Below are 57,671 nucleotides of genomic sequence, written 5' to 3' on the forward strand. Positions count from 1 at the left end.
GCCGCCCCGGCGCAGGCCGCCGCTCCGGCGCCCGTGGCCGCGGCCCCCGCGCCGGCTCCGGCGCAGGCGGCGGCTCCGGCCGCCGAGGCGGTCAACGGCGCGGACGGCTACGTCACCCCGCTGGTGCGCAAGCTCGCCACCGAGCACGGCGTCGACCTGGGCAAGGTCACCGGCACCGGTGTCGGCGGCCGCATCCGCAAGCAGGACGTGCTGGACGCGGCGGAGAAGGCCAAGGCTCCGGCGGCCGCTCCCGCGGCTGCCGCGCCCGCCGCCGGCGCACCGGCTCCGGCCGCCAAGGCCGCGCCGAGCCCGCTGCGCGGCCGCACCGAGAAGCTGTCCCGGCTGCGTACCACCATCGCCAAGCGCATGGTGGAGTCGCTGCAGGTCTCGGCGCAGCTCACCACCGTGGTCGAGGTCGACGTCACCAAGATCGCGAAGCTGCGCGGGCAGGCCAAGGCCGACTTCCTCGCCAAGAACGGCGTGAAGCTGTCCTTCCTGCCGTTCTTCGCGCTGGCGGCGGTCGAGGCGCTGCGGGTGCACCCGAACGTGAACGCGTCGATGGACCTGGAGGCCGGCACGGTCACCTACCACGACGCCGAGCACCTGGGCATGGCCGTGGACACCGACAAGGGCCTCATCGTCCCGGTGATCCGCAACGCCGGCGACCTCAACCTGGCGGGCCTGGCCCGCCGGATCGCCGACGTGGCCGAGCGCACCCGCTCCAACAAGATCCTGCCGGACGAGCTGTCGGGCGGCACCTTCACGCTGACCAACACCGGCAGCCGGGGCGCCCTGTTCGACACGCCGATCATCAACCAGCCGCAGGTCGCCATCCTCGGCACCGGCGCGGTCGTCAAGCGCGCCGTGGTCGTGGACGACCCGAGCCTGGGCGAGCTGATCGTGCCGCGCTACATGGTCTACCTGGCCCTGTCCTACGACCACCGCCTGGTCGACGGCTCCGACGCCGCGCGTTTCCTGGGCACGGTCAAGGAGCGCCTGGAGTCGGGCAACTTCGAGGGCGAATTGGGTCTCTGAGGCCGGTCGGGGATCACCCCGGCTGACAAGCGGAGAAGGGGCGGCCGGCGTGAGCCGGCCACCCCTTTCGCGTGCGACGGGTCCGAGCTGGACGGGATCGTTACTGTGTCGGGGTGCCCGTCGTCGTCACCCGTGACCTTTCCGTGGAGCTCGGTGGCGGCACCGTGCTGGACCGCGTGAGCCTCGCCGCCGTCACCGGCCAGATCGTGGCCGTGCAGGGAGTGAACGGCTGCGGCAAGTCCACTCTGCTGCGCTGCCTGAGCGGCCTGCTGCGGCCCGGCGGCGGCGAGGTCGAGGTGCTGGGCGCGGCCCCGTCCGCCGACCCGGCCTTCTGGCGGCAGGTCGGCCTGCTGGCCGAGGAGCCCGCCTGGTATCCCGGCATGACCGTGCGCGAGCACCTCGAACTGGTGGCGCTGACCCATGGCACGACCGCGCCGGTCGACCGCACACTCGACGACTTCGAGCTCACCGCCCGCGCGGACGCGAGCCCGCTGACCCTATCGTCCGGGCAGCGGCAGCGGCTGGCACTCGCCGCGACGATGGCCCGCCCCAGCCGCCTGCTCCTGCTCGACGAACCCGAGCAGAAGCTCGACGCCGGGTTCCGCGATCGCCTGGCCGCGATGCTGCGGGCGTACGCCCACGCGGGCGGCACGGTCGTGCTGGCCACCCATGACGCGGCACTGGTCGCCGCCATGGACGCGACCGGCCTCCACCTGCGCGCCGGGCGGCTCACCCAGCCCGGCCCCGTGCCCGCATGACCGACGGCACCGCCGCCCTGCCCATGTCCGACGGCACGGACACGGACAACGCCGCCTCGTCCAGGGCCGACGCCACCGTCGGCACGCCGCGCACCGGTGACGCCGCGGCCCGCGCGGCCCGGGCTGCGATCCGCTCCCCCGGTCGGCGGCACGCCGACAAGCACTGGTCCGACCGCTGCCTGCCCGTCGCGGGTGTCGCGGTCGGCGGCGCGCTGCTGTTCGGCCCGTTCCAGGGCCTGCTCAGCGATCTGTCCACGCCGGTCCCGCCCGCGCCACCGGTGACCGCCGTCGGCGGCGTCGCGCTCGCGGTGGCGGCCCTGGCCGGGCTGATCCGGGTCGCTGCGGTGGCGGGCCCGGTGCTGCTCACGCCCGCGGATGCACGCTGGCTGCTGATGTCGCCAATGCCTCGGCGCGCGGTGCTGGGGCCGGCCGCGCTGCGCGTCGCCGTGGCGGCCGTGATCTGCGGCGTGCTGCTCGGCGGCCTCGTGCTGTCGCTGCTGGGCATACCCGATCACGGCGCACTCCGGCTGGCCGCGGCCGTGCTGTGCGGCGGCTCGTACACGCTGACCGGCGTGGGTCTGGCGGCGCTGGCACAGCGGTCGGAGCGGTCCGCGGCACGGCTGCGCCGGGTCGCCGTCGGCACGGCGGTGCTCGCGCTGCTCACCGGCGCGACCCTGGCCGCGGCGGGTGTCGCGGTGCGCCCTCTGCTCGTCGTCCCACTGCCCGCGGTGCTCGTCACGGCCGGCGCGGGCGCGCTCTGCGCCCTGGTGACGGCAGTACTGGTGTGGCGGAGCCTCGCGACGTTCCCGGCCCCGGCGGTGCTGGACGCCGCGACCCGGCTGAGCGCCGCGGGCGATGCGGTCGTCGCGCTGGAACCGTCGTTCCTGTCCCGCGTGGCGGAGAACGCGTACTGGCGCGAGCGGAGGCCGCCGTCCCGGCCGTGGCCCGCCTGGCCGGGTCCGCTGGTGCTGGCCTGGTCGGACTGGCGCGGACTGCGCCGCCGGCCCGCCCGGCTGGCCCTGCTCGCACTCAGCACGCTGGTGCCCGTCCTGCTGGCGACGGTGTGGCCCGACCGGCCGCTGCTGTTCGCCGCCGCGGTGTTCGTGCTCGGTCTGGCCGCGGCGAGCGCCGGTGCGGGCGGCGTACGCCGGGAGACCGGCAGTCCCGCCCTGCGCCGCCTGTTCGGTGTCGGCGACCTGTCCGCCGACGCGGCCCGGCTGGTGCTGCCCGCCCTGTTGGCCGCAGCCTGGCTCGCCGCCGCGCTGGGCCTGCTGGAGTCGGCCGGGGCGCTGCCCGGCGAGGGCTGGGTCTGGCTCGGCCCGGCCGCAGCCGGGGTGCCGGCCGTCGCCGCGTTGCGGATGGCCCGGCGAGGTCACATCGACCACGCTTCCACTCCCGTGGTGATGCCGATGCTCGGGTCCCGGGTCCCGATCGGCTGGCTGACCTGGTGCCTGTCCGGGCTGGACGTGGCAGTGCCGGGCCTGCTGCCGCTGCTGCTGGCCCTGTCCGGGACGAGCGCCGCACCCGGCCCGGTGGCGGCCGCACAGGCGGCGCTGTCGGTGCTCGTGCTCGCCGGTTACCTGTGGCGTCGGCACCGGTAGGCCTCACGTGCCACGCATCGTGGCCCACGGGGCGGCGCGATCGGCGGTCCCGGGGCAGGACGCGCCGGTGCCGAGAAGATCGAACCTGACGCCCGCCGCGGGCCCCGCTGGTCGAGCTGACCGCCGAGCAGAACGCCCGCATCGACGCCGAGCTGGCGAGCCGCTTCGAGGAGTTGCGCCAGGCGGTGTCGGCGCGCTGAGCCCGTGCCGCGATCGGGCATGATTGCCGTATGCGGATCGTGGTGGCGGGAGCTTCGGGCTTCCTGGGCCAACCCCTGGTGTCGACCCTGCGTTCGTCGGGTCACGAGGTCGTCCAACTGGTACGCCGTCCCGCGGCGGACGCCTCGGAGCGGCAGTGGGACCCGGCTGAGCCGATCCGGCTGCCCGAGGGCACCGATGCGGTGGTGAACCTGTGCGGGGTCGGCGTGAGCGACCGCCGCTGGACCGAGGAGTACCAGGCGCTGATCCTGTCCAGCCGGGTGGTGCCGACCGCGACGCTGGCCCGCGCGGTCGCCGCGCAGCGCATCCCGATCCTGGTCAACGCCTCGGGGGTGGGCTACTACGGCGACACCGGCGACCGTGAGGTGACCGAGCTGTCCCCGTCCGGCGACGACTTCCTGGCCGGGATCTCCCGGCACTGGGAGCAGGCGACCTCGCCCGCGGCCGCCGCCGGAGCCCGGGTCTCGATGCTGCGCACCGGCTACCCGCTGCACCGGGACGGCGGTTTCCTCAAGGCGCAGCTGGTCCCGTTCAAGATGGGCATCGGCGGCCGGCTGGGCAACGGGCGGCAGTGGGTGCCGTGGATCTCGTTGTTCGACTGGCTGGCCGCGACGCAGTTCATCCTGGACAACGACCAGGTCGAGGGCCCGGTGAACATGGTCGGTCCGGCGCCGGTCACCAACACCCAGTTCACCAAGGCGTTCGGCGCGGAGCTGCACCGCCCGACGGTGATGCCGATCCCGAAGGCCGCCCTCAAGATCCTCTACGGCGAGTTCGGCAACGAGGCGTACCGCAGCCTGCGCGTCATGCCCGGCGCGCTGACCGCCGCCGGTTTCCCCTTCCGCCACCGCACCGTCACCCAGGCCCTGCACGCCGCCCTCACCGACCCCATCCCCGCCTGACCCGTCGCCCCCGAGTCCCCCTTTGAATCGACATTGGCCTATCACATCGAGAACGATCTACGTACAGTCGATGTGATAGGCCAACGTCTATGACGATCGGGGTGGCGGCCGGTCAGGGGGTCAGCACTGGCCGTCGGCTATGACGTAGTGGTTGGGGGCGGTCTGCTTCAGGGTGTGGGTGTAGAAGGTGTTGTAGAGGCCCATGTTCTGGTTCGAGCCGTTGGCGTAGGCGTAACCGAGGGAGTGGTACGCCCGGCCCGCCGCGACCTGGGCGTAGTTGCTGGCGGTGAAGCAGGCCGCGGTGGCGCTCGTGGTGGCCGGGACGGCCGCCGACTTGGCGCCCTCGACGCCCGACGAGTTCACCGCGCTGACCGTGAAGCTGTAGGTGGTGGACGCGGCCAGGCCGGTGTTCGTGTACGAGGTCGCGGTGACCGGGGACGAGGTGACCTTCACGCCGCCGCGGTACACGTGATAGCCGGTCGCACCGGACACCGCCGACCAGAACAGGGACACGCTGGTGTCGGTGACCGAGGTGACGGCGAGGCCGGTCGGGGCGGCGGGGCCGGGCGGCGGGGTGGCCGCGGTCGTCGCCGAGACCGCGCCGGACGCGGGCCCCTCCCCGGCCGCGTTCACGGCGCGCACGGTGTAGCTGTAGGTCGTCGACGCGGTCAGGCCGCTGTCGGTGTAGGACGTGCCGGTGACCGGGGACGCGGTCACCTTCGTGCCGCCGCGGTAGACGTGGTAGCCGGTCGCGCCGGAGACCGCGGCCCAGGACAGGCTGACGCTGACGTTCGTGGTGCCGGTGACGGCCAGGCCGGCGGGCGCGCCCGGCGGCGTGGTCGCGGTGTTGTCGAGGCCGAAGTACACCGCGTCGCGGTACGCCGAGCAGATGGTGTCGAGGAAGTACGACGTCGCGGTGCCGCACTGGTCCGTGCCGCTGCCCGGGTCGACCGGGGTGCCGTGCCCCATGCCCGCGACCTTGTAGAGCCGCACGTCATTGCCGTAAGTCTCCAGCGTCGTGCCGCCGGGCAGGCTCGTCGTGCCGGTCGGGGTCTGCGTGACGCCGCGTACGTTGGTCCACTGGGCCACCAGCTCGGTGCCGTTGGCGGGCACCACGGTGGAGTCGGACTGGCCGTGCCAGACCGCCACCTTCGGCCAGGGGCCGCCATAGCCGGGGTAGGCGTTGCGGACCAGGTCGCCCCACTGCTGCGGAGTCTTGTTCTGGGCCGCGGACTGGCAGACGGTGCCGCAGTTGTACGGGATACCCGCGACGACCGAGCCGGCCTTGAACACGTCCGGGTAGGTCGCCAGCATGACCGCGCTCATCGCACCGCCCGCGGACAGCCCTGAGACGTAGACGCGGTTCGCGTCCGCGCCGAGGTTCGCCACCGCGTGGGAGACCATCTGCCGCACCGACAGCGCTTCGCCCTGACCGCGCGCGATGTCCGCGGCCTGGAACCAGTTGAAGCAGCTCAGCGAGTTGTTGGCGGACTTCTGCTCGGCCACGATGAGGCTGAAGCCCCACAGGTCGGCGTACTTGCGCCAGCCGGAGTTGGTGAAGTAGCCGGAGGCGTTCTGGGTGCAGCCGTGCAGCAGCACCACGACGGGCCGACCGGGGGGCAGGTTGTCCGGGCGGTAGCTGTACATGGTCAGGTTGCCGGGGTTGCTGCCGAACGAGCTGACCTGCGTCAGCGTCGCGGCCTGGGCGGGGGCGGCGGCGACGGCCACCCCGGCGAGTCCGGTCAGGACGGCGAGCGCCGCGCGGAGCAACCGCGGGGCGGAGGGTCTGGGCATGGCGGGCTCCTCGATAGTGATCCGTGTCACTCCCCTGTGGAGCCGCACGCTACGGTCTGCGGCAACACTCCCGACATGTCCACGAAACACACATTGCCGCGCCCCGCTATGGCGCCGGCGGGGACGGGCCTCCACACCGGATCGGCGAACCCAGGTTGATCACGCGGTGGCCAGCCGCGAGGCACGGTCGGGCGCCTCGAGTCGCCAGGCTGCGGGCAGGGCTGCCAGTGTCGCGATGAGATCCGAGGTCGCTTCGGGCGAGCCGGCCGCCTCGACCATGCACAGCTGGCGGCGTACCCCCGTGGTTTCGGCGCTGTGCGCCAGCGCCGCGGCGACCTCCTGCGGCGGGCCGACCGGCTGGATCCGCAGCAGGTGCTCGACGTGGGCGGCCAGGTCGCGGCCCGGCGGCGCGCCGCCGACCGGCACCGCGGCGCGGATGCCCGCGAGCCAGCGCGGCAGGTTGGCGCGCAGCTCGCGCTCGCCGTCGGCCCGGCTGGGGCAGGGGTACGCCAGCCGCACCCGCGCGTGGTCCGCAGCGGCCGGATCGTGCCCGTGCGCGGACGCGGCCTGTGCCCACCGGTTCACCAGCGCCACCACCTCGGCGTCGTCGGCGTGCACGCCCAGCAGCAGCGGCAGCCCGTGCCGCCCGGCCAGCTCCGCGGTCTCGCCCGAGGTCACCGCGACCCGCACCGGCATCGGTCTCGCGGGCCTGGGCACCACGGCCAGCGGCCCGAAGCGGTGGAAGTCCCCGTCGGCGCGCACCTCGGCCGCCCCCGACAGCCAGCGCAGCAGCACCTCCAGGGACTCGGCGAAACCCCGGCGGTAGTGGTCGAGTCCGCGGCCGAGCACCTCGATCTCCTGCCACGGGCCACCTCGGGCCACCCCGAGCTGGAACCGTTCACCGGCCAGGGCGTGCAGCAGCGTGGCCTCCTCGCCCAGCGCGACCGGATGCCGCGAGCCCAGCACGCAGGCCGCGGTGCCGACGGTGATGCGCCTGGTGCCGGCCAGCACGTGCCCGGCGAGCACGGTCGCCGACGGGCACTGCCCGTACGCGACGAAGTGGTGCTCGGCCAGCCATACCCCGCCGATGCCGGCCCGCTCGGCCTCGCGCGCGTGCGCCACCGCCACAGCCGGGCCGAAGGCGCTGGTCAGGAAGATATCCACAGTAACCCTCCTTACGGTCAAATCCGCCCAGCTCACAGGCGGTCGGGCGTTAAGAAGGGCACCTTCTATAACGCGGAGCGTTAAGAAGGTGCCCTTCCTTGCTTCTCAGCAGTCGCGGAGCTCGGGCGACTGGTTGCGGAGCTGGGCCACCGGGGAGATGAACTCCTGGTAGGTCTCGCCGCCGACGGCGCCGAGGGCGAACGCGGCGACGCGGTGGCAGTTCTGGAAGGCGAGCTTGATGCCGAAGTGGCGCTCCAGGCCACCGCGGATCGCGTCGCTGGCCAGGGCGCGCAGCAGCTCGCCGCGCTCGGCCTCGCTCGGCGGCGGCGTGCCGTGCTCGCCGAACTCCGCGCCGGGCGCGTCGGCCAGCCGCTCGGCCGCGGCGCTGACCACGGTCCAGGCGTACGGCAGCGACTGGCGCACGCAGTCGACGAACTCGGCGTCGTCGACCTGACCGGCCTCGGCCCGCTCCAGCAGCGCCACGGGGACGTCAAGGGACATGGGTTGTTCTCCTTCTGTTGGGACGGCGGGGCCGTCAGTGGTGTCGTGCCAGCTCGAGCCGCTGCGGCCCGAGCACGAACGCGGGGTCGACCTGAGCGGCGAGGTCCTCGCCGCTGCGGGCGTTGCCCCAGGCCTGCGCGTTGCGCAGGTGGAACTCGACGGCCTGCGCGGTGTAGCGCGGCCAGTCCTTCACCACACCATCCACAGTGGACCGGATCCTGTCCAGTGCGGCGCGGTTGGCCTGCTCCAGCTCGCTGATCGGCTGCGGCGCGCCGCGCTCTGCGGCGCGCACGAAGCCGGACCGGCTGATCCAGGTGAGCAGGTCGTCGCCGACGTGCTCGCGCAGGAACGCCACGTCAGACTGGTCGTCGATCTTGTTGCCGATCACGTGCACCCGCACCCCGAAGTCGCGGGCGTAGCCGATGTACTGCCGGTACACCCCCACGCTGCGCAGGGTCGGCTCGCACACCAGGAAGGTCGCGTCGAACCGGGTGAACAGGCCGGAGGCGAAGCTGTCCGCACCCGCCGTCATGTCCACCACGACGTACTCCCCCGGCCCGTCGACCAGGTGGTTGAGCAGCAGCTCGACCGCGCCGACCTTGGAGTGGTAGCAGGCCACGCCCAGGTCCTCGGTGGCGAACGGCCCGGTCACCGCCAGCCGCACCCCGCCGACCCGGCGCACGAGCGCGTCGTAGATCGGGTTGGTCTCGTCGACCCGCAGCAGCCGGGAACCCTGCCCCGGCGGCGTCGTCTTGACCATGGCGGTGGCCGAGGAGATGCGCGGGTTGTCGCCGCGGAGGTAGTCCTTGATCTTGTCCAGGTGGTCGCCGAGCGAAGGGAGCAGGACTGCCTCGTCCTCGCTGATCCCGAGCGCCGCCGCCAGGTGCTGATTGATGTCCGCGTCGATGGCCAGCAGCGCCGCGGGGGTCGCCGCCGCCGCGAGATGCCTGGCCACCAGCGCCGCAAGGGTGGTCTTACCGCTGCCGCCCTTGCCGACGAATGCCATCTTCATACTGCTATTGATAGTCATTTTCAATAGGCCGGTCAATCACCCCGCGTGATCCCGCGCGTGTCGTTCCGTCACGGTGTGATGCCGTCCGCCGGACGGCAGGATGGACACGGCTCGCTGATAAACTGCGCCGAGTGTCGATCGCCTCGCCCGCCAGCCCGCTGAGCCCGCCCGCCGACGTCGCGGAGACGGCCGGCGGCGTCCCCGCCGAGGCTGCCGTGAAGACCCGCCGCCACCGCGCAGACCTGCTGGTCGCGGCCACCGCGCTGCTCCTCGCGGTATGGGTCACCGGCGCGCTCTGGTCCGACCCGGCGCACCGCGCCAGCGGCGTCAACTCCGGTGACCAGGCGTTCTTCGAGTGGCTGCTGTCCTACGGCGCGTACGCGCTCACGCACGGCGTGGACCCGCTCTTCACCCAACTGCTCAACGTGCCGGACGGGGTGAACCTGGCGGTCAACACCTCGATCTCGGTGTACGCCTTCGTCTTCGCCCCGCTGACCATCCTGGCCGGCCCGGCGATCACGTTCGTGGTCATCCTGACGCTGAACCTGGCCGGCACCGCGTTCGCATGGTACTGGCTGTTCTCCCGACACCTCGGCGCGAACCGGATCGGCGCGGCCGTCGGCGGCCTGTTCTGCGGCTTCGCCCCGGCCATGATCTCGCACGCGAACGCCCACCTGAACTGGACCGCGCAGTGGGTGATCCCGCTGATCATCGCGCGGTGCCTGCTGCTGGTGCGGCGGGACCGGCCGGTGCGCGACGGCGCGCTGCTGGGCCTGCTCATCGCGGTCTGCTTCTCCATCGCCGCCGAGGCGCTGTTCTTCACCGCGCTGGCGCTGGGCGTGTTCACGCTGGTCTGGGCGCTGTCCCGGCGCGCCGAGGTGAAGGCACTGGTGCGCCCGGTGCTCACCGGGCTGGGCAGCGGCGCGCTCGTGGCGGGCGCGCTGCTGGCATACCCCCTGTGGCTGCACTTCGCCGGGCCGCAGCGTTACCACGGCACCGGCTTCGACCCGCACGTGCACAACGAGGACCTCGCCGCGTACGCCGCCTGGCCGGAGCGCTCACTGGCCGGCGCGGTAGGCCTCAACGCCGATCTGGCCGCGAACCCGACCGAGGAGAACTCGTTCTTCGGCCTGCCCCTGCTGCTGCTCGTGATCATCGGCCTGGTGGTGCTGTGGCGGCGCACCGACCGGGCACACCGGGTCAACCTGGTCGGGCTGGGCGTCACTGCGGCCGTGTTCTTCCTGCTCTCGCTCGGCCCGGAGCTGCGCTGGCTGGGCCGGCTCACCGCCATCCCGATGCCCGAGGCGCTGATCGGCGGGCTGCCGGTGTTCAACGCCGCACTGCCGTCCCGGCTCGCTCTGATCGTCGCGCCCGTGTTCGGTCTGGTCCTGGCCTGGCTGGCCACCGCGCTCAGCCGCACCGACGGCGGCAGCATGCGGGTGGCCCTGCCCGGCCCGCGCTGGGCCTGGGTCGCCGGGTTCGCCGTCGCGCTGCTGCCGCTGGTGCCGACGCCGCTGCTGGCCCGCGAGCGCGCCCCCGTGCCGGAGTTCTTCACCTCCGGCCAGTGGCGCGAGTACGTCGCCGACGGCGGCACCGTGGTGCCCGTGCCGATCACCAACGACCTGCTCCCCGACGGCCAGCGCTGGCAGGCCGCGGCCCTGGCCGACGCGGCCGGGGCGGGCGAGGGCGTGTTCCGCCTGCCCGCGGGCTTCTTCCTGGGCCCCGGCGGCCCGAACGGCACCGGCCGCATCGGCCCGATCCCCCGCCCGACCCAGACGCTGCTGGAGACGGTCGCCAAGACCGGCGCGGCCCCCGCGGTCACCGAGGCCGACCGGGCCGCACTGCGCGAGGACCTGCGCTACTGGAACGCGAGCATCGTGGTGCTCGCCGACGACGTGCACGGCGCCCACTGGCCGACCTACCAGCCCGCCCTCAAGACCGTGATGACCGACCTGCTCGGCCCGCCGCAGCGCGTCGGCGACGTCTGGCTCTGGAAGGCCTGACGCCCCCCACCCGACCGTCGGCCGCCCGCCCGCCCGGCCGACCCTTCCATGATCCGCCGACTTGCCGGGCGAGTTGGCGAATGGCCCTTCAAGATACGCACGGGTGCCAGGCAAGTCGAACGATCATGAACAGGATCTGACGATCATGAGCCGGGGCGGCGTCACCAGTGCCAGGCGGTGCGGGTCAGGCGCGGGGCGAGGTGATCGCGCCAGGCATCGCGCACCTGGCCCGCGATGCGGCGCACCAGGGGTGTGCCGAGCCAGCCGAGGACGACGGCGCTGTAGGCGACGCTGATCCACTGGCCGCCGGTCAGGTGGTCGAACTGCCAGGACACCAGCGGGTACCACAGCGAGCTGTACTCGGGCGAGTACCAGCACAGCGCCTCGACCGACTGCGGGGTGTTGAAGCAGGCGGTGGGCCACAGTTCGTGCCAGAACAGGCTGTTGAGGCCGATCCAGACCGACAGCACCAGTACGGCCAGCGTGATCAGGTTCGCGCCGAGACCCGCCTGGCGGTGCCCCAGGCGCAGCGCGAGCGCCAGCGCGGCGGGCAGGATGCCGGCCAGGAAGAAGCGCGGCCCCCAGGACATCCCGGCGTACCAGGCCCACCAGGGGGCGTACACCAGCACCAGGCCGCCGACGAAGATCAGCCAGAGCCGCTGGATCCGGGCCAGGTCGATGCCGGTCGGGCCCAGGTCGGCCAGGGCGCGGCGGGTCGGCAGGAACATGCCGGGCAGGTACCAGACGATGCCGCGGCCGAAGGCGAACAGGATCGCCAGCACCCCGAAGAAGAACGGGTACGAGAAGCCGGGCCGCCCCGAGAACGGCATGACGTCCTTCGCGCCGCGGTCGCCGACATAGCCGCCCTTGCGGAGAAGGATCTCCAGCAGCACCAGTGCGGCGGCGACCGCGACCGGCACCAGCAGCCGCAGGCGGCGGTGCCGCCACGTCTCGACCAGGCTGACCAGGCCGAGCCCGACCACGGTGGCCGGGGTGTTGACCACGCCGACCACGGCCGCCGCCCAGCCCCAGCCGCGCCGCCGTCCCCGCACCACGACCACGATGCCGACCATCACGCCCATCATGGTGAAGGTCTCGCTGCCGTAGTGGCCGACGTCCGGCGCGAGCATGCTCGCCGCCACCGTGATCAGCATGAACCGGCGGATCAGCGCGCCGGGGACCAGCCCGCGCAGCAGCAGCCCGAGCGCGGCCAGCCCGGCCGCGAAGACGACCAGGTTGAAGTACTCGATCCCGGCCTCGGGGGTGGCCACGGCACGGCCCAGCAGCCATAGCGGCGCGGAGAACAGCGGGCCCATGATGGAGTACTCGCTGTTGTTGAGGCGGCCCTCGCCGAGCAGCAGGCTCAGGCTGTTGAGCCGGTCCACGCCGTCGGCCACGACCGCGACCTGCTGGCCCCAGACCAGGCGGGCCAGTCCGGCGAGGATGAGCAGCGTCTCCGCGACCGCGGTCCAGCCCGGACGCCGCCGCGCGGGCGGCTCGGCTGCGGTGGGCGCGGCGGGTTCCATGGTGGTCAGCGACACGGCGCTACCTTACGCACCGTGCCCCCGCGGGTCGGCACGGCCGCGGGGGCCGCCGGTGTCGGCGCGTCTTCACGCACTCGCACCTTTGCGGGCGTCGATGCGGCGACGCACCTGTGCCAGCACCCGCCGCCCGAGATCGGTCCGTTTGACCTGCCGGACGACGGGCGAGAGGACCTTGCGCGCGGCACGCGGCAGCCGGGTCGCCTTCAGGTAGGGCTTGACGAAGGCCTGGTAGCTCTGTGTCGGCGGGCGTACCGCGCCGGGCTCGAACTCGTGCGAGGCGGCGGCGAGCCACACGTACTGCTGGAGCACCCGCTCCTGCGGGCCGCCGCCACGGCCGGCCGCGCAGGCCAGGATCGTCTTGGCCACCACCTCACGGCGCATGAGCTGCGACAGCTCGCCGTGCACGGTGTCGAGCAGCCCGTGCACGGACGCGAGCCCGGTGCCGTCCCAGATCCGGGTGACCGTGGAGCGGCCCGTGTTGACACTGACGAACGGCACGTCGGCCCACTCCGGCACGTACTGCCGGATCACTCCCATGTGCATCGCCCGCTCCCGCTTGCGCTGCGGGTCGACGGCGAACGCGGCCACGATGAAGTCGGGCGCGAGGAAGGGGGTGACCATGCCGACGCTGTAGGCCAGGGCCGACCAGCGCCGCATGCGCTCCATGAGGTACGCGTAGTCGGTCAGCCTCAGCCCGGTGAGCCCGGCCGCCGCACCGCGGTCGGTGATCGTCAGCAGCCGCGCCCGCTCCTTCTCGTGCACCTCGGGATGGGCCGCGCCGGGGGTCACCGCCGCCAGCAGCAGCTTGCTCCGGATCGCCTCGTCGGCCGTCGCCCGCGAGCAGTCGCCGGCGACCTCCGGCGGATACCAGTACCCGGTCGCCAGTTCGCCGGCGGCGCCGCCGATCGTCACCGCGAGCTGCTCGGCGAGCTGCCCGGAGCGCGCCGGGCGGACCGTGTACGAGGACGGGAACTGGTAGTCGTACTCGGCGTGCAGCCGGCGTACCCGGTCGACGAGGTCGGTCGCGGTGACCCGGGCGAGCGGGCTGGCGTGGACGAGCTGGTGCTCGACCTCGACGCCCAGCTTCTCCCGGAGGACGCCGACCAGATGGCGCGCCGTGTCCCCCTCGGCCTTGGTGTCGATGTTGGTGAAGAAGGTCGGGAGCACGCCCGCGCCGACCATCGACGCGGCGATCACCCGGGAGTCCTTGCCGCCGGACAGGCCGAGCCGCAGCGTGCCGTCGTACAGCCGGGACAGGCCCGCCGTCGCGGCGCCCAGCCCGGTGCCGGCCAGTTCCATCAGCTCGTCGAAGGAGCACTCGGCCTGGGCCGCGACGGCACGGCGCATCAGATCGTCGGCGCTGAACCGCTGCCGCTCCGCCACCTCCCAGCCGCCGCCGGGCCGCCGCACCGCCGACATCCGCACGCCGGGGTCCAGCAGCCGGACGCCCGCGTAGGGCGACGAATCGCCCCCGAAATGCCCCGCCGACACGTACGACGCCCAGCCGTCGAGGTCGGGCGCGAGCGGGCTGCCCAGCGCCTGCGCGACCAGGCCGGGCCGGCTGGCGAACACCACGAAGTCGTCGGTGCGCCCGATGAAGATCCGGCACATGCCGAGCCAGTCCTGCTGCAGCTCGGCCTGCCCGTCGCGCACCGCCAGCAGGCCGAAGGGCGGCACCACCGGCGCGTGCACGTCGTCGCCCGCCAGCAGGCGGCCCGCCATCCGCAGCGGCCCGCCGGCCGGGTCGACGCCGACCGGGATGCCGAACGACACCACGGTGACTTCGCCGTCCTGCGCCGTCAGCGGCCACCGCAGCCGGTTCCAGTCCGCGCTGTGCCCGGCGAGCACGCCCCAGCCGGGACCTTCGTGCCGGTGGCGCACGTACGACTCCGGAACCACCGGCGCCAGCGCCTGCTCCGCTCGTTCGACCAGCCTGCGCCGCGCGTCGTCCGACACGTTGCCGTGACGGGCGAAATAGCCGAGCACGAAGTACATACGTTCCCCCATGTCCTTACCGTCGGCAGAGGGTAAGGCCCTGGTCGCGCCAGGGAGGTGGGACAAACCAGACAACCGACGGGCAGGAGACCGTCCACATTGCCTGATCCGGCGATGAATGAGCAGCTCAGACGTGGTATGAAAGGCAGAAGTGCACCTTCGGCCGGATCTCGTCGGCCGAAGGTGCACTTCCTCCCCACCCCGGGTTACTGCGGCAGGCCGCGTTGCCGCTCGGGTCTGCCCGCCCGCCAGAGCCGGCCCGGCCACCAGACGAACCGGCCGATGTCCACCGTCAGCGCGGGCACCAGCAGCGAGCGCACCAGCAGCGTGTCCAGCAGCACGCCGAAGGCGACCGCGAATGCGATCTCCACCACGAAGACCAGGGGCAGCACCGCAAGCGCCGCGAACGTCGCCGCCAGCACCACACCGGCGGAGGTGATCACGCCGCCGGTCACCGCCAGCCCCTTGAGCGTGCCCGCCGTGTGGCCGAGCTTGGCGGCCTCCTCACGGACCCGGGTCATCAGGAAGATGTTGTAGTCGACGCCCAGGGCCACCAGGAACACGAACGCGAACAGCGGGTACGAGGAGTCGGCCCCGGCGAAGCCCAGCACGTCCTTGAACACGATCCCGGAGATGCCCAGTGTCGCCAGGTAGGACAGCACCACCGTGGCGATCAGCAGCAGCGGCGCGATCAGCGAGCGCAGCAGCACCATCAGGATCAGGAAGATGACGCCCAGCACCAGCGGAATGATCACGTTGCGGTCGCGCTGCGAGGTGTGCTGCACGTCGTAGTTGATCGCGCTGAACCCGCCGACCTTGGCCTGCGCGCCGTCGATCGCGTGCACCGCGGCCCGCAGCCGTTCGACCGTCGCCAGCGCGGCCGGCGAGTCGGCCGGATCGGTCAGCGTCGCGTCGATGCGCACCATGCCGTCGACGACCTTCGGCGCCGGCAGCGGCGGCACGACGACCGGCGCCTGCGCGCCCTGCCCGGTCGTACCCGCCCCGTCGGTCGCCGGGGTCTGGCCGGGAGCGGGGTTCTGGCCGGGAGCGGGGGCGTCACCGGCCGGCGGGACGACCGGCATGACCGGCATCCCGGTGAACGGGGCCGCCTCGGCCACGCCCTTGGTCTGGCGCACCGCCAGCAGCACCTGATCCAGCTTCTCGGCCCGGGTGACGATCTCGGCGGGGCTGCCGGTGCCGCCCGGGAAGTGCGCGGTGGTCAGCTCCTGTGCGGCCACCGAGTCGGGGTTGCCGGTGAAGCCCTCCGACTGCGGGATGCCGTCGGCCTCCAGGCGGGTCAGCCCTGCGACTCCGGCCAGCAGCAGCACCGCGGTGCCGATCCAGACCAGCCGGGCCCGTCGGCCGACCAGCGCGGACACCTTCGCCCAGATGCCCCGCTCCGCCACGGGCGCGGTGTCGAACTTCGGCCGCACCGGCCAGAACGCCACCCGGCCGAGCAGGGCCAGGATCGCCGGGAGCAGGGTCAGCGAGACGGCGAGGCTGCTGGCGATGCCGATCGCGCCGACCGGGCCGAGGCCCTTGTTGGAGGCGAGGTCGGACACGAGCAGGCAGAGCAGGCCGAGGATGACCGTCGCGCCGCTGGCCAGGATCGGCTCGAAGGAGGCGCGCAGCGCGACCCGCATCGCGTCGTACCGGCTCTCGGTGTGCCGCAGTTCCTCGCGGAAGCGCGCCACCAGCAGCATCGCGTAGTCGGTGGCCGCGCCGAGCACCAGCACGTCGAGGATGGCCTGGCTCTGGCCGGAGACCGTGATGACCTCCTCCTTGGCCAGCAGGTAGACCACGCCGTTGGCCAGCGCGAACGCCAGGCCCGCGCCGAAGAGCACGACCACGGGCAGGATCGGGCTGCGGTACACGATCAGCAGGATGATCAGAATGATGCCGACGGTGACGCCGAGCAGCAGGCCGTCGATGGAGCCGAAGACCTCCATCATGTCGGTGAGGATGCCGCCCAGCCCGCCGACGTGCGCGTCCAGCCCGCCGGGCAGGCCCGTGTGGTCGCGGATCCAGGTCACGTCGGCCATGTTCTTCTGCGCGTCGGTCTCCGTGAACAGCACGGTGACCTGGGCCGCCTTGCCGTCGTCGGAGTAGCGCGGGAGCAGCGGGACGTCGGCGAGCCGGCTGCCGAGCTCACGCTTGATGGTGGCCAGCTGCTCGGCGATGACCGTCTTGTCCGCCTCGGTGAGCCCGCTGTCGCGGCCGTAGACCAGCTGCGCGGGCACCACGTCGAGCCCGGCGAACTTCTTGCTCAGGTCGAGCACGACGGTCGCCTCGGCGCTCTCCGGCAGGAACGAGGCGTTGTCGTTCTTCTGGACATCGGCGGTCTTGCTGGCAAAGCCGCCCATGGCCCCGCCCACGACCAGCCAGACCACGAGCCCGACCGCCGGCAGCAGCCAGCGCAGGCGCCGTGGCCGCGGTGGCGCGACAGCCCCGGCCTCCTGCCCCGGTTCGCCCCGGAGCTCCTTCTTCTCCCGCGTCGCCGTCATCGCGAGGCGTCCTTTCCCTACGTGCAGCAAGGTTGGCACAACGTGACACTATTTGTGAAAGCTTTCACAAGCTCGCGCACACGATACCGATCGCAAGCCGGGCACGCATTCACGGGGACGGGTGACGCCGAGCACCTTCCCTGGCCGGGAGCGCACGCGCGAGTAGCCTGAGCGACGTGACCAGCATCGTCTCGCCGGCACTCGCGGTACGCCGCGCCGGCACCGTCGAGTATCTGACCGCCTGGGACGAGCAGCGCCGCCTGCATGCGGGCGTCGTCGAGGGCAGCGAGCCGAACACCGTGCTGCTGCTGGAGCACCCGAGCGTCTACACCGCAGGCAAGCTCACCGAACCCTGGGAGCGCCCGTTCGACGGCACCCCGGTGGTGGACGTGGACCGCGGCGGGAAGATCACCTGGCACGGGCCGGGGCAGCTCGTCGGCTACCCGATCATCGAGCTGCCGGTGCAGCGCGGCGGGCTGGCCGACGTGGTCGCGCATGTGCGGCGTACCGAGCAGATGCTCATCGACGTCTGCGCCGAGCTCGGCGTCGCCACCACCCGGATCAAGGGCAACAACCGCTCCGGCGTATGGGTGCGCGAGGACGAGCGCGGGCCGGACCGCAAGGTCGCCGCGATCGGCATCCGGGTGGCCCGCAACGTCTCGCTGCACGGCTTCGCCCTCAACTGCAATCCCGACATGACATGGTACGACCGGATCGTGCCCTGCGGCATCACCGACGCCTCGGTCACCTCGCTCAGCGCCGAACTCGGCCGCGAGGTGACCGTCGACGAGGTCCTCCCCATCGTGGAGCGCCACCTGCCGACCCTCATCGGCGGCTGACCCCGCCCCGCACCTTCCGCAACTCTTGAGGAGTCGCGGCCCAGGCTGTCCACCTCGGCGCAAGTCTTCAAGAGTTGCGCCGAGGTTGGCGTCAGGCCGGGAGGGCGGTCAGGGGTGGGAGGGGGCAGTGGAGCATGCCGCAGACGGTGCGGGTGAGCTCCTGCTCGGCGACGGTCATCGTGCCGTCTTCGGAGATCACCGCGACGACGGCCTGGATCAGGAGCGACTTGTCCCGTGGGGCGAGGCCGTCGAGCAGCGGCCAGGCGCCGTCCAGGGCCAGCACGCCGTGCTGCGGGGCGGTCATCGGCACCGGCTGTCCGGGCAGGATCATCGCCAGGCCGACGTGGTACGCGTGGTCGGCCGACGCCTCGTCCGGATGCCCAGCGCGGGCCAGCACCGCGAGCAGTGAGGCGATCGCGTTGCGGCAGGTCGCAAGACTGCGTTTGCGGGTCGGCCAGGGCGGGGTCTCGTAGGTCGCCTCGTACAGGTCGCGGTGCAGCAGCCGGGACAGGGCGTACTCGAAGACGCTGACGCGGCCGTCGGCCCTGGCCAGCACGTCGATGGTGCCGAGCAGGTCCTGCCTGGTCGCCGCCGGGTGGGCGCGCAGCGCCGGGAAGCACAGCTGGCCCAGCGGCAGCCGCAGCAGCGGGTGCAGTCCGGCGAGCCATCCCGCGGCCGCGACCGTGTCCGCGACGATGCTCTCGCCGTGCCGCTCGCGCAGCGCCGAGAGCTGGCTGTCGCGCACCTCCGGCTGCTCCGACAGCAGCAGGCCGAACAGCAGGCCGGGGGCGGTGTCGCCGCGCCGGGCGCGGGCCAGGACCTCGGGCGGGAAACGTTCGAGGATGGACTCCGCCCGCTGGTAGGCGGGCTGCTGCGGCGCGCCTACGGAGGCGGCGACCGCGTCGGGGCGTACCGCCATCCGGGTGTCCTGGCCCGGCAGCGGGCCGCCGTGCTCGGTCAACGACAGGCCCATCGCGGCGTCCTCGGCCAGACCCGACGGTGGCGCGGCACGCCACTGCTGGGCGAGCGCGGTGAGCTGGGCCGGGTCGAAGCCCGGTTCGAGGGCCCGGATGCGGTCGGCCAGCGGCGGGTGGGTGGCGAACAGCGAGCGCAGCCGGGCCGGGCCGAACAGCATGTGGCCGACCTCGTCGATCTTGGGGGTGGCCATGCGGGAGCCGGTCTCCAGGCCGCCGATCTTCTTGAGCGCCCCGGCGATGCCGGAGGTCTGCCGGGTGAACTGCACCGCCGACGCGTCGGCCAGGTACTCCCGCTGCCGGGACACCGACGCCTGGATCAGCCGCCCGGCGAACACGCCCACGGACCCGGCCACGATCAGCGCGATGCCGATCAGCGGCAGCGGGTTGCTGCCCTGGTTGTCGCGGCGCTCGCGCCCGCCGAACGCACCCGCGTAGAGGAACGTGCGCCCCATGATGGCCAGGAACAGGATGCCGAACAGCAGCCCGATGAGCCGGATGTTGATCCGCATGTCGCCGTTGAGCACGTGGCTGAACTCGTGCGCGATGACGCCCTGCAGCTCGTCGCGGTTGAGCCGGTCCAGCGCGCCGCGGGTGACCGCGATCGCCGCGTCCGCCGGGGACCAGCCCGCCGCGAACGCGTTGATGCCCTGCTCGTCCTCCAGCACGTACACCTCGGGCACCGGCACGCCGGAGGCCAGCGCGACCTCCTCGACCACGTTGCGCAGCCGGCGCAGCCGCAGGTCGGTGGTGTCCTCCGGGACCAGCACGCCGCCCAGGTCGCGGGCCACCTTGCCGCCGCCCGCACGCAGCCCGATCGTGCGGAACAGCGACGCCAGCAGGATCGAGCCGCCGGTCAGCACCGCGGTCCAGAACATCAGCCAGGCCAGCTCGGCCGCCGGGGCCTCGAACGCGCCCAGCGCGAACGCGACCGCGAGGCAGACGACCACCACGATGGCGAGCACGGCCAGCACGTAGAGCAGGATCAGGCGGAACGACATCCGCTTGACCTGCCGCTGGCGCTCGAAGAAGTCCATCGCGGCGGCGGTCAGAACTGCACGCGCGGGGCTTCGCGCTTGCCCGGGTCGTCGATCTCCAGCAGCGCGGCCTTGTGGAAGCCGAACGGCCCGGCCAGCACGCTGCCGGGGAACGTCTCGCGCTTGTTGTTGTACGCCAGCACGGCGTCGTTGTAGCCCTGCCGTGCGAACGCGACCCGGTTCTCGGTGGAGGTCAGCTCCTCCGACAGCTGCATCATGTTCTGGTTGGCCTTGAGGTCCGGATAGGCCTCGGACACCGCGAACAGCCGGCCCAGCGCCTGGGTGAGGCCGTTCTCGGCCCCGCTCAGGCCCTGCATGGCCGCCGGGTCGCCCGGGTTGCGGGCCGCGTTGGCCTGCGCGGTCATCGCGGCGGTGCGCGCGGCGGTGACCGCCTCCAGGGTCTCGCGCTCGTGCTTGAGGTAGCCCTTCGCCGTCTCGACCAGGTTCGGGATCAGATCGTGGCGGCGGGTGAGCTGCACGTCGATCTGGGCGAACGCGTTCTGGTAGCCGTTGCGCGAGCGGACCAGCCCGTTGTAGAGCGAAGCCACCCAGGCCACGATCACCGCCACGATGACCAGCAGGCAGATCAGTCCGACCAGGAGTTCCATGCCCTCACCGTGCCACCTGATCATCCGTTTTGCCTGGCAATCGGGCGTATGAGCGGTCAAGATACGCCCGATTGCCAGGCAAGTCGGTCGATCAAGCGCCGCGCGACCCGGTGTGGTGGCCGCGCGGCGGGTTCAGGGTTACGGGGTGACGCGGTGCAGGTCGCGGGGGTACGCGGTGACCTCGCGGATGTTCTGCGCCCCGGTGATGCGGGCGACGAAACGCTCCAGGCCGATCGCGAACCCGCCGTGCGGCGGCATGCCGTGGCGGAACGCCTGCAGGTAGGGCTCGTACGGCTCGGCGCTCTCCCCGCGCGCGGCCAGCGCGGCGAGGTAGTCGCTGTGGCGGTGCAGCCGCTGCCCGCCGGTGACCAGCTCCAGGCCCCGGAACAGCAGGTCGAAGCTGTTCGACCAGCGCTCGTCGCCGGGCTGCGGGTGGGTGTAGAACGGCCGCTTCACCATCGGGTAGCCGGTGACGAAGACGAACTCGCTGCCGTGCTCGCGCTTGGCCCACTCCCCGATCGCCCGCTCGTGGGCCGGGGCGAGGTCGGGTTCGTCCGCGGGCGCACCGGCGATCTTGAGCGCCTCGCTGAAGTGCAGGGACGGGATCTCGGCCGGTACCGTGGGCAGGTCCAGGCCCGCGACGGCCGCACCGAGCGCGCCCACTCGCGCGACCATGGACGCGACGGTCTCGCGCAGCACCGCCATCACGTCGCGGTGGTCGCCGATGAAGCCCAGCTCCGCGTCGAGTGAGGTGTACTGCGCCAGGTGCCGGGTCGTGTCGCTGGGCTCGGCCCGGAACACCGGCCCGACCTCGTACACCCGCTCGAACACGCCGACCAGCTGCTGCTTGTAGAACTGCGGCGACTGGGCCAGGTAGGCCGGGCGGCCGAAGTAGTCCAGCGCGAAGACGTTCGCCCCGGATTCGGTCGCCGTCGCGACGATCTTGGGTGTGTGGATCTCGGTGAAGCCGAGCCTGTCCAGGCCCTCGCGGAACCCGGCCGTCGCCGCGGCGCTGATCCGCAGCGCGCGGGCCCGGGACGGGTGGCGCAGCGACAGCGGGGCGTGGTCCAGCTGGGTGGGCAGGGTCGGCGTCAGCACCGGCCGGTACAGGTCGAACGGCATGGGCTGGGCGGGCTCGCCGAGCAGCCGTAGCGCCGGCTCGGTCAGCTCCACCCCGCCCGGCGCGGCCGGGTTCGCGATGACCAGGCCCTCGACGGCGACCACGGTCTCCTCGGGCAGCGATTCCAGGTGGGCCCGCAGCTCCGGCTCGGTGACCACGACCTGGCTGAGCCCGGACGCGTCGCGCACGATGAGGAAGGAGACCGATTTGAGCAGCCGGCGGCGATGGATCCAGCCGGCGATGGTGATCCGTGCGCCCACATGGCGGGGCAGCTCGACGGAAAGGATGCGTTGCATGGTGGGTTACCTCCGGGTTCTTCCGCAACGCCATCCCCAAAGGGGTGTGGGCGGTTTGGGAACCCGCGGTGCCACCACACCTTCACCCGGATGATCCGGGCCTCTACCAGCGCGTGAGCGGAGCCACACGGGTGGCTGCACGCCGTCCCGACCCGGGCGTCACTCCGGTGATTCGCCCCGTCACTGCTGTTGGCAGGAAGTTACCGAGCAGTGTTGCACCCGCGCAACCCCATTTCTTGTATGCCGATCCGCACCCCACCGGTGGATGTGCTGGTCGCCGCCACTGCGGCGGAGCACCGCCTGACCGTGCTGCACTACGACCGGGACTTCGAGCGGCTCACAGCGGTGAGCGGCGGAGCGCATGAGTGGGTGATTCCCGCCGGTAGCGGGCACTGAGACGTCCGTTACCCAGCAGAAGATCAAGGGCTTTTCGGCGCGTACGCTGGCGGCATGACCATCGTCGCTCCCGAGGGCCGGCGCCTCCTGCGCGTCGAGGCCCGTAACGCCGAGACCCCCATCGAGCGTAAGCCTGAGTGGATCAAGGTCAAGGCGAAGATGGGTCCGGAGTTCACCCAGCTGAGCTCACTGGTGAAGCGGGAAGGCCTGCACACCGTGTGCCAGGAGGCCGGCTGCCCGAACATCTACGAGTGCTGGGAAGACCGCGAGGCGACCTTCCTCATCGGCGGCGACCAGTGCACCCGGCGCTGCGACTTCTGCCAGATCGACACCGGCAAACCGGCCGAGTTCGACGCCGACGAGCCCCGCCGCGTCGGCGAGTCCGTCGCCACCATGGGCCTGAAGTACGCCACGGTGACCGGCGTGGCCCGCGACGACCTGCCCGACGGCGGCGCGTGGCTGTACGCCGAGACGGTCCGCCAGATCCACGCGCTCGTCCCCGGCTGCGGCGTGGAACTGCTGATCCCCGACTTCAACGCCGTCCCGGAGCAGCTGGCCGAGGTCTTCTCGGCCGCGCCCGAGGTGCTGGCGCACAACGTGGAGACGGTGCCGCGCATCTTCAAGCGCATCCGCCCCGGGTTCCGCTACGACCGCTCCCTCGGCGTGATCACCCAGGCCCGCAAGGCCGGGCTGGTCACCAAGTCGAACCTGATCCTGGGCATGGGCGAGGAGCGCGCGGAGATCTCGCAAGCGCTGCGCGACCTGCACGAGGCGGGCTGCGAGCTGATCACCATCACGCAGTACCTGCGCCCCACGCCGCGGCACCACCCCGTGGAGCGCTGGGTGAAGCCCGAGGAGTTCGTCGAGCTGCGCGAGGAGGCCGAGGAGATCGGCTTCGCCGGCGTGATGAGCGGTCCCCTGGTGCGTTCGTCATACCGGGCCGGACGCTTGTATCGTCAGGCACTCGACGCGCGCACTGCCGCCGCCTGATCGCCCCACCGTCACCCAATCTAGGATCGCGTCTATGGCAAAGGCCGAAGAAAAGGTCTCCTTCTTCCAGCGGTTGAAGCAGATCGGCATGGTGTTCAAGTTCACCGCCAAGCAGGACAAGTGGTTCACGCCCCTGGTGGCGGCCGCTGTGGTGCTGCCGCTGGCCATCACCGTGGCGGTCTTCCTGTTCACCGGTGACTGGATCTGGATCCCGCTGGGCATCCTGACCGCGCTGCTGGCGGTGCTCATCGTGCTCAACCTGCGGTCGAACACCGCGATGATGAACATGATGGAGGGCCAGCCCGGCGCGGCCGGCCAGCTCGTCGAGCAGATGCGCGGTGACTGGCGGGTCAAGCAGGCCGTTTCGGCCACCACGCAGTTCGACGTGGTGCACCTGGTGATCGGCAAGCCGGGCGTCATCCTGCTCGCCGAGGGCAACCCGGCGCGGCTCAAGCCGCTGCTGGGCGAGCAGAAGCGCCGCCTGAGCAAGGTGATCGGCGACGCCCCGCTGTACGACTACATCATCGGCACCGAAGAGGGCCAGCTGTCCATCCGCAAGCTGCGGATGACGCTGATGCGCCTGCCCCGCAACCTGTCGGGCAAGGACGTCAACGCCCTGGACCGGGCGCTGACCGCCCTGAACGCCCGCCCCCAGATGCCGCGCGGCCAGCTCCCCAAGGAGTTCCGCCCCCCGCGCATGCCGCGCGGCGGCGGCGGCCGCCAGCGCTGAGGCCAAAGGAAGGGCACCTTCTTAACGCTCCGCGTTATAGAAGGTGCCCTTCTTAACGCCCTGCTTAATCGAACTTTATAAGATCCAGTAGGAATGTTGCGGTAGAGATCTACTGGATCTAGCGTGGTGCGTATGGAGATGAGGCGCATCACCGATCCCGAGGTCCTCAAGGGCCTCGCGCAGCCGGTCCGGCAGAAGCTCTACCGGCTGCTCACCCAGCTCGGCCCGGCCACCGGCGCGACCCTGTCCAAGCGCCTGGGCACCGACCCCGGGCAGACCAGTTACCACCTGCGCGAGCTGGCCAAGGCCGGCTTCGTCGAGGACGTACCCGAGCTGGCCCGCGACCGCCGCGAGCGCTGGTGGCGCGCCGTTCCCGGGCCCACCGGCTGGTCCTCGCTCGACTTCCCCACCCCCGAGGGCCAGGCGATCTCGTCGGCCGTCAAGGCGCAGACCGTCATCGACGAGTTCGAGCGCGTACGCGGCTACGAGCAGTCCCGCGACTCCTGGAGCGAGCAGTGGCAGGCCGCCGCGATGAGCAGCGACACGTTCCTGCAGCTCACCTCGGCCGAGCTCGCCGAGATGACGCAGGAGCTGCACGAACTCGTCGTCCGCTGGAAGCAGGCGAGCAACGAACGCGCCGCCCGCTCCGACGGCGACACCGACCGCGAACACGTCTTCCTGTTCTTCCACGCCTTCCCGGAGCGCCCCTGATGACGACCGCGACCCTGGCTCCCCCGCGCACCCCGCCCGCCGTCCCCGCCCACCGCCGGCCCGCCTTCCTGCGCTACCTCGGCGGGCAGGCCGTGTCGATCCTCGGCGACCAGGTCTGGTACGTCGCGCTGTCCTTCAGCGCCGTCCAGCTCGCCTCCCCCGGCACCGCAGGCGTCGTCCTGGCCGTCTCCGCCCTGCCCCGGCTCGTGCTGCTGCTGTTCGGCGGCGCGATCGTCGACCGGTACGGCCCCCGCCGCCTCATGATCGGCAGCGACCTCGCGCGAGGCGCGATCGCCCTGGTCACCGCCGCGGTGGCGCTGGCGCAGCCGAGTGTCGCCCTGCTGGTCGTAGTCGCACTGGCATTCGGACTCGCCGACGCGCTGTTCCTGCCCGCCGCCGGGGCCATGCTGCCGCGCCTGCTGCCCCCCACGCAGCTCACCGGCGGGCTGGCGCTGTCCGGGCTGACGGCCCGCCTCGCGCTGACGTTCGGCGCGCCGCTGGGCGGCCTGCTGCTGCCGCTGGGCGGCCTGCCGCTGGCCTGCCTGGTCAACGCGGCGACGTTCGCGGTGTCGGTCCTCGCACTGTGGTCGGTGCGTCCGACCGTCTCCGGCGATGCCGCATCTATCCCGGCCACGACCGGCGGGTCGGCAGCACCAGTCACAGCACCGGAGTCAGCGGCGCGTGCCACGGCAGCGACCGGCGGGTCAGCGGCGCTTGCCACGGCAGCGGACGGCGAGTCGGCAGCACCAGCCACGGCGGCGACCCGCGGGTCCGCGGCGCTCGCCACGACGGCCGGTCCGGAGGACGGGGCCGCACCCGCCCGCGCCTCGATCGGCTCGGCGGTGCGCGAGGGCCTGCGCTATCTCGCCCGACACCCGCTGCTGCGGTCCGTGACCCTGGTGGGGCTGCTGATCAACCTCGGCGCGGTCGGGCCGCTCAACGTGGGTCTGGCGCTGGTGGCCGACGAGCGCGGCTGGGGCGCGGGCGGCATCGGCGTGATGCTCGCCGGGTTCGGCGCGGGTTCGGTCGCCGGGAACCTGCTGATGTTGCGGTGGCGTCCGGCAGGGCGGCTCGGCGTGATCATGGCCTGCTGCGCGGTCGTGCAGTGCGGCGCGCTGTTCGCGATCGCCGTCGCCCCGCTCCCGGCCTGGGCCTTCGTCGCCACCGCGGTGGGCGGACTGGCCGGCGGGCCGCAGGCGGTGCTGCTCAGCGGCCTGACGCACACGTACACCGCCGACTCGCACCGCGGCCGGGTCGCCTCGATCAACAACTTGGCCAGCCTGGGCGTGACCCCGCTGGCGATGGCCGTGATGGGCTTCGCCGCGGCCCACCTGGGCACGGTCAGCACGTTCGCCGCCAGCGCCTCGTTGATCCTCGTCGCGGCCGCGATGTGCGTGACGATCCCAGCCCTGCGCCACGCCCGCCTACCCCGGCCCTCGTCACCGACGCCGACACGGTGAGGCGGCCACCGTCCGCCGCCATGATCGTCGGACTTGCCAGGCACCTGTACGTATCTTGAGCCCGCATTCGCCCACCTGCCTGGCAAGTCGGGCGATCATGGTGCGGGCCGGGACCGGGCCGGACCTGGAGTGGTCGGGAGCGGGGCGGCGATCGCGGCCAGATCGGGCTGGTCCTGCCGGGACACGGCCGAGGCGGAGTTGGGGCCGACCTGGCCGGGACGACCAGCGCCGGGAGAGGGTCAGGGGGTGGGGCGGATCAGGGTGCCGGCGATGCGGTCATGCAGGCCGCGGCGGTCGCCGTCCATGATCAGCGCGGGAATGACCAGCGCCAGCAGGGTGCCCCGCAGGGCTCCCTTGAGGGGGCCGACCGGCTGACCCGTATCGACGCCGAGGCAGGTAATCTTCGCCAGGCGCATGCCCGGCGTCTGCCCGAAGAATCCGACGAAGACGCCGTAAACGGCGATCAGCACCACCGGTGCCGCCCAGCCGTCCCGCATCGGGTCCGCGAATAAGCCGGCGGCCAGGACGCACAGCATCCAGTCGAGCAGCAGCGCCCCGAACCTTCGGGCCAGGGAGGGTACGGCAGGCAGGGATGCGTCGGTCACCCGCCGAGCGTACCGTCCGCTCCGCCGTACCGGCCGGGTGAGCTGTCCGGGCAGCCCTTGAGGCCGGTTTACCGGTGACGTAACACGGCGGAAACAAAGCTGACACGGCCGGGCAACGCCGCGGTTCTAGCGTCGCCACCAGCCAATGGCCACCCGACGCAGCGCAGCGCCGTCGGCCGCGTCTCCCGAGGTCAGCCCAGGAGATGTGCTGAAGTGGGGGCCGGGAGCTCCCGCAGACCATCCGTGCCAGGAGGACGTGTTGTTCGCCAATTCCGAGGAACTGCTTCGGTACCTCAAGGACGAAGACGTCAAGTTCGTCGACGTCCGCTTCTGTGACCTGCCCGGCGTGATGCAGTTCTTCACCGTGCCGGTGCAGTCGTTCGATGCGAGCGTCTTCACCGACGGGCTCGCCTTCGACGGCTCGTCCATCCGCGGCTTCCAGCAGATCCACGAGTCGGACATGCTGCTGCTGCCGGACGTGACCACCGCGTTCATCGACCCGTTCCGCATCCAGAAGACCCTGGCGCTGAACTTCTTCATCCACGACCCGTTCACGCGTGAGGCCTACTCCCGTGACCCGCGGAACGTGGCCAAGAAGGCCGAGGCGTACCTGGCCGCCAGCGGCATCGCGGACACCGCGTACTTCGGCGCCGAGGCGGAGTTCTACATCTTCGACTCGATCCGCTACTCGACGCAGGCCAACCAGGCGTTCTACCACATCGACTCGGTCGAGGGCGCGTGGAACACCGGCGCGGCGACCAACGCCGACGGCAGCGCCAACCGGGGCTACAAGCCCGGCTACAAGGGCGGCTACTTCCCGGTCGCGCCGACCGACCACTACGCCGACCTGCGCGACACCATGGTGACGAACCTGGTGGACCTCGGCTTCACGGTCGAGCGCGGCCACCACGAGGTGGGCACCGCCGGCCAGGCCGAGATCAACTACAAGTTCTCGACGCTGCTGGCCGCCGGCGACCAGATGCAGCTGTTCAAGTACGTCATCAAGAACACCGCCTGGCACGCGGGCAAGACCGCGACGTTCATGCCGAAGCCGCTGTTCGGCGACAACGGCTCCGGCATGCACACCCACCAGAGCCTCTGGCTGGGCGGCGAGCCGCTGTTCTACGACGAGACCGGCTACGCCGGCCTCGCGGACACGGCCCGCTGGTACATCGGCGGTCTGCTGCACCACGCCCCGTCGCTGCTGGCCTTCACCAACCCGTCGGTCAACTCGTACCGCCGCCTGGTGCCGGGCTTCGAGGCGCCGGTCAACCTGGTGTACTCGCAGCGCAACCGCTCCGCCTGCACCCGTATCCCGGTCACCGGCACGAACGCGAAGGCCAAGCGCATCGAGTTCCGCTGCCCCGACCCGTCGTCGAACCCGTACCTGGCGTTCTCGGCGATGCTGATGGCCGGTCTCGACGGCATCCGCAACAAGATCGAGCCCCCGGCTCCGATCGACAAGGACCTCTACGACCTGCCGCCGGAGGAGGTCGCCAACGTCACCCAGGTGCCGGGCTCCCTCTCCGACGTGCTCACGTCGCTGGAGAAGGACAACGACTACCTGCAGGCCGGTGGCGTCTTCACGAGCGACCTGATCGAGACCTGGGTCGACTACAAGCGGTCCAACGAGATCGACCCGGTCCGCCTGCGTCCGACCCCGCACGAGTTCCAGATGTACTTCGACTGCTGAGTTCGCTCGGTGGTACGGAAAAGGCCCCGCCTTCGGCGGGGCCTTTTCCGTGTTCCGGCTCGGTGGCCGGGGGAAGATCGCCGTTTCGGGTCAGAACCTGCGGTCAGACCGCAGATCTTGACCGGAAACAGCGATCTCCACCGCTGACCGGCGGCCGGCGCGAGCCGGCGACGTCAGCGCGAACCGGCGGTCGGCGCGGGCGGACGGTCAGGCGGCAGCGGCGGTGGCCGGAGCCGCAGCGGGAGCGGGCTCCGCCGGGGCGGGCGCGGGTGCAGCCGCGGGTGCGGCAGCCGGGGCGGGTTCGGTGGCTGTGGCGGCGGCGACGGCCGGGGCGAGTACCGGGCTGGCGGCGGCGGCCGCGACGATGGCCGTGGCGGCGGCGGCCGGCGCGGCGGTGAGGATGCTCGGGCTGTTGGCCGCGCCGATCGGTCCGGAACCGACCGACATCAGCACCGACAGCAGTGCGGCGCTGAAGGCCAGCGACAGCGCGCCGCGCCAGTCGATCGCAGCGACGTCGACACCCACCGCACCGCTGACCTGGCCGACGCCGAACGCGGCGATCAGTGCCTGCACGAAGGTCTTGACGGCACGCTCGGTGCTGGCGATCCAGAACTGCTTGTTCAGCAGATACATCGGAGTTCTCCTGGGGATGAGGGGGCATGCCCGAAGGCGCTCACGAGCTTAGATGCCGTGTGCCTGTGTCACCTATCCGCTTCCCGACCGACCACGAGGGTGCTGGGGCCTATCGTGTGCCGCATGGCGCACCCCCTCCGCCGCGCGCTGCTCACCGCGGCCGCGTTCGTTTGTGCACTGCTGCCCGCGACGCCCGCCCGAGCGGCCGGCGACCTGGCGGTGACCGTACGCGGCGATGATCCACTCGCGACGGTTCTCGTGCTGGCCAACCGGGGTGACGCGCCGTGCCAGCTGGTGACCTCGACGTACGGCACGCTCGCGGTGACCCGGCTGGAGCAGGACGGCGTCGCCGTCACGCCGCTGCCGATGGAGACCTCGTTCGAGGAGTCGCTGGAGACGGTGCTGGCCAAGCGCCTGCACACGCTGGAGCCGGGAGCGAGCACGGAGGTGCCGCTGCGCGCCATCCCGATCGGGCCGACGGGGCACGCCATCGAGATCGTCACGTGGTCGGCCGGGGCGGGCGCGTTCGGCTCGCTGTACCCGGTGAAGCCCGGCTCACCGCTGCGCCTGGAGTTCACCTACGCGGTGCCGATCGTGCCGGCCGGCGGCCCGGCCGCCTGCGCCCCGCTGGCCGGGGCGGGTGTCGCGGCCGAAGCGGACGATACGAGCCGCCCGTGGTGGCACTGGGCGGTCCTCGCCGGTGTGGGCGTGATCCTGACCCTGGTGGCCGTGGCCCTCCTGCTCGCGCCGAACCGGCGCAAGCGCCGCCAGGCAGGTGATGGTGACGGCCCTGCCGCGGACGGCTCCGTTTCGGACGGCAGGTCCGGCAGTGCGGGGCCCGGTGGGGTGGCCGGGATCGGCGGGGCGGTGGTGCTGGCGCTGGCGGTGGCGCTGGGCGCGGCGGCGGTGCCGGGCCGTCCGGCGTACGCGGAGATCATCGTGACCGACCGAGGGCTGGACGAGGCCTGGGCAGCCTGCAGCGCGATCCTGCGCGGGCCCGGCGGCGACCCGGCGGGCATCCTGCCCGCGCTGGACGCGCCCGGGGTGACCGTCAGCATCATCCGGGCCCAGCCCGGCGACACCCACGAGGGCGCGCTGGACCGCAACAACATCCTGATCTTCTGGGATCCCAAGGACCGCCACGCCTACCACGGCACCGGCGGCAACGCCGACCCGTGCGACGCGCTCTACCACGAGTTCCACCACGGCTGGCAGCACAACCAGGGCAAGTACAGCCGGGAGGACTGCGCGGGCAGCGGCATCCCGACCACCGAGGTGCTGGCCACCCGGGCACAGAACCGGCTGCGAGAGGCGCTGGGCCGCCCGGCGCGCAGCCACTACGGCGAACGGCCGCTGCCGAGTGGGGACTGCACCGCTCCCCCGCCGCCCCCGGCCTGCACGGGCGCGGGTTGCGGGCACAGCACCGGCGACCCGCACCTGCGCACCGTCGACGGGCTGCGCTACGACTTCCAGGCTGCGGGCGAGTTCATCGCGGTGCGCGACACCGCAGGGGCGTACGAGATCCAGGTCCGCCAGGAGCCGGTGCCGGGCTCGCGCATCGTCGCGGTCAACTCCGCGGTCGCCGCGAAGGTCGACGGAGACCGGGTCGAAGCGCGGATGACCACGGCCGGGGTGGAGTTGCTGGTGGCGGGGGTGCCGACCGGCCCGGCCCCGGCGGAGCCGGCGTCCCCGCGGCGGCTTCCCGGCGGCGGCGAGCTCCGCACGGCCGCGGGCGGCGACGTCGAGCTGCGCTGGAAGGACGGCTCCCGCCTGGTGATCGAGCCGATCGGCATCTGGGGCCTGGCGCTGTCGGTCGAGCCCGCGCAGGCCCACGCGGGCAAGCTCGAAGGCCTGCTCGGCGACTTCAACGGCAAGTCCGACGACGACGTGCGCCCTCGCGGCGGGCAGCCGCTGGGCACGCAGCCGACGTTCGCCGCGCTGTATCCCGCGTACGCCGACAGCTGGCGCATCGACGCCGCATCGTCGCTGTTCACCTATCCGGAGGGCAGGTCCACCGACAGCTATGTCGACCGGGCCTTCCCGGAGCAGGACGCGGCCACCGCCGACCTGCCGAACCGGGCCTCCGCGGAGGCGATCTGCCGCGGGCTCGGCGTCTCGGACCCGGCCGTGCTGGCGGGCTGCGTGCTGGACGTGGCGCTGACCGGGCAGCCCGACTTCGCGGTCGCGGCCAAGGCGGGCCAGGTCTTCGCCGGTGGCGCGGAGCTGGGCGGGCAGACCTGGACGGTGCGGGTGGACACCCCGGAAGCGGTCGCGAAGGTCGACTTCGCGGGCACGAAGGGGCAGAAGGTCTTCCTCGATGTGCCCGCCACGACACTGCCGAACCAGTGCGGCGGCCTGGACCTGCTCGGCCCGGACGGCAAGCAGGTGGCCACCGGCTGCGTCATCAACGGCAGCGGCTACATCGACGGCACCGTGCTGCCGGAGACCGGCACGTACAGCATCGCGGTCGACCCGAGCGGCGACAGCACCGGCGAGGCGCGGTTGCGCCTGCTGACCGTCGAGGACCAGCAGGAGGCGATCGGCCTCGACGGTCCGGAGCTGACCGCTCGCCTGGCCAAGCCTGGGGCGGTCGCCCGGTTCACCTTCGCCGCGACAGCCGGGCAGAAGGTGTTCGTGGACGTGCCCGCCACGAACCTGCCGAACCAGTGCGGCGGCCTCGACCTGCTCGGCCCGGACGGCAAGCAGGTGACCACCGGCTGCGTCATCAACGGCAGCGGCTACATCGACGGCTTCACCCTGCCCGGCACCGGCTCCTACACGGTGGTCGTGGATCCGCGGGACAGGAGCACCGGCGAGGCGAAGGTGCGGGTGACCCGCGCCGTCGACCAGCGGCTCGAACTGTCCGTGAACGGCGAAGCGGTCACCGCGCGCATCGACCGGCCGGGCGCGGTCAGCGTGCTGACCTTCACCGGCCGGACCGGGCAGCGGGTGTTCATCGAGGTGCCGAGCACGGACCTGCCGAGCCAGTGCGGCGGGCTGGAGCTGCGCGGCCCGGACGGCGACGTGGTGGAGTCCGGCTGCGTGATCAACGGCAAGGGCGGGCTGCGGGAAGAGGGCACCGAGCTGCCGTCGACCGGGACGTATCAACTCATCGTGGATCCGCAGGAGCGGGCGACCGGAACGGCCCAGGTAAGACTGCGCACGTGACCAGCAAAGTCTGGGTTACCTGGTGGTAACGCGGATCACAACGGTTGCGTAGACTCCGCGAACGTGAAACCCCCACGCCTTCTCCTCCGCCGCCTGCGTACCACCGCGTTCTGGCTGCTCGGCGTCGTGACGGTGCTGGCCGTCGTCGTCGCCGGGCTGACCGTCTGGTCCGTGCGCCGCGCTCTGCCGACCCTCGACGGCGAGCTCACCCTGAGCGGGCTCGCCGCGCCGGTGACCGTGCGCCGCGACGCGCACGGCATCCCCCAGATCTACGCGAAGACCAGCAACGACATGTACCGCGCCCAGGGCTTCGTGCATGCCCAGGACCGGTTCTGGGAGATGGACTTCCGCCGCCACGTCACGGCCGGGCGGGTCTCCGAGCTGTTCGGCGAGTCCCAGCTGGAGACGGACAAGTACCTGCGCACCATGGGCTGGCGCCGGGTCGCCGAGCAGGAGGTGGCACTGCTCACGCCGGAGTCCCGCAAGAGCCTGGAGGCGTACGCCGAGGGCGTCAACGCGTGGCTGGCCGCCAACACGGACACCGACGGAGACGGGTTCGCCGCGTCGGGCGCGCTGAGCCTGGAGTACGGCATCCTCGGCCTGCAGAACTCGGACTACGTCATCGAGCGGTGGACCCCGGTGGACAGCCTGGCCTGGCTCAAGGCGATGGCCTGGGACCTGCGCGGCAACATGGAGGCCGAGATCCGCCGCGCCGCGCTGCAGGCCGAGGGCCTGACCAAGGAGCAGGTGGACCAGCTCTACCCCGCCTACCCGATCGACCGCAATCTGCCGATCGTCACCGGCGGCGCGATCACCGGCGGCGCGTTCGACGCCAAGGCGACCGCCCCGGTCACCCCGCCGGGCACGCCGACCACCCCGGTGGCAGGCCTGGCTGCGGACAGCCTCAACGAGATGGCCGACGCGCTGGCCGCGCTGCCGGGCCTGATGGGCAACGCCGACGGCGACGGCATCGGCTCCAACTCGTGGGTGATCAGCGGCAAGCTGACCGCCACCGGCAAGCCGATCCTCGCCAACGACCCGCACCTGAGCCCGAGCCAGCCCGGCATCTGGTACCAGATGGGCCTGCACTGCGAGTGCGGCCAGGACGTCGCAGGCTTCACCTTCTCCGGCGTGCCCGGCGTGGTCATCGGCCACAACGCGAAGATCGCCTGGGGCTTCACCAACCTCGACCCCGACGTGATCGACATGTACCTGGAGCAGGTCGAGGGCGACAAGGTCAAGGTCGGTGACAGCTGGGAGCCGCTGGCCTCGCGCCAGGAGGTGCTCAAGGTCGCCGGTGGCGACGACGTCACCATCACGGTGCGCACGAGCAAGCACGGGCCGCTGCTGTCGGACGCCAGCGAGAGCCTGAAGAAGCTCGGCGGGCAGTACGCGATCGCGATGCGCTGGACCGCGCTCGACCCGGGCCGCACCGGCGACGCCGTGTTCGCCATCAACAAGGCGGGCAGCTGGGACGAGTTCCGGGCCGCGGCGGCGCTGTTCGAGGTGCCCGCGCAGAACATCGTCTACGCCGACGTCGAGGGCAACATCGGCTACCAGTCGCCGGGGCGTATCCCGGTGCGCGGCAAGGGCGACGGCAAGCGGTTCGCGCCCGGCTGGGACCCGGCGTACGACTGGACGGGCTTCATCCCGTTCAACGAGCTGCCCAGCGTGCTCAACCCCGAGCGGGGTTACGTGGTCACCGCGAACCAGGCGGTCATCGGCGACCAGTACCAGCAGCACCTGACCGACGACTGGAGCTACGGCTACCGCAGCCAGCGCATCTACGACATGATCGCCGCCGCGGGTGGGAAGATCACCCTCGACGACGTGCAGAAGCAGCAGTTCGACAACCGCAACGGCTTCGCCCCGGCGCTGATCCCGGCCCTGCAGAAGGCGCCGCGGCAGGCCCCGTCGCAGGTCGAGAAGAACGCCGACGCGCTGCTCGTCGACTGGGACTTCCAGCAGGGCGAGGACTCCGCGGCCGCGGCGTACTACAACGCGGTCTGGAAGAACCTGCTCGGCCTGACCTTCGACGAACTGGGCGAGGACTACGCCGCCGACGGCGGGGACCGCTGGTTCGAGGTGGTCCGCGGGCTGCTGAACTCCCCCGACGACAAGTGGTGGGACAGCAAGGGCACGCCCGCCGTCGAGCAGCGGGACGACATGCTGGCCCAGGCCATGTCGGCGGCGGTGAAGGAGCTGTCCGAGGCGCAGGGCGAGGACCCGAAGCAGTGGCGCTGGGGCGCCATGCACACCCTCACCCCGACCCACGCGACGTTCGGCGAGTCCGGCATCGGCCCGATCGAGTGGCTGTTCAACCGGGACACCGTCGGCGTCTCCGGCGGCGACGCGATCGTCAACGCCACCGGCTGGAGCGCCGGGCAGGGGTACGAGGTCGACGCGGTGCCGTCCATGCGCATGATCGTGAACATGGCGGACCTGGACGACTCGCGCTGGATCCAGCTGACCGGCAACTCCGGCCACGCGTTCCACGACAACTACGCCGACCAGTTCGAGCTGTGGCGTACGGGGCAGACCCTGCCGTTCCGCTTCGCCAAGGCGACCATCGAGAAGGAGTCGACGAACACGCAGACCCTCAAGCCCTAGGGCGGATCAGCGGAAGGGGCGTCTGCCCACCGGAGTTGGGTGGGCAGACGCCCCTTCTCATGTCGCCGCTTCGCCGACCCCGGCTGTCCCTCGATCATCGGACTTGCCTGGCACCTGTGCGAATGCGCCGTCAAGATACGCACACGTGCCAGGCAAGTCGAACGATCTTTGGGTGGTCCGCCGGATCAGGGCAGCAGCAGGCCCAGGGAGAGGGCGAACGGCACGAGCAGCAGGCCGCCGGCCGCAGTGACCGCCAACCGCACCCGGTCGCGGCCCTGCGTCGAGCGCAGCGCCGCGATGGCCCAGGCGGTGCACAGCAGGGCGAGCACGGTCACCGCCCGCAGCACGAGCCAGGCCAGCGGCTGGCCGAACAGGAACGGCTCGGTCTGCTTGCCGGAGGTGGCCACCGTCATGATCGGGAACGCGACCCCACCGACCAGGGCGATCAGCCCCGTCAGCACCAGCAGACGCGCCGGGCGGGCTCCCGCGGGCCGACCGAGGCCGCCCCGCACCCGGCGCACCAGCGCCCAGACCGGCCAGCTGAGCAGTGCCAGCGCGATCGCCGCGAACGCGGCCCACCACAGCGGGCCCACCCCGGACACCGGAATGCTGTCGCTGCGCTGCGCGGGCAGCGCGTCGGCCGCGGAGGTGGGCAGCCGCCCGCCGGTCACCTGGGTGATCCAGTCGGTCATCAGCGTGCCGTAGCCCGGCAGCAGCTCGCCCATCCCGAAGCCGTTGATCGTCGGGCCGCCGACGCGGTCGTAGCCGTCGGTGGTGACCCGGCCCGCGTGCGCCCCGTGCGGCAGGATCCGGACCGTGACGCTGGGGCTGGCGGTCAGCTCGCGGCGGAAGACCTCCGCGCTCTCCCGCGGCGGCACCTGCGTGTCCAGCTCACCCCAGATCGCCAGCACCGGCTGCCGAATCTGCCGCAGCGCGGGCACCGGGTCGTACGCCGCCTGCGGGAACCCGTCCGTCGCGATGGCCAGGCCCATGCCGGTGCCGACGATCGCGTCCACGGTGGACGGCGTCACCCCGGCCCGGGTGATCCGGTTGATCAGGTTCCACGCCTGGGTACGCGCCGGCGGCAGCCCCGGCGCACCGATGGTGACCAGGAACTTCACCTCCGCCGAGCGGGACGCGGCCAGCGGCGCGATCCAGCCGCCTTCGCTGAGCCCCCACAACCCGGTGCGCGCCGGGTCGACGTCGGGCAGCGCGGCCAGCGCGCGCACCCCGGCCACGGCGTCGTCGGCCAGCGCCGAGTAGTCGCGGTGGGTCTTCGTGTAGTCGGCCCGCTTGTCGTAGATCAGGGTGACCAGCCCGGCGCGGGCGAACACCTCCGCCTCCTGGCCCAGCTCCTCGCGCGGCCCCGCGCCGGAGCCGTGCACCAGCACGATCGCCGGGTGGCGCACGGCCGGGTCGAGGTCGGCGCGGCGCACCACCGAGCCGTGCAGTTCGGTGCCGCCGTTGCGGAACGTGAGGTCGGTGGCGGTCAGCCCCGCGGGTGGGGTGTACGGGGTCGACGCGGACTCGGCGGCGGCGGGCGACACGCCCGCGAGTGCCAGCAGGACCGCTCCGAAGGCGGTGAACAGTGATTTCCTCATGTCACGATCCTCGGGAAATCCGCGGCCGCCGACATCGCCGACGAGAGCGGTCCGCGCCCTCACTCGCGCGAGGGAGTCACTCACCGGGCCGGATGAGCCCCGACTCGTAGGCGGCGATCACGGCCTGTGCCCGGTCCCGCAGCCCGAGCTTGCTCAGCACGCTGCTGACGTGCGTCTTCACCGTGTGCTCGCTGACGAACAGGGCCGCTGCCAGCTCCGGGTTGGACAGGCCACGGCCGAGCAGCACCAGCACCTCGTGCTCGCGCTCGGTCAGCCGGGCCAGTTCCGCGGACGGGGCCGGCGCGGCCCGCCCGCCCATGCGCACCACGTCGTCGATGAGGCGTCGGGTCACCGCGGGCGCGAGCAGCGCCTGCCCGGCGGTGACCACCCGCACCGCGTGCACCAGGTCGTCCCGGCGTACGTCCTTGAGCAGGAAACCGCTGGCCCCGGCGCGCAGCGCGGCGAACACGTGCTCGTCGGAGCCGAACGTGGTCAGCATGACCACCTTCGTCGGCCCGGCCGCGCAGATGCGCCGCGCCGCCTCGATGCCGTCCATGACCGGCATCCGGATGTCGAGCAGCGCCACGTCGGGGGCGTGCTGCGCCACCGCCCGGACCGCCTCGGCACCGTCGGCGGCCTCGGCGACCACCTCGATGTCCGGCTGCGCGGACAGGATCATCGCGAACCCCGACCGCACCAGCTCCTGGTCGTCGGCGACCACCACGCTGATGGTCATGGCCGCTCCTGCGCACTGCGCCCGTTGCCGCCCGCGCGCCCGCTGCCCGACGGCACGGCCCACCGGCCGTGGCAGCCCGACGTCCCGGTCACGCGAACACCGCCGTCACCCGGAACCCGCCGACGGGGTCCGGCCCGAATTCGACTGTGCCGCCCGCAGCGGCCACCCGCTCGCTGAGGCCGACCAGGCCGTTGCCCGGCGTGACCGGGCCCGCGCCCCGGCCGTCGTCGGCGACGCTCACCCGGGTGCCGTTCTCGTCCCAGGTGAGCGACACCCGCGCGGAGGTCGCGGCGGCGTGCCGGACCACGTTCGTCAGCGCCTCCTGGACCACCCGGTACGCGGCGAGCTGGACGTCCGGCGGGAGCGGGCGCGCCTGCCCGTGCTCGGTGTAGGTCACGTCGAGGCCGTCGTGGCGGGTGCCGCGGACCAGTTCGGGCAGGTCGGACAGGCCGGGTGGCGGGGTCAGCGACGACTCGCGCAGCCCGCCCACGGCCGTGCGCAGCTGCGCCATGGCGCTGCGTCCGGCCTCGGAGATCGCGTCGAACGCGGCCTCGGCACGGGCCGGGTCGCGCCGGGCGATCGCGCCGCCCGCCTCGGCCTGCACCACCATCAGGCTGAACGCGTGGCCGAGGATGTCGTGCAGGTCGCGGGCGATCCGGGTGCGCTCGCGCTCGGCGGCGAGCTGTGCCGCCTGGGCTCGTTCGCGCGCCGCGGCCTCGCGCCGGGTGCGGGCCAGGGTGCCCAGCATGTACGCCGCCGACCAGGTCGCCATCTCGCGGACCGCGGTGTTCACCGACTGGATGATCGACAGCATGCCGGCGGCGGTGACGACCAGCACCACCAGCCGCTGCCGGGGCGGCGACTGGTAGGCCACCGCGTAGAAGCAGACCAGCGGGCCGTACCAGATGGGCTGGGCGGGGCCGGTGCCGGCGATCGCGTACGCGGCGATCCCGACGGCGGTGAGCAGCAACGCGTACGTGGGCTGCCAGCGCCGCAGCAGCACCGGCAGCGAGGTCACCAGCACCGGCCAGTAGTCGGCGAACGCCCACGGGCCGTCCTCGCCGAACCGGCGGGTGAACACGTACGGCGCGGACTGCGCGGCCAGCACCAGCAGGGTCAGCCCGATGTCCACCGACCAGGCCCGGCGGGACAGGTCAGCGGGCCGAGCCATCCCCCACGTCACGATCAGCCAGCCTAGGGCACCGCGACCCGTCCCGGGCACCCCCGGCGGGCTCGTCTGTCCGCGATGGACGGTCGGACGTCAGGCGGCGGCCGGTGTGAGCGCGACGACGATGCAGGGCGCGCCCAGGGAGATGCCGGTGTCCACGGCCATGGCCAGGCCGTCGGCGTAGGTGACCGGGCCGCGCACCGCGGACGGGGCGACGCCGAAGGTCTCCGGAATGGTGGAGTGGCCGTGCACGATCTGGCGGCCGCCGAGTTTGTCCAGTAGCAGCCGGGCGTTGGCGACGCCGTCGTTGTGCTCCAGGAACTCGAAGCGGCGGAACAGCAGCCGGGTGCTGCGCCCGAAGGTCCGCTCGTCGCGTTCGCGCATGATGGTGCGCACCGCTGCGTTGATCTCGTCGATGGTCGGCCCGAACTCCAGGTAGGCCAGGGTGTCTGCGTGCAGCAGCAGGTGATCGTCGACCAGCGCCACCGCGGGCAGGTCGGCCAGCCAGCCGGCGCGCTGCTCGTCCAGCGCCTCGAGATCGTGGTCCTGGCCGCCGTTGAGCGCCCACACCTGCTCGATGGTGCGCACCTCGGTCACCGGCGACGCGGGGACGAAGCGGCTGCCGTACAGCAGCATGTCGTGGTTGCCGATCACGCAGCCGACCTCGCCGCCCGCCGCGGCCGCCTCGCCCTGCAGCCGCCGGATCAGGTCGATCACGCCGATGCCGTCCGGGCCGCGGTCGGTCAGGTCGCCGAGGAACCACAGCCGCGCGTCGCCACCGGTCCACGCACCCTGCCCGTCGAGCAGGCCGGTCACCCGCAGCGCCTGGGTCAGCGGCACGAGATGGCCGTGCACGTCACCGACCACATAGAGCGTCACGCGATCACCCTACGACATGACCATGGGCACTCCATGAGCACGCCGACGCACCCGCGCGCCGGGCTGACCCGCCCCTGCCGAGCCGGCGTCAAACCCTCCGCCCTCCATAGACGCTGGCCTATTACATCGAGTATTAGTAGATCATTCTCGATGTAATAGGCCAGCGTCTATGCAAATCGGGCGCCTCAGGCCAGGAACAGGCGCTCCACGGCCGCGCGGGCGCGGCGGGTGACCTTGAGGTACTCGTCCAGGAACTCCCCCGGGTCGCCGCCGCCCAGCAGGCGCGCCACCCCGGCCAGTTCGACGCCGTGCCGCGGCAGCTGGTCCACCGCCCGGCCGCGGATCAGCGTCAGCGCGTTGCGCACCCGCGAGCACAGCGTCCACGCCGTGGCCAGCACCTCGGCGTCCTCGACCGATACGATCCCGGCCGCGTGCGCCGCCGCGAGCGCGTCGAGGGTGCGGGTGGAGCGCAGCCCCGCCACCTCGTGTCCGTGCCGCAGCTGCCACAGCTGCACCGTCCACTCGACGTCGGCGATACCGCCCCGGCCCAGCTTGGTATGGGTGAGCGGGTCCGCGCCGCGGGGCAGCCTCTCGTTCTCCACCCGCGCCTTGATCCGGCGGATCTCGACGATCTGCTCGCGGCGCAGCCCGTCGACCGGGTAGCGCACCGGATCGACGAGCGCGATGAACTCGGCGGCCAGCGCGGCGTCCCCGGCGACGGGCCGGGCCCGCAGCAGCGCCTGCGCCTCCCACACCTGCGACCAGGTGGCGTAGTAGCGCTGGTAGGCGGCGAGGCTGCGCACCAGGGGGCCCTGCCGGCCCTCCGGGCGCAGGTCGGCGTCGATGCCCAGCGGCGGGTCGGGCGCGGGCGCGGACAGCAGCGTGCGCAACTGCTCGGCGATCGCCAGCGCGACGCCGTTGGCCTCGTCGTCGCGCATACCCGGCGCGGGCTGGTACACGAACAGCACGTCGGCGTCGCTGGGGTAGCTCGTTTCGGCCCCGCCCAGCCGGCCCATGCCGATCACGGAGAAGCGCAGCTCGTCCGGTGCACCCGCGGCCTGCCGGGCCACGGCCAGCGCCGCCGCGATGGTCGCGTCGGTCAGGTCGGCCAGCCCCTGCCCCACCTCGGTGATGCCGACCGGTTTGGCCGGTGCCAGCTCGCCCGCACCGGAGAGCAGGTCGGCGCTGCCGATGCGGAACAGCTCGCGGCGACGCATCGCCCGCACCGCGGCCACCGCCGCACGCGGGTCGGGGTGCCGCCCGGCGGCCGCGGCGGTGCCGTCGAGCAGCGACTGCCGGGTGCGCAGGGCCAGCTCGGTGTCGTCGGCCAGCAGCCGCAGCGCCTCCGGGTCGCGCGACAGCAGGTCGGTCAGGTAGCGCGAGCTGTCCAGCACCCGGGCCAGCCGCAGCGCCACCGGGCCCTCGTCGCGCAGCAGGCGCAGATACCAGGGCGTGGTGCCCAGCGTGTCGGACACCTGCCGGTAGGCCAGCAGCCCGGCGTCCGGGTTGGGCGCGTCGGCGAACTCGGCCAGCAGCACCGGCAGCAGGGTGCGCTGGATCGCGGCGGTGCGGGACACCCCCGAGGTCAGCGCTTCGATGTGCCGCAGCGCGCCCGCCGGATCGGCGTATCCGAGCAGTTCCAGGCGCTTGCGCGCGGCGTCGGCGCGCAGCGACAGGCCGTCGGCGGGCACCCGGGCCACCGCCGCCAGCAGGGGCCGGTAGAGCAGCTTGGCGTGCAACCTGCGCACCTCGGCGGCGTGGGTGACCCAGTCGGCGCGGAACGCCGCGATCGGGTCCAGGCCGCCGCCCTCCCGGCCGCGGCCGGTGCCGAGCGACGGCTCCTCGCGCTTGTAGTTCATGGCCCGCGCCAGCCAGCGCAGCGCCAGGGTGCCCGCCTGGCCGTCGTCGGCGGGCACGGTGTGCGTGCGCCGCAGCCGCTGCAGCTGCAGCCGGTGCTCCACGTTGCGCAGGAAGCGGTACGCGGCGCTGAGCGCCTCCCCGTCACCGCGGCCCACGTAACCGCCCGCGACCAGGGAACGCAGCGCGTTGAGGGTGTTGCCGGAGCGCAGCGTCTCGTCCCCGCGCCCGTGCACCAGCTGGAGCAACTGCACCGCGAACTCGATGTCGCGCAGCCCGCCGGGCCCGCGTTTGATCTCCCGCTCGACCTCGGCGCGCGGCACCTGGTCGATGATGCGCCGCCGCATCGCCCGCACGTCCTCGACCGCCTCCGGCCGTTCCGCCGCGTGCCAGATCAGCGGCTGCAGCGCCGCGAGCCACGCCTTGCCCAGGCCCGCGTCGCCGGCCACCGGCCGGGCCTTGAGCAGCGCCTGGAACTCCCAGGTGCGGGCCCAGCGCTGGTAGTAGACGAGGTGGCTGGCCAGCGTGCGCACCAGCGGTCCGCGCCCGCCCTCCGGCCGCAGCGCGGCGTCCACCGGCCAGGCCACGTGGCCGCAGATCTCCATCAGCGCCGCGGCAACGGTGGTGCCCGCGGCGAGGTCCTCGTCCTCGGCCGCGACGAAGATGACGTCGACGTCCGAAACGTAGTTCAGTTCGTCCCCACCGCACTTGCCCATCGCGATGACGGCCAGCCGCGGCCGCTGGTCCCCGACCCGCCCGAGCGCGATCCGGTACGCCGCCCGCAGCGTCGCGTCGGCCAGCGCGGTCACCTCGGCCATCGTCGTCTCGACGTCGACGCCGTCGGCGAGGTCGGCCGCCGCGATACGCAGCAGCCCGCGCTGGTATCCGGCGCGCAGCGACGGCACGTCGGCCAGCCCGCTGTGCACCTCGTAGCGCGGCGGCACGCTGTGCGTGAGCACCCGCCACTGCCCGGCCTGCGCGGCGATCTGGTCGCCCAGCGCCGAGGACGCCCCCAGCACGGTGAGCAGCCGGATGCGCAGGTCCTCGTCGGAGCCGAGCCGCTCCAGCACACCCTTCTCGAAGCCTGCGTCCCGCTCGGCGATGCGGTGCAGCTGGCGCAGTGCCAGGTCGGGGTCGGCGGCGCGGCCGAGCTGCTCCAGGACGAGCGCGCCCTCCTCGTCGACCGGCCGCTGCGCGGCCCCGTCCCACAGGTTCAGCCCCGTCCCGCCCAGCAGCACCGCCGGGTCGGGGCCGGTCGCCGACAGCGTGAAGCCGTACCGTGCCAACCGCCCGATTCCCGCCACCCGCTCAGGTTATCGGCGCGCACCCGGGCACAGAAGCCGCGGCACGGCTCAGCTCAGCAGCGGAAGTTCCCGGCGGCCCGCGCCGGGCAGGGTGCCCAGGGCCAGCTCGGCGAAGCGGCGCGCGAACGGCTGCCACACCTCGGCCACGTCGTCCTGGGTGGCCTCGATCCCGGCGATCAGCCCGTCGGGCTGCCAGCCCTGCTCGGTCATCCAGTCCCGATTGCCCTCCACCCAGGCGGCGAACATGTCGACGTCGCACTCGATGTGGAACTGCGTGCCCCAGGCCCGGTCGCCGAGGCGGAACGCCTGGTGGGGATAGCGCGGCGAGGCGGCCAGCAGGGTCGCCCCGAGTGGCAGCTCGGTGATCTCGTCGAAGTGGTACTGGATCACGTCGGGAGCGAACGGCACCGCCCACCACAGCGGGTCGGACTCGGCCACGTCACGCCGCGCGACCAGCCGCGCGCCGATCTCGGGGCCGCTGGTCGAGCGCTCGACCGTGCCGCCGTGCGCCTGGGCCAGCAACTGCCCGCCGAGGCAGATCGCCAGCGTCGGCACCCGGTTCTTGACCGCCTTGCGCAGCAGTGACTCCAGCTTCGGGAACCACGGCGCGCCCGGCACCCCGTCCTTGGCGAACGCGTCCTGCTCCCCGCCCATGACCACGAACGCGGCGTAGCCCGCCAGGTCGTCGGGCAGCGCGTCGCCGGCGTGCGGGCGCAGGACGGCCAGTTCCAGCCCCGCGTCGGTCAGCCAGCCGCCGAGCCGGCGCAGGTCGTCGGTCGGGTCGTTCTCGATCACCAGTGCGGTCGCCACGCTGACGAGGTTAGCCCGGCCCCGACGCCCGCGGTCAGCCACCCGGAGCAGGAACGACTCAGCCGCCGGCGACCGGCCCCGGCGCACCGAACGGCGAGGTCGGCAGCTCGGGTGGCGCCGGACGGTCCCAGTCCGCGTCGGCCCGGGCGAACTCCAGCCGGGTGGACAGCTCCAGCACCAGGCCGGTGCCGTAGTGGCCGGTCAGGCCGCAGGCGACCAGCACGGCAACCGCGATCGGCCACCGCACGAACCAGTACGGCTGCGGCCGCACCTCCTGCACCAGGTGGGTCACTCCCTCGCCGCGGCCGGCGACGAGGTCGTTCACCAGATCGTCGGACTTCGTCACAGTTTCGCCAGCACTTCCCGCGCCGCCAGCACGGCCGCTTCCAGCACCCGCTCCGGGGCGACCATCGTGTTGCGGTACTGCACGTGCACCAGGCGGGCACCGACGCGGACCGTGAGGTAGAGGTGTCCGGACGGATCCCGCTCGCGCCAGTAGCCGGCCTCGTCCCCGAGCCCGTCGAGCAGATGCCGCTCGCGATTGAGCACGAACGAGGTGATGAAGTGGTCGTGCGCCCGGGTCACGGGGCCGTCCCCGGCCGCACGCCCCACGTTGATCACACCCACGGCGAGCGAGACGTCGTCATCCGTGGGACGTTTCACCACGCACCATGCCGACGACTTCTCGTCCTGCCGGTCGGTCTCCTGCGTCGCCGTGCCGTGGCCGGGCACGACCAGGTCCAGCAGCTCAGCACGCAGCAGCGGGCAGACCAGCGCCGGTGCCGGCGGCATGACCTGCACCGACCCTTCCCGCAGCTGGGCCGTGTAGCCGCCGGTTAGCAGGCCGCAGAACGCGATGCCCGCCACGGTCCGGCGATGCCTGCGCCACCAGGCCTGCCGCCGGCTCTCCCCGCTCAGGCTCACGTTCACGACGCGATGCTAGGTGACGGCCGCCAGCGGGTCAGGCCCTTCGGGCGGCCACCTTATTGATCTTGCTTCGTAGCGCCCGGCGGGCCACCGGCCCCAGCTCCTCGACGACCTCGAGCAGGGCGCCGAGCTGCTCAAGCGCCGCCATCGCACGCTGCGCTCCCGCGCTGTCGACGCCTTCGTAGAGCTCCAGCCCCACGAACGAGACGGAGATCGCGCTGGCCAGCCCCGGCACGTCCGCCATCTCTGCGAACGGCGAGCCGGCCAGCACCCGGCGCAGCACGGACTCGATCTCCGCGGTCCACATGCCGAGCGTCTCGGCGGTCACCCGGGCCAGCTTCTCGTCGTGCTGCGCCCCGGCCAGCATCTGCGCCAGCACCGCGACGTTGCCCAGGTCGCGCTCCTCCTCGTGCAGCGCGCGGCCCACGTCGAGCAGCTCCCGCAGCGAGCCCACGGTCGCGAAGCGCTCCCGGTATGCCTCGACCCGCTGGCCGGTAGCGGCCGTGCACGCCGCCACCAGGAGGTCGTCCACGCTGCCGAAGTGGTAGAAGATCAGCGCCTGGTTGACTCCCGCCATGCCGGCGATGTTGCGGGCCGAGACGCCCGCGATCCCGTGTTTGCGCAGCGTGTCCATGGCCCCGTCGAGCAACCGCTGCTTGGTGTCGGACATGCCGCTCCCTCGTTACCCGGGCCCGCAGCGTGCCGAACACACGTATTGCGGGCGGTGCCGGCCACCCCCCGTTGCCAATGTGGCCGGCACCGCCCGTACTGTCGCGTCCCCGACTAGCGGGACGCGCAGACCTTCTCGCACCGGTCTGACAAAACAGGTGCCGATGCGTTCGGCAGTGTCGGGTCAGGACGGTCCCCTGAGGAAACACGGCCCGCGCCACATATTTGAGCGGTCGGTCAAACGTCAGCCTAGCAGGCTTGAGCGCTCGCTCAAACAGTGGCGGGCCCTATGGAAGGACCAACTCGGCGTACACCGGCCGATGGTCGCTGTCCGGCAACTCCAGCACCCGGAAGTCCTTGACGCCCACCCGCCGGTCGGCCAGCACCCGGTCCAGCGTCACCGGCGGGATCGGGTCCCCGTCGTACGGCCCCCAGGTGCCGGACAGGCCCCGCCCCAGCACGTCGGCCGCGTCCCGGTAACCGGAGTCGATCAGGTCGCGCAGCAGGTGGTGGTCGAGCGTGGCGTTGAAGTCGCCGAGCAGCACCCGCACCGGCCCCTCCGGCGTGGCCCGCGGCTGGCCCTCGAAGCCGCGTACCCACAGCGGCGTCACGAAGTCGGCCCAGGGTGCCAGCGGGTGCGCCGACTCGACCAGCACGCTGCCCCCACCCGGCACCGACACCTCGGCCCGCGCCTGCCGGAAGCCGCCCGGGTTGACCCGCATGCCGTCATCACGCAGCGGAAACCGGGACAGCAGCGCGGAGCCCTCCACCCCCGGCGCCGAGTGGTCCGCCCGGTACGGCAACTCGTCACGCATGCCCGCCGCGTCCACCGCGACCAGGTAGTCCGGGGTCACCTCCTGCAATGCCAGCACGTCCACCCGATGCGACCGCACGAGGTTCACCAGCTCGGCCGCCCCCGCCGAGCCCACCAGCACGTTCGCGCTCATCACCCGCAGCGGTCGGCCCGCCGCCCCGGCCATCGGGTCACCGTCGGCGAACCAGCGCGGCAGCACCACCGCGGCCAGCGCCACCGCGGTGACCGCGGCGAGCGCGGCGGCCGCCCAGCGCCGCCACACCAGCAGCACCGCCAGCGGCACCAGCGAACCGGCGGCGACGTACGGGGTGAACGCCATCAACTGCGCGATCGGATACCGGGCGTCCCAGCCGGCGATCCGGAACACGGCCCACACCGCCGCAGGCAGCGCCAGGACCCAGGGCAGCGCGCGCAGAAGGAACCGTTTCATGCACGGGATGCTATACATTTTCATGGTCAACTGGGTGTGGGCTTTGTGAAGGTTCCGTGCACGGCGTTAGGCTCTGCGGCCATGACCGCCACCCTGCACCCCGCGACCCTCCGGCCCGGCGACACGGTAGCGCTGGTGTCGCCCTCGGGGCCGGTGCCCGCCGAGCGCGTCGAGGCGGCGGTGTCGGTGCTCACCGGCTGGGGCCTGGCACCCCGGGTCTACCCGCACGTGCTGGCCCGGCACGGCTACTTCGGCGGCACCGATGAGCAGCGCCTCGGCGACCTCAACGACGCACTCGGCGACCAGCAGATCCGCGCCGTGCTGTGCACCCGCGGCGGCTACGGCGCGCAGCGCATCACCGACCGCGTCGACCTCGACGCCGTGCGGCGCGATCCGAAGCTGGTCATGGGCTTCTCCGACATCACCGCGCTGCACCTCGCGCTGTGGCGCGGCGCGCGGCTGGCCACCGTGCACGGACCGGTCGCGGCCCAGTTCGACAAGGGCGCGGACTCGCCGACCGCGCTCGGCGCACGCCACGCGCTGATGAGCGGGGAACCGGTGGTCGTGGCCGCCGACCCCGCCGAGGACACCCATCGGATACGCACCACCGGCCACGCCGAGGGCACCCTGCTCGGCGGAAACCTGTCGCTGCTGGTCAGCACGCTGGGCACGCCGCACCTGCCGGACCTGACGGGCGCGATCCTGCTCATCGAGGACGTCGGCGAGTACCCGTACCGCGTCGACCGGATGCTGACCCACCTGCGCCGCAGCGGTGCGCTCGACCACGTCGCGGGTATCGCCGTCGGGCAGTTCACCGACTGCGCGGACGCCTGGCCGGTCACCATCGCCGACGTGCTCACCGACCGCCTGCTCGACCTGGACCTGCCGGTGCTGGGCGGCCTGCCGATCGGCCACGGCGCACAGCACACCGCGGTGCCGCTGGGCACCCGTGCGGTGCTCGACGCCGACGCGGGCACCCTGACGGTCGCCCCGGCCACCACCGGCTGATCCGCGCTCGCGCGGCTGCCCGGGCCTCGCCCGGGCCGGACGCCGCCACGGCGGCGTCCGGCCGGGTCACTACGCGTTGGCCAGGGACGCCGTGATGACGATGCCGACGATCAGGCTGACCGGGATGCCCGCGACCCAGCCGATGAGGTTGCCCGCGCCCTTGCCGCCGTCCCGGCCGATGATGCCGCCCACGCCCGCGACCAGGGCGACGACTCCCAGAACGAACTGCGCGAAGAAGCCTGCCAGCAGGAAGACGTAGGCGGGATCGCCGTCGGCGACCGGGCCGTGGTCCGTCCGCTGCCCGAAGACCAGCCCGGCGAACAGTGGCAGCACCATAGTCAGCGCGTGCGCGCCCAGCATCTGGAAGATGCCACGCCAGACCAGCCGCGCCTCGACCGGCCGCCTGTACGGCGGCGGGGCGTCCAGCGAGGGATCGGACCACGCGGCGACGGCGGGTGCCGCCGGCGTGGATGCCACCGGCGGGGCCGCCGGGGCCGGTGCCCGGTAGGGGTTGTCGCTCACGGGGGTGCCTCCATGTCGAACACGGCCGGGCCGTCAGGGGTGCGTGCCGCGCAGCCTATCGCTGCGCGGCATCGACGGCGCTCCCCCGGCCCGGCACGGACCCCGAGGGCCGGGCCGCTCCCGATGGACGCCCCGCGACGGCACGAGGTGTGCCGCGTATCGGAACGCGGCACACCTCGTGTCGAACTGCTGCGGTGCGGTCACCGTCCCCGAGGCGGGGTCAGAAGCACTGCGAGGCCGACCACAGCGTGCCGCTGCGGGCATCGGTGTGGATGTGGTCGGAGTGGTCGGGGTAGCCGGGGCCGAGGATGCCGGTGAACCCGTGGTAGCGGGCCTGCTTGCCGATGGTGCACAGGGAATGCGGGCCCGAGCCGAGGTCGACTCCGTCACCGTAGAGGTGCCGGCTGCTGGAGACTCCGCCCGCGGCGTTGTTGCATGCGGTGCTGCGGAATCCGGAGGTGACCCGCAGCGCCTGGTCGCCCAGCGCGTGCCGCAGCGCCTCCAGCCGCCACATCGCCCGCAGCGCGTTGGCCTTGGCCGTGGCGGCCGAGACCGCGCCGCCGGCCCAGGTGGTGTTGCACTTGTTCAGCTCGGCGTAGCTGAAATGGATCGGCGTGCAGTCGTCGTCCTGCAGGGAGTAGATCTTGTTGAAGGTCAGCGGGCCGGCGATGCCGTCGGCGCCGAGACCGTACGCCTGCTGGAAGCGGACCACCGCGTCACGGGTCTCGCCGCCGAAGATGCCGTCGATGACGATGGTGTTGTTGTAGCCCGGCCAGCCCGCGACGCGGATCTGCAGCTGGCGGACGTCCTCTCCGGACATGCCCGAGGACAGGGAGCGGCCCCAGGTGTAGCAGCCGTCGGCGTACGCGGGAGACGCGCCGACGGTGATGGCGGCCACTGATCCGATGGCCGCCATCACCAGCACGGTGAACGCCCGGATGAGGGCGTTGCGGGGGAAACGTCGAGACATGCAGGCACTGTGCCAACCACGTCCATCGATGTCAAGAGTTTACATTTCTTGCAGTTACTACGTAGTATCCTTTCGCAAAATCGAGCAGCGGGCCGTCACCGGCCACTGTCCGATCAGCGCCGCGAGCGCACCTTGCGGTCCCCGCCCGCGGCCGCGACCCCGTAGGCCAGCGCGTCGACCAGGGCCCGCCAGCTCGCTTCCACCACGTTCTCGTGCACGCCGACCGTGGTCCAGTCACGACCGTCGGTGTCGACGGTCTCGACCAGCACCCGCGTCACCGCGTCGGTGCCGTGCGAGCCGGCCAGGATGCGCACCTTGTAGTCGGCCAGCTCCAGCCCGGTCAGCTGCGGGAAGTGCCGCTCCAGCGCCTGGCGCAGGGCCTGGTCGAGGGCGTTCACCGGGCCGTTGCCCTCCGCGGTGGCGATCACCCGCTCGCCGCGTACCCGCAGCTTGACGGTCGCCTCGCTGACCACCGCGCCGTCCTCGCGGTGCTCGACGATCACCCGGTACGACTCCAGCGTGAACGGGGTCGTCTGCTCGCCCAGGGACTGCCGCACCAGCAGCTCGAAAGAAGCGTCGGCGGCCTCGAAGGACCAGCCCGCCGCCTCCAGCTCCTTCACCCGGTGCGTCACCTTGGACAGCGTGTCCGGCTGGCCGGCCAGGTCCAGACCGAGCTCGCGGCTCTTGAGCTCGATGCTGGCCCGGCCGGCCATCTCGGTGACGAGGATCGTCATGTCGTTGCCGACCACGGCCGGGTCCACGTGGTTGTAGAGGGCCGGGTCGACTTTGATCGCGCTCGCGTGCAGACCCGCCTTGTGGGCGAACGCTGCGGACCCGACGTAGGCCTGGTGGGAGTCGGGTGCGATGTTGGCGATCTCGGCGATGGCGTGCGAGACGTGCGCCATCTGTTCGAGGCAGCCCTCCGGTAGGACGGTCATGCCCAGCTTGAGTTGCAGGTTCGCCACCACGGCGAAGATGTCGGCGTTGCCGGGGCGCTCCCCGTAGCCGTTCGCGGTGCCCTGCACGTGGCGTACGCCCGCCTCCACCGCGGCGATGGTGTTGGCGACGGCGCACGCGGTGTCGTTCTGCGCGTGCATGCCGAACATCTCCGGCGAGACGCCCAGCCGGTCGACGAGTTCGCCGATGGCCTTGCTGATCTGCGAGGGCAGCATGCCGCCGTTGGTGTCGCAGAGCACCACCCGCTCGGCGCCCGCGTCGAGCGCGGTGCGTACCACCGCGGCGGTGTAGTCGGGGTCGAAGCGGAAGCCGTCGAAGAAGTGCTCGCAGTCGACGAAGACGCGGCGGCCGTGCGAGCGCAGGTGGGTCACGCTGTCGGCGACCATGGCGAGGTTCTCCTCGCGCGTGGTGCGCAGCGCGCGCTCGACGTGGCGCACGTCGGACTTCGCGACCAGGCAGACCACCGGCGTCTGCGCCGCGAGCAGGCCCGCGAGCTGCGCGTCGTCGGCCGCCGCGACACCTGCCTTGCGGGTCGAGCCGAACGCGACCAGTAACGCGTTCTCCAGTTTCAGTTCGGTTCTGGCCCGTTCGAAGAACTCGGTGTCCTTGGGCACCGCGCCAGGCCACCCGCCCTCGATGAACCCGACCCCGAACTGATCGAGCAGGCGCGCCACCGCGAGTTTGTCGGCCACCGAGTAGGTGATGCCCTCGCGCTGGGCGCCGTCGCGCAGCGTGGTGTCGAAGATCTGCATGTCGTGTGACCTCCTGTGTGGACGCCCGCCTGAGGGACGCCGACCTGAGAACCGAAGACGCTATGGAGCTGAAGGAACCCGAGAGAAGAAAAAGAAGCCGGAAAACCAAAAGACCCCCCGCGGTCGCGGGAGGTCTGCGCGTCGGCGAGGGGCCTGGTTGCCCAGGTGCGGCCGGCGCGCTAGGTGCCAATAATCAGTACGAAGCGGATCACGCTGAGTAGCGTCCCACTTCTGCGACGCTCAGACCAGCAGGCTCCCGCATACCGGGATGGCGTGTCGTCGATCCATTCCCGGATCATGGCGGTGACCTGCACCGCCCGGCACACCCACGGTCCCGTGTCGGTCGCCACAATGTCATGATCCGGTAATCCGCGCGCCACGACGCCCTGCCTAATCTTGAACGGCTCAAGAAAGACCGTTCAGGAGGTACCTGCTTTGCTCACCGTCGGCGATCACTTCCCCGCCTACGAACTCACCGCCTGCGTCTCGCTGGACGCCGACAAGGCGTTCGAGACGATCACCAACAAGACCTACGAGGGCAAGTGGCGGGTGCTTTTCAGCTGGCCCAAGGACTTCACCTTCGTATGCCCCACCGAGATCGCCGAGTTCGGCCGGCTGAACGAGGATTTCGCCGACCGTGACGCGCAGGTGCTGGGCTGGTCCGTCGACAACGAGTTCGTCCACCACGCGTGGCGCAAGAACCACCCCGACCTGCGCGAGCTGCCCTTCCCGATGCTGGCCGACGTCAAGCGCGAGCTCACCGAGGCCGCCGGCGTGCTGGGCGAGGACGGCGTGCCGCAGCGCGCGACGTTCATCGTGGACCCGAACAACGAGATCCAGTTCGTGATGGTCACCGCCGGCTCGGTCGGCCGCAACGTTTCCGAGGTGCTGCGCGTGCTCGACGCCCTGCAGACCGACGAGCTGTGCCCGTGCAACTGGAACAAGGGCGGCGAGACCCTCGACGCCGGCAAGCTGCTGGCCGCCGCCTGATGGGCATCGAGGCGATCAAGGCGGCGCTGCCGGCGTACGCCCGGGACACCAAGCTCAACATCGGCAGCGTGCTGGGCACCTCGCCGCTGACCGCGCAGCAGCTCTGGGGCACGGCCCTGGCCTGCGCGTTCGCCGCCCGCAACGGCTTCGTGCTGCGGGAGATCGCGGCCGAGGCGGCCGACCACCTCAAGCCCGAGGCGATCGAGGCGGCCAAGGGCGCGGCGTCGATCATGGCGATGAACAACGTGTACTACCGGTCCAAGCACCTGATCGGCGACGACGCCTACCAGTCGCTGCCGGCCCGGCTGCGCATGCAGATCATCGGGAACCCGGGCGTCGACAAGGCCGACTTCGAGCTGTGGAGCCTGGCCGTCTCGGCCATCACGGGCTGCGGCGTCTGCCTCGAGTCGCACGAGAAGACCCTGATCGGCACCGGCATCGGCCGCGAGGCCGTGCACGAGGCCCTGCGCATCGCCGCGGTCGTCCACGCCGCCGCCGTCACCCTCGACGCCGAGTCCGCCCTGTCGGCCTGACCCGCCGGACACCCCAGCCCCACACCTGGCGCAACTCTTAAGAAGTCGCGCCTTCCGGCAGCCTCCGACGCCGCAACTTTTCAAGAGTTGCGGCGGGTGGGGGCGGTGAAGAGCATTACCCGGAAGGAGCCCGGCGGGAGACGTCTCGCCGGGCTTTCCGCATGTCAGGGTGACCGTGACCACTCGACGTTAGTTGAACGGTCAAGTATTCTTGGCGTCATGAGCACCCGTATGCCTGCGCTCTACCTGAGCCACGGCGCTCCGCCGCTGGCCGACGACCCGCTGTGGACCCGTCAGCTGGCGGACTGGTCGAGCGCCCTGCCCCGGCCCACCGCGATCCTGGTCGTCTCCGCGCACTGGGAGAACGCCCCGCTGGCCGTCGGCGCGACCACGACCGTGCCGCTCTACTACGACTTCGGCGGCTTCGCACAGCGCTATTACGAGGTGAAGTACCCGGCACCCGGCGCTCCCGAGCTGGCCGCGAAGGTGCGCTCGCTGCTGCGCAGCGCTCAGACGCCGGTCGCCGACGTGCCCGACCGAGGGCTGGACCACGGCGCGTACGTGCCGCTGGTCGAGATGTTCCCCGAGGCCGACGTGCCGGTGCTGCAGATCTCCATGCCCACGCTCGACCCGCAGCGCCTGCTGGAGATCGGTCGCAAGCTCGCGCCGCTGCGCGACGAGGGCGTGCTCATCATCGGCAGCGGGTTCTTCACGCACAACCTGCGCGCCGCGATGCCGTACCTGCACCTGGGCTTCGACGCGCCGGTGCAGGGCTGGTCGGCGGAGTTCGACGACTGGGGACGGCAGGCACTGGACGCCGGCGACGTCGACGGGCTGCTCGACTTCCTGCACAAAGCACCGTCGGGCGCGATGGCGCACCCGCGCACCGAGCACTTCGCGCCGCTGTTCGTCACCCTCGGCGCGGGCGAGGACGACCTGTCCTCGCAACGCACCGTCATCGACGGCTTCTGGATGGGCCTGGCCAAACGTTCCGTCCAACTCGGCTGACCTGATTGCTGATGTGACGCGGTCGGCCTACACCGTGCCACGTGACCTTGATTACGGTATCGGGGTGACCACCACGCCGACCGAGCGCAGCATCGCCTTCGCCGCCGTATTCAACTTCCGTGACCTCGGTGGCCTGACCACCGCCGACGGCCGCACCGTACGCCGGCGCACGGTGTACCGGTCCGACACGCTGAGCAGGCTCGGCGCCGAGGACCGCGACGCGTTCGCGGCGCTCGGCATCCGCACCGTGATCGACCTGCGCCGGCCCGCCGAGGTCGCCTCGATGGGCCGCGTGCCGGAGTGGACGCAGGTGGTGTGGCGGCACAACCACCTCGAGCACCCGACCTGGGACCACTCCACCTACACCGCGGAGATCGGCGTCCCGCGCTGGCTGGCCGAGCGCTACCTGGAGCTGGCCCACCACGGCAGGGCCGACATCGCCCGGGTGGTCGGCATGCTCACCGACGACGACCACGGCCCGACCGTGGTGCACTGCGTGGCCGGCAAGGACCGCACCGGCCTGATCGTGGCGCTGGCCCTGGACCTGCTGGGCGTGCCCGACGACCAGATCGCGGCGGACTACGCGCTGACCGAGCGCAGCGCGCCGATGTTCAGCCAGTGGGTGCGCACGGCGTTCCCGAACGAGAACCACCTGTCCACACCGCCGTTCTTCACGTACACCCCGGCCGAGGCCATGCTGATGACGCTGCACGGGCTGCGCCGCCGCCACGGCTCGGTGACCGAATACCTGGTCGGCGCGGGCCTGCAGCGCGACCGGGTGGAGCGGCTGCGCGACCGGCTGCTGGAGGTGTGAGCGGCATGAGCGAGCGGACCACGTCGTCGGAGCCTCCTGCCGCCGGCGAGCGCAGCGGGCAGGCGGGATCGTCGAGGCTGGTGGACTTCACGGGTCCGCTGTTCAATTTCCGGGACGTGGGCGGCCTGGCCACCACCGACGGGGCAGAGGTGCGCCGGGGTGTGCTGTTCCGCTCCGACACGCTGACCGCGCTGGGCGAGGCCGACCGCGAGCGGTTCGCGCAGTTCGGCGTGCGCACCGTGATCGACCTGCGGCACCCGGTGGAGCTGGAGCGCTACGGCCGCGCTCCGGTCTGGTGCTGCGAGGACTGGCACAACGTGCCGTTGAACAACCCGGTGTGGCGGGCCGAGGACTACTCGCCCGAAGCGGGTGTGGTGGCGTTCCTGCTGGCGCGCTATCACGAGACCGCCGAGCACGCGGCGGCCGACATCGCGCGGGCGGTCGAGCTGATCGCGGCCGCCCCAGGGCCGACCGTGGTGCACTGCTGGGGCGGGCGTGACCGCACCGGCGTGGTGATCGCGCTGGTACTGGAGCTCGCCGGGGTGTCCGATGCGGACATCGCCGACGACTACGAGCTGACCGAGCAGGGCATGGCGCGCTATCTGGACTGGCAGCGCCGGAACCGGCCGGACAAGGGCCCGCTGCAGCCTTATCTGGCGAGCACACCGGCCGAGGTGATGCGCACCTTCCTGGCGCAGTTGCGCGACCGGCACGGCTCCGTCCGGGCTTACCTGACCGGGGCCGGCCTGGCCGAGGAGAGCATCGCGGTGCTGCGGTCGAGATTGCGCGAGCAGCGGCCGTGAGGTGACCTCGGCGTTATCGAGGGGTGCCATGATGTGACGGAATTTTCATCGGGGAGGAGCCGTCCACCATGCACATCGGAACGCGAGCGTTGCTGGCCGTGGCCACCGCCGTCGCCGTGGCCGCACTGGCCGCATGCGGGGGCGAGACGAACGGCGACGCCATGCAGCAGCCCTCCCCGGGGGAGGCCGTCCCGGCGACCGGGGCCTTCAAGGAGATCGACACGGCGGCCCGGGAGCTGGTCACCCGGCAGGCCTACTGGCGGTCGCCCGCCGTGCTCGACGTGGAGCAGACGCACCGGATCGGGCTGGCGGTCGGCGAGGGCGAGAAGCTGACCCAGAAGATCAACACGATGCTGGAGGGCACCCAGACCACGGCCGCCGGGCCGGTGGAGGTCGGGCCCACGGTCAAGGCCACGCTGCGCGGCAACACCGAGGACGTGGAGATCACGCCGTCGGAGTCGGTCAACGCCACCACCGGCAGCGACGTGCAGATGCTGTGGACCTGGCTGGTGCATCCGAAACACCCGACCGACAAGCTGCTGCTCACCGCGTACCTCGAGGTGCCGTTGAGCAACGGGCACACCATCACGCACGAGGTCGCGCTGTCGGTGCAGGTGCGCCGCACCATGGCGTACACGGTGTGGCAGGTGGTCACCCACTGGGGCACCTGGTCGGCCGTGGTCACCAGCCTCGTCGGCGCGGTGAGCTGGCTGCTGCGCCGCCGCAAGAAGAAGAAGGGCGAGGCGCAGCAGCAGGAGGAGGCACCGGAGCCCTCGGTGGCCAATGTGGCCGCCTGACCCATGGCCTCGCGACCCGGCGACCGAATGAAGAAATCTTCGGACAACTAGGGTCTGGCGAAAGTTAACTTCAACGGCGATAGTGGCGGGTGAATGTCCATCCCCCACTTCCGCGGAGTACCCATGGCCAGATCACGCCTGCGGGCGGCCGTCGTCGCCGGCCTCACCGCGCTCAGCCTCGCGGCGCTGTCCGCCGCCGCCGGCGCACCCGCCGCGGCCGCGCCGCCCACGCACGACGAGCAGATCACGTTCCAGGAGTGGTCCCGTTACACCGACTGGCGGCAGGGCGCCCACCAGGGCACCCTCGCCATCCCGGGGGTGCGCACCGGGATCACCATGCTGTTGCCGGCCGGCAAGACGGACTACGCCGACCCGTACACCGGCGTCACCAAGAGCTGGAACTACTCCACCTGGACCTCGCCGGTGACCGAGGTCGGTTTCGACGCCACCGAGCTGGTCGCCTCCTGGAACGCCGACACCCCGGCGGGCACCTGGATCCAGGTCGAGATGCAGGGCACCTACAACACCGGCGGGCAGACCCCCTGGTACACGATGGCCCGCTGGGCATCCGGGGACGGCGACATCAAGCGCACCACGGTCGACCGGCAGGGCGACCCGTGGTCGACGATCTGGACCGACACCTTCTCCATCGACGACGCCGACAACGGCGTGCTGCTGCACGCCTACCAGCTGCGCCTGACCCTGTACCGGGCACCGGGCCAGTGGCGCTCGCCGCGGGTGTGGATGCTCGGCGCGATGAGCTCCAACGTGCCGGACCGGTTCACCGTCACCCCGAGCGCTGGCGGCATCGCGTGGGGCACCGAACTGGCCGTGCCGCGGCTCTCGCAGAACATCCACATCGGCGAGTACCCGGAGTACGACGGCGGCGGCGAGGCCTGGTGCTCGCCCACCTCGACGTCGATGGTCGTGCAGTACTACGGCCGCGGCCCGTCGGCCGAGGACACCGCCTGGGTCGACCCGTCCTACGCCGACCCGCAGGTCGACCACGCGGCCCGGATGACGTACGACTACGCCTACGAAGGCGCGGGCAACTGGCCGTTCAACACCGCGTACGCCGCGTCGTTCCCGGGCCTGGACGCCAAGGTGACCCGGCTGCACTCGCTCGACGAGGCGGAGCGCTTCATCAAGGCCGGCATCCCCGTGATCACCAGCCAGTCCTTCCTGTCCGAGGAGCTGGACGGGGCCGGCTACGGCACCTCCGGGCACCTGTTCGTCATCGTCGGCTTCACCGCCGAGGGCGACGTGATCATCAACGACCCGGCGTCCTCCAGCAACGACGCGGTGCGCAACATCTACCCGCGTGAGCAGTTCGAGCAGATCTGGCTGCGTACCAAGCGCTACCGCGCGAACGGCACGGTGGCCTCCGGCTCGGGCGGCATCGCCTACCTGATCAAGCCGTGGTGGAAGCCGTGGCCGGTGGTTCCGGGCTCGACCAACTGGTGAACCGATGATCAGGGTGCGGCCCCGCCGTGGGACGCACCCTGATCACCGTCGGGTGTCCAGGATCGCGTCGGACAGCGCGATCACGCCGAACGTGCCGCCCTGCGGGTCGGCCAGCAGCGCGTAGTGGCCCACCGGCAGGTCCAGCGGCCCGGTCAGCACCCCGCCGCCCAGCTCCAGACAGCGCGCGATGGTGGCGGCGCAGTCCTCGATCTCGAAGGTGACCCGCCAGTGCGCGGGAGTGCCGGCCGGGTAGCGCTCGTCCATCACGGACAGTCCGCCCACCGTACGGTTGTCGACGAACCACTCGATGTGGTCGACGCCCTCGGCGATCTCGCTCTTGCGCTCGGACCAGTTGAACGCCTTGCCGTAGAAAGCCACCGCGGTGGCCTCGTCCCAGGTCACAACCTCGGTCCAGCACATCGTGGCAGGCTCGGCGGCCGCCTCGGCACCCCCGGACGTGCCCCGCTGCCACAGCCCGAAGACCGCACCCGCGGCGTCGGCGACCAGGGCGGCACGGCCGCGCGCGCCGCGGTCGTGTGCCGGGACCAGGACCGATCCGCCGGCATCGAGCACCGCCGCCACGCCGTCCTCGGCGGCCACCGCGGACACGTAGCACTGCCAGGTCGACCGCCCGCCCGGCTCGGTCGGCAGCAGGCCCGCGACCGCGCGGCCGTCGAGCGCGAACACCTCGCCCGGCGTCCATCCGAAAAGCCCGCTGTAGAACGCCGACGCACCGGCCGGATCCGCGGTCACGTACTCCGCCCAGCACGGGGTGGCGGGCGCGTATCCCCTCACTCGCATGCCCGCCACCTTAGGGCCATCCGCCGGTCGCGGCGACCTCTGCGCGTGCCGACCGGATCGCCCCGTTCGGCTGGCCGGACAGGCGATCCGGCCACCCGCGGCGGTGCGCACGGGTCGGTCACGCGCGATGATGGCGCCATGCTCCAGGATCGTTC

Annotated in this window: 49 protein-coding genes (1 of these 49 running past the window's edge); 23 read left to right on the forward strand and 26 right to left on the reverse strand. The window is 72.2% G+C overall.

Annotated elements, in window-relative coordinates; all coding sequences use genetic code 11:
- From sucB to FLL47_RS40425, 4 genes are all read left to right on the forward strand, one after another.
- Positions 1-1,035, forward strand: a 1,035-nt coding sequence (gene sucB / locus FLL47_RS40410; RefSeq protein WP_144127980.1) for a 2-oxoglutarate dehydrogenase, E2 component, dihydrolipoamide succinyltransferase, incomplete at its 5' end; no start/stop codon positions are given.
- 113 nt (positions 1,036-1,148) lie between these two features.
- On the forward strand, positions 1,149-1,793 hold the full coding sequence (locus FLL47_RS40415; protein ID WP_222106422.1) for an ABC transporter ATP-binding protein: 645 nt from the start codon (positions 1,149-1,151) through the stop codon (positions 1,791-1,793).
- On the forward strand, positions 1,790-3,394 hold the full coding sequence (locus FLL47_RS40420) for a DUF6297 family protein (protein WP_144127982.1): 1,605 nt from the start codon (positions 1,790-1,792) through the stop codon (positions 3,392-3,394). The genes FLL47_RS40415 and FLL47_RS40420 overlap by 4 nt, the downstream gene beginning before the upstream one ends.
- A gap of 230 nt (positions 3,395-3,624) precedes the next feature.
- Entirely contained in the window at positions 3,625-4,515 is an 891-nt protein-coding gene (locus FLL47_RS40425) for a TIGR01777 family oxidoreductase (protein ID WP_144127983.1), read from the forward strand.
- Between the two features lie 120 nt (positions 4,516-4,635).
- Here the strand turns inward: FLL47_RS40425 and FLL47_RS43800 are convergent, their stop codons facing one another.
- From FLL47_RS43800 to FLL47_RS40450, 4 genes are all read right to left on the reverse strand, one after another.
- Positions 4,636-6,309 (reverse strand): extracellular catalytic domain type 1 short-chain-length polyhydroxyalkanoate depolymerase, encoded by a 1,674-nt coding sequence (locus FLL47_RS43800; protein WP_222106423.1) that lies wholly within the window; start codon positions 6,307-6,309, stop codon positions 4,636-4,638.
- Between the two features lie 159 nt (positions 6,310-6,468).
- Positions 6,469-7,473, reverse strand: coding sequence for an LLM class flavin-dependent oxidoreductase (locus FLL47_RS40440; RefSeq protein WP_186316220.1), 1,005 nt, complete (start codon positions 7,471-7,473; stop codon positions 6,469-6,471).
- Between the two features lie 105 nt (positions 7,474-7,578).
- Positions 7,579-7,974: an SCO5389 family protein gene (locus tag FLL47_RS40445; protein ID WP_144127985.1), complete on the reverse strand. Its 396-nt coding sequence runs from the start codon at positions 7,972-7,974 to the stop codon at positions 7,579-7,581.
- A 34-nt stretch (positions 7,975-8,008) separates the two neighbouring features.
- Positions 8,009-8,986, reverse strand: coding sequence for an ATP-binding protein (locus FLL47_RS40450; RefSeq protein ID WP_144127986.1), 978 nt, complete (start codon positions 8,984-8,986; stop codon positions 8,009-8,011).
- Between the two features lie 215 nt (positions 8,987-9,201).
- On the opposite strand from FLL47_RS40450, the gene FLL47_RS40455 reads away from it, so the two are divergent.
- On the forward strand, positions 9,202-10,989 hold the full coding sequence (locus FLL47_RS40455; protein WP_144128045.1) for a DUF6541 family protein: 1,788 nt from the start codon (positions 9,202-9,204) through the stop codon (positions 10,987-10,989).
- A 161-nt stretch (positions 10,990-11,150) separates the two neighbouring features.
- Here FLL47_RS40455 and FLL47_RS40460 read toward each other — a convergent pair whose 3' ends face one another.
- The 3 genes from FLL47_RS40460 to FLL47_RS40470 all read right to left on the reverse strand — a co-directional run bounded on the left by FLL47_RS40460 (position 11,151) and on the right by FLL47_RS40470 (position 16,891).
- A complete protein-coding gene (locus FLL47_RS40460; protein WP_144127987.1) occupies positions 11,151-12,530 on the reverse strand; it encodes a hypothetical protein in 1,380 nt (459 codons plus the stop codon).
- 69 nt (positions 12,531-12,599) lie between these two features.
- Positions 12,600-14,540, reverse strand: coding sequence for an adenine nucleotide alpha hydrolase family protein (locus tag FLL47_RS40465; RefSeq protein ID WP_144127988.1), 1,941 nt, complete (start codon positions 14,538-14,540; stop codon positions 12,600-12,602).
- 194 nt (positions 14,541-14,734) lie between these two features.
- Positions 14,735-16,891 (reverse strand): MMPL family transporter, encoded by a 2,157-nt coding sequence (locus FLL47_RS40470; protein ID WP_246159314.1) that lies wholly within the window; start codon positions 16,889-16,891, stop codon positions 14,735-14,737.
- Between the two features lie 317 nt (positions 16,892-17,208).
- On the opposite strand from FLL47_RS40470, the gene lipB reads away from it, so the two are divergent.
- Positions 17,209-17,871, forward strand: coding sequence for a lipoyl(octanoyl) transferase LipB (lipB, locus tag FLL47_RS40475; RefSeq protein WP_144127990.1), 663 nt, complete (start codon positions 17,209-17,211; stop codon positions 17,869-17,871).
- Positions 17,872-17,962: 91 nt separating this feature from the next.
- Here lipB and FLL47_RS40480 read toward each other — a convergent pair whose 3' ends face one another.
- The 3 genes from FLL47_RS40480 to aspS all read right to left on the reverse strand — a co-directional run bounded on the left by FLL47_RS40480 (position 17,963) and on the right by aspS (position 21,906).
- A complete protein-coding gene (locus tag FLL47_RS40480; RefSeq protein ID WP_144127991.1) occupies positions 17,963-19,882 on the reverse strand; it encodes a M48 family metallopeptidase in 1,920 nt (639 codons plus the stop codon).
- A gap of 11 nt (positions 19,883-19,893) precedes the next feature.
- Positions 19,894-20,490: a LemA family protein gene (locus FLL47_RS40485; protein WP_144127992.1), complete on the reverse strand. Its 597-nt coding sequence runs from the start codon at positions 20,488-20,490 to the stop codon at positions 19,894-19,896.
- 138 nt (positions 20,491-20,628) lie between these two features.
- Positions 20,629-21,906, reverse strand: coding sequence for an aspartate--tRNA(Asn) ligase (gene aspS / locus FLL47_RS40490; protein ID WP_144127993.1), 1,278 nt, complete (start codon positions 21,904-21,906; stop codon positions 20,629-20,631).
- A gap of 240 nt (positions 21,907-22,146) precedes the next feature.
- On the opposite strand from aspS, the gene FLL47_RS40495 reads away from it, so the two are divergent.
- The 5 genes from FLL47_RS40495 (at position 22,147) to FLL47_RS40515 (ending at position 26,193) form a co-directional block, all read left to right on the forward strand.
- Positions 22,147-22,302, forward strand: a complete 156-nt coding sequence (locus FLL47_RS40495) for a PIN domain-containing protein (protein ID WP_144127994.1) — start codon at positions 22,147-22,149, stop codon at positions 22,300-22,302.
- 54 nt (positions 22,303-22,356) lie between these two features.
- Positions 22,357-23,292 (forward strand): lipoyl synthase, encoded by a 936-nt coding sequence (lipA, locus tag FLL47_RS40500; protein ID WP_120316235.1) that lies wholly within the window; start codon positions 22,357-22,359, stop codon positions 23,290-23,292.
- Between the two features lie 34 nt (positions 23,293-23,326).
- Positions 23,327-24,022, forward strand: a complete 696-nt coding sequence (locus tag FLL47_RS40505; protein ID WP_144127995.1) for a DUF4191 domain-containing protein — start codon at positions 23,327-23,329, stop codon at positions 24,020-24,022.
- Between the two features lie 132 nt (positions 24,023-24,154).
- A complete protein-coding gene (locus tag FLL47_RS40510) occupies positions 24,155-24,733 on the forward strand; it encodes a winged helix-turn-helix domain-containing protein (protein WP_144127996.1) in 579 nt (192 codons plus the stop codon).
- Entirely contained in the window at positions 24,733-26,193 is a 1,461-nt protein-coding gene (locus FLL47_RS40515) for an MFS transporter (protein ID WP_144127997.1), read from the forward strand. Before FLL47_RS40510 ends, FLL47_RS40515 begins: the two co-directional genes overlap by 1 nt.
- Before the next feature lie 239 nt (positions 26,194-26,432).
- On the opposite strand, the gene FLL47_RS40520 is transcribed toward FLL47_RS40515, so the two are convergent.
- Positions 26,433-26,798 (reverse strand): RDD family protein, encoded by a 366-nt coding sequence (locus FLL47_RS40520; RefSeq protein ID WP_246159307.1) that lies wholly within the window; start codon positions 26,796-26,798, stop codon positions 26,433-26,435.
- A gap of 259 nt (positions 26,799-27,057) precedes the next feature.
- Here FLL47_RS40520 and glnA point away from each other — a divergent pair, with 259 nt between their 5' ends.
- Positions 27,058-28,491 (forward strand): type I glutamate--ammonia ligase, encoded by a 1,434-nt coding sequence (glnA, locus tag FLL47_RS40525; RefSeq protein ID WP_144127998.1) that lies wholly within the window; start codon positions 27,058-27,060, stop codon positions 28,489-28,491.
- Positions 28,492-28,698: 207 nt separating this feature from the next.
- Here the strand turns inward: glnA and FLL47_RS43805 are convergent, their stop codons facing one another.
- Positions 28,699-29,124, reverse strand: coding sequence for a holin (locus tag FLL47_RS43805; protein WP_144127999.1), 426 nt, complete (start codon positions 29,122-29,124; stop codon positions 28,699-28,701).
- A gap of 123 nt (positions 29,125-29,247) precedes the next feature.
- On the opposite strand from FLL47_RS43805, the gene FLL47_RS40535 reads away from it, so the two are divergent.
- Positions 29,248-32,292: a VWD domain-containing protein gene (locus FLL47_RS40535; RefSeq protein WP_144128000.1), complete on the forward strand. Its 3,045-nt coding sequence runs from the start codon at positions 29,248-29,250 to the stop codon at positions 32,290-32,292.
- A gap of 63 nt (positions 32,293-32,355) precedes the next feature.
- Positions 32,356-34,902, forward strand: coding sequence for a penicillin acylase family protein (locus FLL47_RS40540; protein WP_222106424.1), 2,547 nt, complete (start codon positions 32,356-32,358; stop codon positions 34,900-34,902).
- 185 nt (positions 34,903-35,087) lie between these two features.
- Here the strand turns inward: FLL47_RS40540 and FLL47_RS40545 are convergent, their stop codons facing one another.
- From FLL47_RS40545 to FLL47_RS40590, 10 genes are all read right to left on the reverse strand, one after another.
- Positions 35,088-36,503 carry an alpha/beta hydrolase family protein gene (locus tag FLL47_RS40545; RefSeq protein ID WP_144128001.1) on the reverse strand — a complete coding sequence of 472 codons (1,416 nt, stop codon included), beginning with the start codon at positions 36,501-36,503 and terminating at the stop codon, positions 35,088-35,090.
- A gap of 76 nt (positions 36,504-36,579) precedes the next feature.
- Positions 36,580-37,239, reverse strand: coding sequence for a response regulator (locus FLL47_RS40550; RefSeq protein ID WP_144128002.1), 660 nt, complete (start codon positions 37,237-37,239; stop codon positions 36,580-36,582).
- A gap of 88 nt (positions 37,240-37,327) precedes the next feature.
- Complete coding sequence (locus tag FLL47_RS40555) at positions 37,328-38,422, reverse strand: sensor histidine kinase (protein WP_144128003.1); 1,095 nt, start codon at positions 38,420-38,422, stop codon at positions 37,328-37,330.
- Between the two features lie 78 nt (positions 38,423-38,500).
- Positions 38,501-39,286 carry a metallophosphoesterase gene (locus tag FLL47_RS40560; RefSeq protein WP_144128004.1) on the reverse strand — a complete coding sequence of 262 codons (786 nt, stop codon included), beginning with the start codon at positions 39,284-39,286 and terminating at the stop codon, positions 38,501-38,503.
- Positions 39,287-39,471: 185 nt separating this feature from the next.
- Positions 39,472-42,447, reverse strand: coding sequence for a bifunctional [glutamine synthetase] adenylyltransferase/[glutamine synthetase]-adenylyl-L-tyrosine phosphorylase (locus FLL47_RS40565; RefSeq protein ID WP_144128005.1), 2,976 nt, complete (start codon positions 42,445-42,447; stop codon positions 39,472-39,474).
- A gap of 48 nt (positions 42,448-42,495) precedes the next feature.
- Positions 42,496-43,257, reverse strand: coding sequence for a type 1 glutamine amidotransferase (locus FLL47_RS40570; protein ID WP_144128006.1), 762 nt, complete (start codon positions 43,255-43,257; stop codon positions 42,496-42,498).
- Between the two features lie 58 nt (positions 43,258-43,315).
- Complete coding sequence (locus tag FLL47_RS40575; RefSeq protein ID WP_144128007.1) at positions 43,316-43,603, reverse strand: hypothetical protein; 288 nt, start codon at positions 43,601-43,603, stop codon at positions 43,316-43,318.
- The gene (locus FLL47_RS40580; RefSeq protein WP_144128008.1) at positions 43,600-44,187 is read right to left on the reverse strand and encodes a hypothetical protein; all 588 of its coding nucleotides are present in this window, start codon (positions 44,185-44,187) and stop codon (positions 43,600-43,602) included. The genes FLL47_RS40575 and FLL47_RS40580 overlap by 4 nt, the downstream gene beginning before the upstream one ends.
- A 31-nt stretch (positions 44,188-44,218) precedes the next feature.
- Positions 44,219-44,854, reverse strand: a complete 636-nt coding sequence (locus tag FLL47_RS40585; RefSeq protein WP_144128009.1) for a TetR/AcrR family transcriptional regulator — start codon at positions 44,852-44,854, stop codon at positions 44,219-44,221.
- 286 nt (positions 44,855-45,140) lie between these two features.
- Positions 45,141-46,097 carry an endonuclease/exonuclease/phosphatase family protein gene (locus tag FLL47_RS40590; RefSeq protein WP_144128010.1) on the reverse strand — a complete coding sequence of 319 codons (957 nt, stop codon included), beginning with the start codon at positions 46,095-46,097 and terminating at the stop codon, positions 45,141-45,143.
- Positions 46,098-46,178: 81 nt separating this feature from the next.
- Here FLL47_RS40590 and FLL47_RS40595 point away from each other — a divergent pair, with 81 nt between their 5' ends.
- Positions 46,179-47,105: a S66 peptidase family protein gene (locus FLL47_RS40595; protein WP_144128011.1), complete on the forward strand. Its 927-nt coding sequence runs from the start codon at positions 46,179-46,181 to the stop codon at positions 47,103-47,105.
- Positions 47,106-47,174: 69 nt separating this feature from the next.
- Here FLL47_RS40595 and FLL47_RS40600 read toward each other — a convergent pair whose 3' ends face one another.
- The 3 genes from FLL47_RS40600 to cimA all read right to left on the reverse strand — a co-directional run bounded on the left by FLL47_RS40600 (position 47,175) and on the right by cimA (position 50,306).
- The gene (locus FLL47_RS40600; protein WP_144128012.1) at positions 47,175-47,627 is read right to left on the reverse strand and encodes a hypothetical protein; all 453 of its coding nucleotides are present in this window, start codon (positions 47,625-47,627) and stop codon (positions 47,175-47,177) included.
- A 220-nt stretch (positions 47,628-47,847) separates the two neighbouring features.
- Positions 47,848-48,597 carry a D-Ala-D-Ala carboxypeptidase family metallohydrolase gene (locus FLL47_RS40605; RefSeq protein WP_144128013.1) on the reverse strand — a complete coding sequence of 250 codons (750 nt, stop codon included), beginning with the start codon at positions 48,595-48,597 and terminating at the stop codon, positions 47,848-47,850.
- Between the two features lie 113 nt (positions 48,598-48,710).
- Positions 48,711-50,306 (reverse strand): citramalate synthase, encoded by a 1,596-nt coding sequence (gene cimA, locus FLL47_RS40610; RefSeq protein ID WP_144128014.1) that lies wholly within the window; start codon positions 50,304-50,306, stop codon positions 48,711-48,713.
- Positions 50,307-50,741: 435 nt separating this feature from the next.
- Here cimA and FLL47_RS40615 point away from each other — a divergent pair, with 435 nt between their 5' ends.
- From FLL47_RS40615 to FLL47_RS40645, 7 genes are all read left to right on the forward strand, one after another.
- Positions 50,742-51,296, forward strand: a complete 555-nt coding sequence (locus FLL47_RS40615) for a peroxiredoxin (protein ID WP_144128015.1) — start codon at positions 50,742-50,744, stop codon at positions 51,294-51,296.
- Positions 51,296-51,829, forward strand: coding sequence for an alkylhydroperoxidase, AhpD family (ahpD, locus tag FLL47_RS40620; RefSeq protein ID WP_144128016.1), 534 nt, complete (start codon positions 51,296-51,298; stop codon positions 51,827-51,829). The genes FLL47_RS40615 and ahpD overlap by 1 nt, the downstream gene beginning before the upstream one ends.
- A 219-nt stretch (positions 51,830-52,048) precedes the next feature.
- A complete protein-coding gene (locus FLL47_RS40625; protein ID WP_144128017.1) occupies positions 52,049-52,837 on the forward strand; it encodes a dioxygenase family protein in 789 nt (262 codons plus the stop codon).
- 64 nt (positions 52,838-52,901) lie between these two features.
- On the forward strand, positions 52,902-53,651 hold the full coding sequence (locus FLL47_RS40630) for a tyrosine-protein phosphatase (protein ID WP_144128018.1): 750 nt from the start codon (positions 52,902-52,904) through the stop codon (positions 53,649-53,651).
- A 5-nt stretch (positions 53,652-53,656) separates the two neighbouring features.
- Complete coding sequence (locus FLL47_RS40635; RefSeq protein WP_144128019.1) at positions 53,657-54,454, forward strand: tyrosine-protein phosphatase; 798 nt, start codon at positions 53,657-53,659, stop codon at positions 54,452-54,454.
- 68 nt (positions 54,455-54,522) lie between these two features.
- Complete coding sequence (locus tag FLL47_RS40640) at positions 54,523-55,251, forward strand: hypothetical protein (protein WP_144128020.1); 729 nt, start codon at positions 54,523-54,525, stop codon at positions 55,249-55,251.
- 123 nt (positions 55,252-55,374) lie between these two features.
- Positions 55,375-56,715, forward strand: a complete 1,341-nt coding sequence (locus tag FLL47_RS40645) for a C39 family peptidase (RefSeq protein WP_144128021.1) — start codon at positions 55,375-55,377, stop codon at positions 56,713-56,715.
- A 42-nt stretch (positions 56,716-56,757) separates the two neighbouring features.
- Here FLL47_RS40645 and FLL47_RS40650 read toward each other — a convergent pair whose 3' ends face one another.
- Positions 56,758-57,516: a VOC family protein gene (locus tag FLL47_RS40650; RefSeq protein ID WP_144128022.1), complete on the reverse strand. Its 759-nt coding sequence runs from the start codon at positions 57,514-57,516 to the stop codon at positions 56,758-56,760.
- A gap of 138 nt (positions 57,517-57,654) precedes the next feature.
- Between FLL47_RS40650 and FLL47_RS40655 the strand changes: the two genes are divergently transcribed.
- On the forward strand, positions 57,655-57,671 hold the 5' portion of the coding sequence (locus FLL47_RS40655; protein WP_144128023.1) for a hypothetical protein. It continues 619 nt past the right edge of the window; only the first 17 of its 636 coding nucleotides appear in the window; the start codon lies at positions 57,655-57,657; its stop codon lies beyond the right edge, outside the window.

The organism is Catellatospora sichuanensis, assembly GCF_007483665.1.
In the GTDB taxonomy this organism is placed as follows: domain Bacteria; phylum Actinomycetota; class Actinomycetes; order Mycobacteriales; family Micromonosporaceae; genus Catellatospora; species Catellatospora sichuanensis.

Bases quoted from the DNA above. Each gene is read 5' to 3' on its own strand.
- FLL47_RS40420 (WP_144127982.1), top strand. From the start codon at position 1,790: ATGACCGACGGCACCGCCGCCCTGCCCATGTCCGACGGCACGGACACG.
- FLL47_RS40425 (WP_144127983.1), top strand. From the start codon at position 3,625: ATGCGGATCGTGGTGGCGGGAGCTTCGGGCTTCCTGGGCCAACCCCTG.
- FLL47_RS43800 (WP_222106423.1), bottom strand. From the start codon at position 6,309: ATGCCCAGACCCTCCGCCCCGCGGTTGCTCCGCGCGGCGCTCGCCGTC.
- FLL47_RS40445 (WP_144127985.1), bottom strand. From the start codon at position 7,974: ATGTCCCTTGACGTCCCCGTGGCGCTGCTGGAGCGGGCCGAGGCCGGT.
- FLL47_RS40450 (WP_144127986.1), bottom strand. From the start codon at position 8,986: ATGAAGATGGCATTCGTCGGCAAGGGCGGCAGCGGTAAGACCACCCTT.
- FLL47_RS40465 (WP_144127988.1), bottom strand. From the start codon at position 14,540: ATGGGGGAACGTATGTACTTCGTGCTCGGCTATTTCGCCCGTCACGGC.
- FLL47_RS40470 (WP_246159314.1), bottom strand. From the start codon at position 16,891: ATGGGCGGCTTTGCCAGCAAGACCGCCGATGTCCAGAAGAACGACAAC.
- FLL47_RS40480 (WP_144127991.1), bottom strand. From the start codon at position 19,882: ATGGACTTCTTCGAGCGCCAGCGGCAGGTCAAGCGGATGTCGTTCCGC.
- FLL47_RS40485 (WP_144127992.1), bottom strand. From the start codon at position 20,490: ATGGAACTCCTGGTCGGACTGATCTGCCTGCTGGTCATCGTGGCGGTG.
- aspS (WP_144127993.1), bottom strand. From the start codon at position 21,906: ATGCAACGCATCCTTTCCGTCGAGCTGCCCCGCCATGTGGGCGCACGG.
- FLL47_RS40495 (WP_144127994.1), top strand. From the start codon at position 22,147: ATGCCGATCCGCACCCCACCGGTGGATGTGCTGGTCGCCGCCACTGCG.
- lipA (WP_120316235.1), top strand. From the start codon at position 22,357: ATGACCATCGTCGCTCCCGAGGGCCGGCGCCTCCTGCGCGTCGAGGCC.
- FLL47_RS40505 (WP_144127995.1), top strand. From the start codon at position 23,327: ATGGCAAAGGCCGAAGAAAAGGTCTCCTTCTTCCAGCGGTTGAAGCAG.
- FLL47_RS40510 (WP_144127996.1), top strand. From the start codon at position 24,155: ATGGAGATGAGGCGCATCACCGATCCCGAGGTCCTCAAGGGCCTCGCG.
- FLL47_RS40515 (WP_144127997.1), top strand. From the start codon at position 24,733: ATGACGACCGCGACCCTGGCTCCCCCGCGCACCCCGCCCGCCGTCCCC.
- FLL47_RS43805 (WP_144127999.1), bottom strand. From the start codon at position 29,124: ATGTATCTGCTGAACAAGCAGTTCTGGATCGCCAGCACCGAGCGTGCC.
- FLL47_RS40535 (WP_144128000.1), top strand. From the start codon at position 29,248: ATGGCGCACCCCCTCCGCCGCGCGCTGCTCACCGCGGCCGCGTTCGTT.
- FLL47_RS40545 (WP_144128001.1), bottom strand. From the start codon at position 36,503: ATGAGGAAATCACTGTTCACCGCCTTCGGAGCGGTCCTGCTGGCACTC.
- FLL47_RS40550 (WP_144128002.1), bottom strand. From the start codon at position 37,239: ATGACCATCAGCGTGGTGGTCGCCGACGACCAGGAGCTGGTGCGGTCG.
- FLL47_RS40585 (WP_144128009.1), bottom strand. From the start codon at position 44,854: ATGTCCGACACCAAGCAGCGGTTGCTCGACGGGGCCATGGACACGCTG.
- FLL47_RS40590 (WP_144128010.1), bottom strand. From the start codon at position 46,097: ATGAAACGGTTCCTTCTGCGCGCGCTGCCCTGGGTCCTGGCGCTGCCT.
- FLL47_RS40595 (WP_144128011.1), top strand. From the start codon at position 46,179: ATGACCGCCACCCTGCACCCCGCGACCCTCCGGCCCGGCGACACGGTA.
- FLL47_RS40605 (WP_144128013.1), bottom strand. From the start codon at position 48,597: ATGTCTCGACGTTTCCCCCGCAACGCCCTCATCCGGGCGTTCACCGTG.
- cimA (WP_144128014.1), bottom strand. From the start codon at position 50,306: ATGCAGATCTTCGACACCACGCTGCGCGACGGCGCCCAGCGCGAGGGC.
- ahpD (WP_144128016.1), top strand. From the start codon at position 51,296: ATGGGCATCGAGGCGATCAAGGCGGCGCTGCCGGCGTACGCCCGGGAC.
- FLL47_RS40625 (WP_144128017.1), top strand. From the start codon at position 52,049: ATGAGCACCCGTATGCCTGCGCTCTACCTGAGCCACGGCGCTCCGCCG.
- FLL47_RS40635 (WP_144128019.1), top strand. From the start codon at position 53,657: ATGAGCGAGCGGACCACGTCGTCGGAGCCTCCTGCCGCCGGCGAGCGC.
- FLL47_RS40640 (WP_144128020.1), top strand. From the start codon at position 54,523: ATGCACATCGGAACGCGAGCGTTGCTGGCCGTGGCCACCGCCGTCGCC.
- FLL47_RS40645 (WP_144128021.1), top strand. From the start codon at position 55,375: ATGGCCAGATCACGCCTGCGGGCGGCCGTCGTCGCCGGCCTCACCGCG.
- FLL47_RS40650 (WP_144128022.1), bottom strand. From the start codon at position 57,516: ATGCGAGTGAGGGGATACGCGCCCGCCACCCCGTGCTGGGCGGAGTAC.